42 protein-coding genes and 2 pseudogenes (2 of these 44 running past the window's edge) are annotated in these 57,671 nt (G+C 62.5%); 17 read left to right on the top strand and 27 right to left on the bottom strand.

Annotation, left to right across the window (positions count from 1 at the left end):
* Together BM372_RS13000 and BM372_RS13005 are read left to right on the top strand one after the other, a co-directional pair.
* On the top strand, window positions 1-172 hold the 3' end of the coding sequence (locus BM372_RS13000) for a UvrD-helicase domain-containing protein (protein ID WP_090955854.1). The gene continues 2,126 nt to the left of window position 1, outside the view; 172 of the gene's 2,298 nt are visible here — the last part of the coding sequence; its start codon lies beyond the left edge, outside the window; its stop codon occupies window positions 170-172.
* Between the two features lie 42 nt (window positions 173-214).
* On the top strand, window positions 215-1,210 hold the full coding sequence (locus BM372_RS13005) for a protein NO VEIN domain-containing protein (protein WP_090955856.1): 996 nt from the start codon (window positions 215-217) through the stop codon (window positions 1,208-1,210).
* A 53-nt stretch (window positions 1,211-1,263) separates the two neighbouring features.
* On the opposite strand, the gene drmB is transcribed toward BM372_RS13005, so the two are convergent.
* The 6 genes from drmB to BM372_RS13040 all read right to left on the bottom strand — a co-directional run bounded on the left by drmB (window position 1,264) and on the right by BM372_RS13040 (window position 15,612).
* Window positions 1,264-3,357 carry a DUF1998 domain-containing protein gene (drmB, locus tag BM372_RS13010; RefSeq protein ID WP_177235995.1) on the bottom strand — a complete coding sequence of 698 codons (2,094 nt, stop codon included), beginning with the start codon at window positions 3,355-3,357 and terminating at the stop codon, window positions 1,264-1,266.
* Entirely contained in the window at window positions 3,350-6,556 is a 3,207-nt protein-coding gene (locus BM372_RS13015; protein ID WP_090955858.1) for a helicase-related protein, read from the bottom strand. Before BM372_RS13015 ends, drmB begins: the two co-directional genes overlap by 8 nt.
* 4 nt (window positions 6,557-6,560) lie before the next feature.
* Complete coding sequence (locus tag BM372_RS13020) at window positions 6,561-8,366, bottom strand: UvrD-helicase domain-containing protein (protein WP_143111479.1); 1,806 nt, start codon at window positions 8,364-8,366, stop codon at window positions 6,561-6,563.
* Entirely contained in the window at window positions 8,366-13,018 is a 4,653-nt protein-coding gene (locus BM372_RS13025) for a DEAD/DEAH box helicase (protein WP_090955862.1), read from the bottom strand. The genes BM372_RS13020 and BM372_RS13025 overlap by 1 nt, the downstream gene beginning before the upstream one ends.
* A gap of 696 nt (window positions 13,019-13,714) precedes the next feature.
* Complete coding sequence (locus BM372_RS13035) at window positions 13,715-15,337, bottom strand: DNA cytosine methyltransferase (RefSeq protein WP_143111480.1); 1,623 nt, start codon at window positions 15,335-15,337, stop codon at window positions 13,715-13,717.
* 68 nt (window positions 15,338-15,405) lie between these two features.
* Window positions 15,406-15,612, bottom strand: coding sequence for a hypothetical protein (locus BM372_RS13040; protein ID WP_090955866.1), 207 nt, complete (start codon window positions 15,610-15,612; stop codon window positions 15,406-15,408).
* 256 nt (window positions 15,613-15,868) lie between these two features.
* Here BM372_RS13040 and BM372_RS13045 point away from each other — a divergent pair, with 256 nt between their 5' ends.
* The 5 genes from BM372_RS13045 to BM372_RS20490 all read left to right on the top strand — a co-directional run bounded on the left by BM372_RS13045 (window position 15,869) and on the right by BM372_RS20490 (window position 20,917).
* On the top strand, window positions 15,869-17,155 hold the full coding sequence (locus tag BM372_RS13045; RefSeq protein WP_090955868.1) for a hypothetical protein: 1,287 nt from the start codon (window positions 15,869-15,871) through the stop codon (window positions 17,153-17,155).
* A 156-nt stretch (window positions 17,156-17,311) separates the two neighbouring features.
* Window positions 17,312-17,827: a helicase-related protein gene (locus BM372_RS21080; protein WP_256214237.1), complete on the top strand. Its 516-nt coding sequence runs from the start codon at window positions 17,312-17,314 to the stop codon at window positions 17,825-17,827.
* Window positions 17,743-18,852, top strand: coding sequence for a DUF3427 domain-containing protein (locus BM372_RS13050; protein ID WP_256214238.1), 1,110 nt, complete (start codon window positions 17,743-17,745; stop codon window positions 18,850-18,852). The genes BM372_RS21080 and BM372_RS13050 overlap by 85 nt, the downstream gene beginning before the upstream one ends.
* Window positions 18,853-19,109: 257 nt before the next feature.
* On the top strand, window positions 19,110-20,228 hold the full coding sequence (locus BM372_RS13055) for a DUF262 domain-containing protein (protein ID WP_177235996.1): 1,119 nt from the start codon (window positions 19,110-19,112) through the stop codon (window positions 20,226-20,228).
* The gene (locus BM372_RS20490; RefSeq protein ID WP_256214239.1) at window positions 20,225-20,917 is read left to right on the top strand and encodes a HEPN domain-containing protein; all 693 of its coding nucleotides are present in this window, start codon (window positions 20,225-20,227) and stop codon (window positions 20,915-20,917) included. Before BM372_RS13055 ends, BM372_RS20490 begins: the two co-directional genes overlap by 4 nt.
* A 146-nt stretch (window positions 20,918-21,063) precedes the next feature.
* On the opposite strand, the gene BM372_RS13060 is transcribed toward BM372_RS20490, so the two are convergent.
* From BM372_RS13060 to BM372_RS13070, 3 genes are all read right to left on the bottom strand, one after another.
* Window positions 21,064-21,339, bottom strand: coding sequence for a hypothetical protein (locus BM372_RS13060; protein WP_177235997.1), 276 nt, complete (start codon window positions 21,337-21,339; stop codon window positions 21,064-21,066).
* Window positions 21,340-21,376: 37 nt separating this feature from the next.
* Window positions 21,377-21,961: a hypothetical protein gene (locus BM372_RS13065; protein ID WP_090955874.1), complete on the bottom strand. Its 585-nt coding sequence runs from the start codon at window positions 21,959-21,961 to the stop codon at window positions 21,377-21,379.
* Between the two features lie 332 nt (window positions 21,962-22,293).
* Complete coding sequence (locus BM372_RS13070; protein ID WP_090955876.1) at window positions 22,294-24,393, bottom strand: DUF262 and DUF1524 domain-containing protein; 2,100 nt, start codon at window positions 24,391-24,393, stop codon at window positions 22,294-22,296.
* Between the two features lie 845 nt (window positions 24,394-25,238).
* Between BM372_RS13070 and BM372_RS13075 the strand changes: the two genes are divergently transcribed.
* The 4 genes from BM372_RS13075 to BM372_RS13090 all read left to right on the top strand — a co-directional run bounded on the left by BM372_RS13075 (window position 25,239) and on the right by BM372_RS13090 (window position 31,307).
* Window positions 25,239-25,898 (top strand): DNA methyltransferase family protein, encoded by a 660-nt coding sequence (locus BM372_RS13075; RefSeq protein ID WP_090955877.1) that lies wholly within the window; start codon window positions 25,239-25,241, stop codon window positions 25,896-25,898.
* Window positions 25,891-29,172, top strand: a complete 3,282-nt coding sequence (locus BM372_RS13080; RefSeq protein WP_090955878.1) for a DEAD/DEAH box helicase — start codon at window positions 25,891-25,893, stop codon at window positions 29,170-29,172. The genes BM372_RS13075 and BM372_RS13080 overlap by 8 nt, the downstream gene beginning before the upstream one ends.
* Window positions 29,169-30,212, top strand: coding sequence for an Eco57I restriction-modification methylase domain-containing protein (locus BM372_RS13085; protein ID WP_256214241.1), 1,044 nt, complete (start codon window positions 29,169-29,171; stop codon window positions 30,210-30,212). The genes BM372_RS13080 and BM372_RS13085 overlap by 4 nt, the downstream gene beginning before the upstream one ends.
* 213 nt (window positions 30,213-30,425) lie before the next feature.
* Window positions 30,426-31,307 (top strand): hypothetical protein, encoded by an 882-nt coding sequence (locus BM372_RS13090; RefSeq protein WP_090955879.1) that lies wholly within the window; start codon window positions 30,426-30,428, stop codon window positions 31,305-31,307.
* A gap of 422 nt (window positions 31,308-31,729) precedes the next feature.
* Here BM372_RS13090 and BM372_RS13095 read toward each other — a convergent pair whose 3' ends face one another.
* The 5 genes and pseudogenes from BM372_RS13095 to BM372_RS21275 all read right to left on the bottom strand — a co-directional run bounded on the left by BM372_RS13095 (window position 31,730) and on the right by BM372_RS21275 (window position 34,958).
* On the bottom strand, window positions 31,730-32,149 hold the full coding sequence (locus tag BM372_RS13095) for a hypothetical protein (protein WP_143111482.1): 420 nt from the start codon (window positions 32,147-32,149) through the stop codon (window positions 31,730-31,732).
* A 174-nt stretch (window positions 32,150-32,323) separates the two neighbouring features.
* Window positions 32,324-32,944: an MFS transporter gene (locus BM372_RS21270; RefSeq protein ID WP_090955881.1), complete on the bottom strand. Its 621-nt coding sequence runs from the start codon at window positions 32,942-32,944 to the stop codon at window positions 32,324-32,326.
* 145 nt (window positions 32,945-33,089) lie between these two features.
* Window positions 33,090-33,892: pseudogene (locus BM372_RS13105) on the bottom strand (aldo/keto reductase); the annotation flags it as partial.
* A gap of 129 nt (window positions 33,893-34,021) precedes the next feature.
* On the bottom strand, window positions 34,022-34,444 hold the full coding sequence (locus tag BM372_RS13110) for a (R)-mandelonitrile lyase (protein ID WP_090955882.1): 423 nt from the start codon (window positions 34,442-34,444) through the stop codon (window positions 34,022-34,024).
* Window positions 34,441-34,958 (bottom strand): annotated as a pseudogene (locus BM372_RS21275) (hypothetical protein). Before BM372_RS21275 ends, BM372_RS13110 begins: the two are co-directional and overlap by 4 nt.
* Window positions 34,959-35,435: 477 nt before the next feature.
* Here BM372_RS21275 and BM372_RS21280 point away from each other — a divergent pair.
* Entirely contained in the window at window positions 35,436-36,002 is a 567-nt protein-coding gene (locus BM372_RS21280) for a carboxymuconolactone decarboxylase family protein (protein ID WP_371261740.1), read from the top strand.
* Window positions 36,003-36,455: 453 nt separating this feature from the next.
* Window positions 36,456-37,025: a hypothetical protein gene (locus BM372_RS13125; RefSeq protein WP_143111483.1), complete on the top strand. Its 570-nt coding sequence runs from the start codon at window positions 36,456-36,458 to the stop codon at window positions 37,023-37,025.
* A gap of 368 nt (window positions 37,026-37,393) precedes the next feature.
* Here BM372_RS13125 and BM372_RS13130 read toward each other — a convergent pair whose 3' ends face one another.
* The 8 genes from BM372_RS13130 to BM372_RS13165 all read right to left on the bottom strand — a co-directional run bounded on the left by BM372_RS13130 (window position 37,394) and on the right by BM372_RS13165 (window position 46,777).
* Complete coding sequence (locus tag BM372_RS13130; protein ID WP_090955884.1) at window positions 37,394-39,250, bottom strand: glycoside hydrolase family 15 protein; 1,857 nt, start codon at window positions 39,248-39,250, stop codon at window positions 37,394-37,396.
* Window positions 39,251-39,284: 34 nt separating this feature from the next.
* Window positions 39,285-39,761 (bottom strand): hypothetical protein, encoded by a 477-nt coding sequence (locus tag BM372_RS13135; protein ID WP_090955885.1) that lies wholly within the window; start codon window positions 39,759-39,761, stop codon window positions 39,285-39,287.
* 247 nt (window positions 39,762-40,008) lie between these two features.
* On the bottom strand, window positions 40,009-40,887 hold the full coding sequence (locus BM372_RS13140) for an SDR family oxidoreductase (RefSeq protein ID WP_090955886.1): 879 nt from the start codon (window positions 40,885-40,887) through the stop codon (window positions 40,009-40,011).
* Entirely contained in the window at window positions 40,880-41,863 is a 984-nt protein-coding gene (locus BM372_RS13145; protein ID WP_090955946.1) for a helix-turn-helix transcriptional regulator, read from the bottom strand. Before BM372_RS13145 ends, BM372_RS13140 begins: the two co-directional genes overlap by 8 nt.
* 95 nt (window positions 41,864-41,958) lie before the next feature.
* Entirely contained in the window at window positions 41,959-43,038 is a 1,080-nt protein-coding gene (locus BM372_RS13150) for a tartrate dehydrogenase (RefSeq protein WP_090955887.1), read from the bottom strand.
* A 35-nt stretch (window positions 43,039-43,073) separates the two neighbouring features.
* Entirely contained in the window at window positions 43,074-44,021 is a 948-nt protein-coding gene (locus tag BM372_RS13155; RefSeq protein ID WP_090955888.1) for a phosphoglycerate dehydrogenase, read from the bottom strand.
* Window positions 44,022-44,140: 119 nt separating this feature from the next.
* Window positions 44,141-45,517, bottom strand: a complete 1,377-nt coding sequence (locus tag BM372_RS13160) for a cation:dicarboxylate symporter family transporter (RefSeq protein ID WP_090955889.1) — start codon at window positions 45,515-45,517, stop codon at window positions 44,141-44,143.
* A 93-nt stretch (window positions 45,518-45,610) separates the two neighbouring features.
* Entirely contained in the window at window positions 45,611-46,777 is a 1,167-nt protein-coding gene (locus tag BM372_RS13165) for a mandelate racemase/muconate lactonizing enzyme family protein (protein ID WP_090955890.1), read from the bottom strand.
* 236 nt (window positions 46,778-47,013) lie between these two features.
* On the opposite strand from BM372_RS13165, the gene BM372_RS13170 reads away from it, so the two are divergent.
* Entirely contained in the window at window positions 47,014-47,715 is a 702-nt protein-coding gene (locus BM372_RS13170; protein ID WP_090955891.1) for a GntR family transcriptional regulator, read from the top strand.
* Between the two features lie 83 nt (window positions 47,716-47,798).
* Here the strand turns inward: BM372_RS13170 and BM372_RS13175 are convergent, their stop codons facing one another.
* From BM372_RS13175 to BM372_RS13190, 4 genes are all read right to left on the bottom strand, one after another.
* On the bottom strand, window positions 47,799-48,761 hold the full coding sequence (locus BM372_RS13175) for a carbohydrate kinase family protein (protein WP_090955892.1): 963 nt from the start codon (window positions 48,759-48,761) through the stop codon (window positions 47,799-47,801).
* A gap of 101 nt (window positions 48,762-48,862) precedes the next feature.
* Window positions 48,863-49,657, bottom strand: a complete 795-nt coding sequence (locus tag BM372_RS13180) for an ATP-binding cassette domain-containing protein (RefSeq protein ID WP_090955893.1) — start codon at window positions 49,655-49,657, stop codon at window positions 48,863-48,865.
* Window positions 49,654-50,700: an ABC transporter permease gene (locus tag BM372_RS13185; RefSeq protein WP_090955894.1), complete on the bottom strand. Its 1,047-nt coding sequence runs from the start codon at window positions 50,698-50,700 to the stop codon at window positions 49,654-49,656. Before BM372_RS13185 ends, BM372_RS13180 begins: the two co-directional genes overlap by 4 nt.
* Before the next feature lie 113 nt (window positions 50,701-50,813).
* Window positions 50,814-51,932 carry a substrate-binding domain-containing protein gene (locus BM372_RS13190; RefSeq protein ID WP_090955895.1) on the bottom strand — a complete coding sequence of 373 codons (1,119 nt, stop codon included), beginning with the start codon at window positions 51,930-51,932 and terminating at the stop codon, window positions 50,814-50,816.
* 165 nt (window positions 51,933-52,097) lie between these two features.
* On the opposite strand from BM372_RS13190, the gene BM372_RS13195 reads away from it, so the two are divergent.
* The 3 genes from BM372_RS13195 to BM372_RS13205 all read left to right on the top strand — a co-directional run bounded on the left by BM372_RS13195 (window position 52,098) and on the right by BM372_RS13205 (window position 56,351).
* The gene (locus BM372_RS13195; protein ID WP_090955947.1) at window positions 52,098-53,096 is read left to right on the top strand and encodes a LacI family DNA-binding transcriptional regulator; all 999 of its coding nucleotides are present in this window, start codon (window positions 52,098-52,100) and stop codon (window positions 53,094-53,096) included.
* Between the two features lie 53 nt (window positions 53,097-53,149).
* Window positions 53,150-53,443, top strand: coding sequence for a putative quinol monooxygenase (locus BM372_RS13200; RefSeq protein WP_090955896.1), 294 nt, complete (start codon window positions 53,150-53,152; stop codon window positions 53,441-53,443).
* Window positions 53,444-53,723: 280 nt separating this feature from the next.
* On the top strand, window positions 53,724-56,351 hold the full coding sequence (locus tag BM372_RS13205) for a GH32 C-terminal domain-containing protein (RefSeq protein WP_090955897.1): 2,628 nt from the start codon (window positions 53,724-53,726) through the stop codon (window positions 56,349-56,351).
* A gap of 336 nt (window positions 56,352-56,687) precedes the next feature.
* Here BM372_RS13205 and BM372_RS13210 read toward each other — a convergent pair whose 3' ends face one another.
* Window positions 56,688-57,671: the 3' portion of an NYN domain-containing protein gene (locus tag BM372_RS13210; protein WP_256214249.1), read on the bottom strand. It continues 300 nt past the right edge of the window; the window shows 984 of its 1,284 coding nt (coding positions 301-1,284); its start codon lies off the right edge, out of view — the gene reads right to left on this strand; the stop codon is at window positions 56,688-56,690.

A 57,671-nucleotide genomic window follows, 5' to 3' on the forward strand; every position in this document is an offset into this window, starting at 1 on the left:
TTCGGAACAAACCCTGCCAGCTTCCTATCAGGTGAGGGACCTGCCGCCGGCTGAGCGGGCCGACGCCATTCTTCGTGAACGGTCGCTGCTCTATGTCGCGGCCACACGCGCCCGGGACGGTTTGGTCGTGTCGTGGAGCGGAAAACCGTCAGAGCTGCTTGGTACAAAGTAGTTTCAATACTTAAGTGATATTCACAAACATTTGGGGGGAGAAATGACGGTTAGCACTGTCGGGAAAAAGGCGCGCTGGTGGGACGGGGACACCACGCAGCGTTACTGGATGGAACTGGTCAACGTGGACACCTGGGGGAGCGAGCTCATCGCACCCGACACATCCCGATACGACCTGATGCACGATGTTCGAGTTGGCGACGTCGTACTCCACTGGGTGGGAAAGAACAACCCGATGGGCTTCAAATCTGGGATGTACGGCGCCTCGATTGTGGCTGGCGAGTTGCAGCCTCGGGCAGGGGACTGGTTCGGTAAGCCGGCCAACACGATTCCCCTCACCAAGTACACCGCGCTTCCGCAGCCCTACTTGCTGACAGACCTCCGGGCGGACTACCAGGAGGACATTCTGGACGTCAAAAGTGACCTTGAACGCAACTTTACGGACACAGCTGGCCTCACGATTTACTTTCCGTTCCAGAAGCATCCGACCAGTGGGCTCAAACCGAATCAGGGCTATCTGTTCAAGATGCCCTCGGAAGTCGTCAAAACTGTCTACGGGTTGCTCCCTGACAGTGACTGGGGTGGATTCGACATTCCGCTCGTTGCGCCGCCCGTCAGTGGGCAGAACGGCGTCAAACAGAGCTACGCGGGCTTTTGCGCTGACCCGATACTGAAGAAGGCCATCGAGATGCAGGCAATTCGCCAGGCGAGTGCTCAGTACGAAGCAGCCGGGTACAGCGTCGAGGACGTCGGAGCCTTCCGGTCCTACGATCTGCTGGTAACACGCGGTGACGAAGAGCGTCACGTCGAAGTGAAGGGCTCTCAGGGATACGTGCAGAAGGTCATTCTGACGCGCAACGAGATCGCGCACGCGAATGACTTTGGTACAACGGATCTGGTTGTGGTGGCGGACATCCAGTGGGAGCGCCACCTTGATGGTTCTATATCCACCGAGGACGGGACGATGAGCGTCTACCCTGATTGGCGGCCCTCGCCGGAGAACCTGAAGCCGCTGAGCTACGAGTACTTCCTGGACTAAGGCAGGGTCTCGTACGTAGGGGGGGGGCGGAGGACCGACCCCCCTACGTCGTCTTAGTAGACCTTGTCGGCCAGCTTGTCTGCGAGGTCCGCCGGCGCAAAATCGTTCGTGTGGTAGGTAGTCCACCCCTGCTCTGCGAGCCAGTCGTCGCGTTCGTCATCACGCTCGACAAGTACTGCCACGCGCGAAGCCGCCCAGGACAGATCAACTTGCCACTGATTGTCGGGGCCGATATCGGCACCCCAATCCCCGAGCTCTACATCGACCTCCACGAGTTCGGGAATGAGTTCCTGGAGCTCGGGACCTGACTCGGAGTAGACAGTCAGCCAAGGGCTTTGACGCACGCTCAGAGGGATGTTGTCGCTGGGGGATATGTCCGAGACGCCACCAGGTTTCGCAACGCCAGTCGCGGCAATGGGGTTCAGCGCCGCCCAATCCTTGAAGCCAAGCCCAATCTGACCATGAACGCCAAACAGGGCACCGCGATCGAGATTGGAATTGAACAGCTCGCAGCTGGTTTCCGGTACAAGGACGCAGCAGTGGCAGGCTGCCAGGTTACGCGCATCGGTACCAGAACCGCGGGACTCGATGCAGACGGGATCCGCTGAACACCAGGACGTGCGGAACAGTCCTTCGTCCAAGGAAGGGCCGAGGCGCCCGGGGCTCGCCTGTGCAGCGATGCCGCCAAGGCTGCCTGCAGAGTCGGACGATGCCGTATACAAGAGCACTCCGACTTGGTCCGGACCTACATAGAGGCGTTCCCGAATAGACGACGCGGGGTAGCCAGCGTCCAGCGAGAGCTGGTCGATGATGATGTGGGAAAGCGTGTGGAGCAGGGTCTCAACAATGCTGACGGGAGTCGGGTCCTGGCCGCGCTGCTCAGCTGCACGCTTCGCATTCAGGCGGAGAGCTTTCTCACGGCCAGCTGCGAAGTCCGATTCAGCCCATGCCTCAACCTGTGAACGGTCCAGCGCCACAAAGAGTCCCTCGCCCAGCGTCTCAATCGCGGGCAGCCAATTCTGACGGTTGTCATCCGGAGATAGCGGCGACAACTTAGCATCAGGTTTGTCCTCACTCCTGGGGTGCAGACGGCTGAAGCCGTACAAAGCACGGACCTCCCTGAGCCGGGTGACTTTGCGTGCCGCCTTGATCCAGTGTTGGTGGGACTCAGGCACCGCCACTTTCTCAGCCACAAAGTCTGTGTCCGGGCTGTCGCGGCGACCGTTCATCAGTGCGAGGAACTCCTGCTCCCGCAGCTGGTCCTCGGAAAGCTCAGTCTCCTCACTGCCATGGAATTGGCGCTTTATTTCAGCGCGAAGTTCGTCGACGGAGAAGCGGCCGTCAAATTCCTGGACTACGCCCTCGAGTACCCACGTGGAACCGGGGTCCAGCGCCTGCGGTTGACTCAGCTGGGAGGCTTTTGACGTCACCACCTTGGCGAGAAATTCGGAATACGGCGGGATAGAGATTGCGGACCTCACCACCGGGAACCAAACATTCGAGGCGCCGCGCTGAACCGTCTTGGGTGCTTTGCCGCAGTCGCGTTCCCGGTAGCCATAACCGAGCCATGGCCGGTTTCCCTGGCACTTCATTTCCTTCAGCGCTATGGAGTTGAACGCGTCTGCCATGGTCCGAGATTTCCCGCACGAGCACCGAACCACCATGTCGGCGAGCGACGAAGTTCGGCCCTCGGAAGCGAGACTCAAGAGATGGTCGGCGCTGTCGTTCGGTGTGAACCCGTGCACCCAGTACGAATAAGGGAAGTCATCGATGTGTCCGTCTCCGCATGCCACCACAAAGCGGGACGGCGTAAGCGGAGCGAGGGATTTGCACATTCCGCATTTGGGGTCTTCGTATGGCGCCTGCAGTTGTTTGGCGGTTCCTATTCGACTGCAGATAGGGCATACGAGCATTTGGGGGAAACGGACGACGGGGATCTTTCCGCGCGCCCCGGCCGGCGGCAGCAGAAGCTCGGCGACTCTCAGGCTGCGCGCTAGCCGTGGTTCACTGACTGGCTTGAGTTGTTTCTTCTCCCATTGATCAATGCTCGTAATCATGAAGCTGTTGTTTTCGGCGGGGAAGAGGCTCCCTACGCCGAACGTGGAGATCAACTGGCTGCGTCGGGCAGCGTAGGTCTTTCTAGCCAAGGGAGGCGTCCTTCCTCATTGGGGCCGGCCGAAGGGCGGTCTCCGCATCAACGTCGCGCATGCTTCGAGGTGTCGGCCAGGGAATGCTGCTCGTGCTGTAGACGAAGTCGGGATCTTCGAGTGCCTTGCTGGAGTCGATAAGAAGGGAGCGAGGCGAATTTTTCTTTCCTTCGTACGGCAGGTCGGCGTCCTCCAGGGCAGCCTTTCGCCAGATGTTCAGGAGCCGCTCGAGCTCCTCGCGGGTTGAGGGAGCCTCCTCTGCGTCCACTGCAGCTACACGGTTGCCGATCCAGGACATAATTTCGTCTACGGCCGGGGACTCGTCTCTCACGTGGCCAGCAGTGCCCCGCAAATCGGGGACGAGCATCCGGAGCGCCGAGACGAGCGTGGCGTGCAGTCCGCGGTCGCGGGACCGAGCCGCGAATGGCGTGGCACTCGTGGCTTCCACGGCGCGATACAGAGCGCCGTGGAAGTCGTTGAACGACTCGTAGTGCGACCGGTCCCGCGTTCGCGCTGCGTTGAAGATAGTGACAACTAGGCCCGGGTGCTGGCGCCCCACCCGGCTCGTCGCCTGGATGTACTCAGCGCTCGACTGCGGCTGACCCATGACGGCCATCAACCCAAGGCGGTCCACATCCAGGCCGACCGAGATCATGTTGGTGGCAAGCACCACGTCCTCAGGCGTGAGGCCACTCATCAGGCTCTTTTCCAGTGACTTCAGGGCCTCGGGGATCTTATGGTTTTCCACGCGGCTGGTGAGCTCACTCAACTGGATTCCGCGCGCCCCCAACCGGCCCTCCCGCTTTGCCAGGAGATTAAGGCGAGCACGGACGTCGTCGTATACCTGAAGATATGCCGAGCCAAGCACGCGCAGACTGTTGAAGTAGCCGACCAGCGTCCAGTACGGGTCGCGGTCCTCGGTTGCGGCCCCTTCTATGACGTTGGATGAATGAAGTAAGGACGCATAGGTGCGAACCATCAGCGTGGCGTGGCTCGTACCGGACGCCAACACGCCGACATACTGCCGCGTTCCGAACTGGCCGGCGGGCGCCTTGCTGGCGAAGAAGGAATCGTCGGGGTCAAGCCCGGGTGGCGGGAACAGACTGGATGCGCGGTTGAAGACGGACCGGATCTGGTCCTTGGCTCGTCGAATCGTGGCCGTTGAGGCAATGATTTTGGGCCTCCGGTTGGCGGAGCCGCCTTCACGACCGATGCCGCTTGCCGCCAAATCGACCGCTGTTTCAAACAGGCCAACGGTTGAACCGAGCGGTCCCGAGATGAGGTGCAGTTCGTCCTGGATGATAAGATCCGGGCCAGAATCCGCGGCAGATATACGCCCGAACAGGGTGGCGATTTCACCCCGCCAGGACATCCCGGCAAACTTGTCCACGGTCCCGATCACGAGTTCCGGGCGCTCACGGTAGACGTCTGTGTCAATAATGTGGACAGGCAGGCCGTCCGCAAACTCGCACACCTTGTTCGAACAGCTGACGAGCATCCGGTCGGAGGGCACTTTGACGATCCGATAGTCGTCGACCGTGAGCCGAGTGCCGCACCAGGGGCAGGCTTCGATCTGCTTGGGGTTTCCTTCGACGACCTCCTGATTGTTCCGAAGCTTTCCCAGGTTCGTTCGTGCAGTTGCGATGTCGTTCGGCGTCGCACCTCCGCCCACCCAGAGTCCGATACCGAAGGGTGCACCGCCGACGCGAGTCTCATTCGCCAGCCGAACAGATTCCAGGGAGCAGATGAGCATGGCTGCACGCTCGAATTGTTGGATTGTCAAAAGTCGGAGGGTATAGCGCATGATCACGGCCACGCCCCGGACACTCGTGTTCCGTAGCCGTCGGAGCAGCAGGAGGTAAGCGACAAGCCCCAGATATGCTTCTGTCTTTCCTCCACCGGTGGGGAACCAGAGGAGATCAGCAATATCGCGTTCCGGATGCTGATCGTCGGTCACTGACGGCAAGTTAATGAGGATGAACGCAATCTGGAAGGGTCGCCACGCCTGGGAGCCAAGCTCAAAGTCGCCCTTGGCTCCCTTTCGCACCCAGTCCTGCCGTGAACGCTGCATGTGCATGGCCTGATTCGCCAGCTGGAACGCCTCAAAGGCCTTCTCGTCGTCGATCAACAGCTGAATACCCGCTTTGATGCGGTCATGAGCCGTCCCGGCCTGCTTCATGTGTTCGGCCGCGACACCCCGCAAGTGCGGCGGAACCTGGGCCGGGTCCTCTGCCGTCACCGAGTCACGGGAGACAGCGATCCACGAGGCGTAATCCTGAGCGAGCAGGTTCAACTGCGCGACGACACCACCGCGGGTAGCTGAACCCATGAAGGACAGCGACAGGTCGGCGTTGCTGACGCCGGCCATGGACCGGTGGACATCCTGCCGGGGAACAAACGTTGTGCTCACTCGTCGGCAGCGCCGGCCTTCGACGTCGGACGCCTCCACCTGGACGGCGCAGCCGTGCCCGGCGCCGAAGATCATGTGGTTTCGGTAGAGGAGCTCTGAAGAGGCCAGGTCAGGGTCCGTGGGAAGGCTGGTGCGCAGCTTGGAACGATCCACAAGAGCGGGCTTCGGAGTGTGAACGGAGAGTCCAGCCTGGAACCAGCACGCCACGTCTTTATCTGATGTCGGGTCAGGTTTGGGCTGGGTGTTCCGCAGCACCACGGTCACAGTGACGACGTCCTCTTCGGGAGTACGCACCAGGGCGTACAGCTCCAGGGCTCCGCCCTCCAGCAGATGCCGCTGGGGCCCAGCTGAAGCCAGGTCAATCACGATCTCGGGTAGTTCCGGTGGCGTACGCTGCCAGTCATATGCATCGCGGCGTTTGCTGCCGCTGTCCCGGACGGTAGGCACCGGGGCATACCTGGCGGCAGTGGGCGAGACGAGCAAAACCGTAGAAAGTGCTGTGTCAACGGAAACGGTCAAGCCCACGCTGCTAGGATAAGTCAGCCGCGCGTTGGCCACCGGGCTGTCCACGGAGGCCTCGCCAGAAGCAGCCGCCACGGACTCAGGCTCATCGGGCGCCTCTGAATAGGTGTCGTCTGCCGCCGGCCAGAGAACTCCCGTGACATACCGCTCAAGGGGGCGCTCGGTGATGAGCTCGTCGGATGCACCGGGCCCGTAGAGGTCCGTTACAAGCCGGTCCACCATTTCACGGCGGAAGGCGTATTTGCTGTCTAGGGTCGACACTGTCATTCTCCTAATCCTTGATCCGGCTGATCAGTCCGGTAAGCCGGGGTACCAGCCACATACCGGAGGAACCGAGCCCGGCGAGTCTCGTTTCCTCCGGGTGGCCGGTGGCGCACTCGATGGATGTAACCCGGGCACCGGTGAAGGCAATGGGCCACTCTTGGCTGCGGTTGCCCTTGAAGCCGAAATTTTTCTTCAGCGCGTAGGCGAAAGATTGACTGGTTCGGCCGAGCCGGCGGCCGTCGCTGGCGGTCAGCTCGTAACGCGGAATTTCACCGACCTCCGGCTGAGACTCGATGCGGCCGGAGACGACTTCACCCAGAAGATCACCCAGTACAAGACCGTCCTGAACCGCTTGAGCGTCTCCGTCGCCGGCGTAATAGGGCGAAACGTCGTCGATGTCCGAGTTCAAGAACTCCATACGCGCCGTGTACTGACCGTACTTGCCGTAGGCTTTCTCCAGCCATCGTCCCTTGGACCCGTCGGCGTGCTTGAGGATCTTCTTCGGCAGCTTGGTGGAGACGATCTCTTCTCGAGCCCGGCTAAGGGCCACGTACTTCTGCTTCAAAGTGGCTGCGTTCTGCTCTGCGGCCGGAGATCCGAACTCCGGTTGCAGATAGAGGACATTGGTGAATTCGAGCCCCTTGGCCCGATGCACGGTCGAAACGATCAGCGGAGCGACGTCGGCCACCGTCAGCGTCAACGGGACCGACCGGCTGCGCAGCCGTTGGCTGAGCTGGGGGACATCCAGGGAGTCGTATGCAGAGAAGTTGCCCTCGGCTGTCTTCAACGCGAGCCAACGGTCGGCTGCTGCCTCTCCCAACAGGTGGTGCAGGCGGGACTTGATCGCATCGGCGTCGTACGTCCTGTCTTCCAGATCCTTAAAGACCTGATGAACCCACGGCGCCACACTCATGTCCTGCGCCTTCCGCCGGATCAAGTGCGGATAACCGTTCTCCCACAGAAGTTCACTCGCGATGAGGACTTCGTAGTTGGTCGAACACAGCAGGGCTGTTGTGTCGCCTTCATTCGGGCTGAGAGCCCCTGACTCATTTAGTACGGAGGCGCTGGAAACTTCCCTGCGGAAGTCGTCGAGGAGGCTGTGTCCGGCCCCGCACGCTGGCTCGTCGAGTGCTCCCAGGTTGCGGATCTCGTCGCCAACGGAGATGAGACTCCTCGTTCGGTCGGTCACGGCCCTGTAGTGATTCGTCAGCGTCTGTTGCTCGGCGCCGAACTCATTGACGAGGGTCTCGATGAGCTCCGTCGAGGTGCGGGGGGATTCTGATTCTTCGAGCTGGAAGTCGTAAATGCCCTGCAATGGGTCGCCGAGCACGGTGAAACCCAGGTCGTCGCCGAGAGCGAAGAACAACGCCAAAACGAGCTCCGCGCGGTCTCCCACGAGGTCCTGAGCTTCATCGACCAGGATGTGCTTTAGGTAAGTGACCCGATCCGGCGTCTCGTCTCCGGCGATGTATCTCGTGGCCTTTCGAATCCGGGCGTCAAAGCTGTCGCCCAGAGACTCTTCTTCCATGTCGATCAGAATCTGCGCGGCAAAGGAGTCGAAGGTTCTGATTTGAAGCCCGTCAAGATCATGGATTCGTGCCCGCTTCCTGACAGCCTCGACGGCGGCCCGGGAAAAGCTCAGCACCAAAATTTCGTCGGCGGGGTTGAGGCCATCTTCCACCAGGGTCTTTACCCGAGCCAGAAGGACTTCGGTCTTTCCTTGGCCAGCCGCGGCCGTGACAAACATCCGCGCCTCTGGTTCTGCTTCAGCTACCGCTCGCTGACTAGCGTCAAGTTCAATCTCAGCGAGCACTAGGCGTTGTCCTTCCACAGGTAGTCGAGTTGGGTAAACGCCAGTTTGTGGCCGTATTGATCCACATTGTCCTTGACGTTGACGATCAGCACTTCTTCGCTTCCTCCATTGAGCGGCCCGCGCAGACCGCGTCCGATCATCTGGATGTATTTATTGGGTGAGAACGTAGGCCGGCAGACGTAGACGGCGTCGACCTTGGGTGCGTCGAAGCCTTGGGTAAGAACATCGAAGTTCGTCAGCACGCGGATCTTCCCTTTACGAAAGTCCTCGATGATTGAACGCCGATGGCCCAGATCGGTCTTGCCGGAAATAGCGGCGGCCGGAATGCCTTCAACGGAGAGGACAGCTGCGAGGGCCTCGGCGTGCTCTACCGAAGCGGCGAAGACCAGAGTCGGCCCCCTTGTTTCTGAAGCCTTGATGTGGTCCAGAATGGCTTCGTTGCGCTGGGTGCTGTCCGCTACCTGCTGAAGGTCGATCCGGGCCTCAAGCATCGCACTTTGGGAATCCTCGTCCGTGGCCGAGCGCATGTCCTTCAGCCTAAGCTCGATGCCCTTCAGCTCCTCATGGTTCACCCTGGCCAGGACGCCCATGCTCTGGAGATACTCGTGGGCATTCTCTGCACTGAACTCATCTGGCTCGATGAGGTTTCGCCCGAATCGGGCTACGAGTCGCTCAGTCTCCTTCTCGTTCGTCCCCCGATACGGGGTGGCCGAGAGGCCCAGCAATGACCGGGACTTTTCGGTGAACGATCGGCCGAACCAGGAAAGAACCGGGGTGTAAGAAGTTGCAGTCGCCCCGTGGGCCTCATCAATGATGACCAGGTCCGGGTTCGACATCCATTCATACATGGAGCGCCGGCTCTGATGGATGCTGGCGAGCGTTTGAATAGTTGCGACGACGAGGTGGAGCTTGGTTTCTTCCCGAATGGCGGTGTTCCCACCCCACAGCCGGCTTACCGCCATTCGCTCGCCGGGAGCTCCCGCCGCCTGCCAGACGTACGCCCATGTCTCGATGGCCTGCTCGCACAGTTCTTCAGATTGAGCAATCCAAATGACTAGGCGGTGATCTTCCTTTGGAGAAGTTTTGATGTCACGGATAACGGATTCAACGGCTACCCGTGTCTTTCCGGCACCCGTAGGCAACTGCACCAAGCCGCGGCTGTGCTTGGTATGCCCGGCAAGGAGGTCGACGATCTTCTTGCTGGTCGTTTCCTGGTATCGGTGAAGCGGGTTCAAACCCACCGGGCCAACAAACTCTTCGCGCTCCGGCTTCTTCTTGATTGGCTCTCCAGCCATGGCTGGGGAAAAGCCGAGCTCCTTGACGAACTCTTGGGCCGTGCGGCCGCCACGGAATTGGTCTGGGGTTTCGATGCCTGCTTCGGACAGCGCCGGCTTGAGCACTTTGAGGAGGCTGCTGCCGTGAAGATTGCTGACGATCTCGAATATCCGCTCGTCTGTTAGCTCCAGATCCCTGGCGTCAAGCATTTTCATGACCGCATCGGGGATGAGCTTCCGGAGGGTCTCGCGACCCACAAGCTCGGCCACCTTGCCAGCGTCGGTCTTCTGCCGGTTCACTCGTCCAATTCGAATCGCGGCGTCGTGGTCTTTCTTAAGTTGCCGCATTGTCTGCATGACCTGAGATGCAGATTTGTTGCTTCCGAATGCACCCAAGATAGTCGTCAGCAGAGCTTGCTCGGTTTGCGGCGCTCGGTAGTAGAGCACCCCGTCCTGCAGGATGGACGCCTTCGGAGTCGCTTCTGCCCGGGGATCAAAGCTGTTGGTGCGAACCTCACTAACCGCCGTGCAGGGCACACACACTGTCTGAACGGCGACTTCTCCTGCCGCCCGTTTCAGAAATGGGTACAAAGCCTTGATGCTTTGAGCGTCTTCGTTATCCACGGGCGTTACATCGACCGAAGTGTGGAATTCGACGGAGGTGGCCTCGACACCCCATTTATCCCTAAGTGCTCCGTCCAGTTCTGCGTTGCCTGTGAAGAGTGTCGGAGCGGCGGCCACATTTACCAGGAACTCGCGGCTTTCGCGGTCCAGCGCTAGGACCGTCTCGGACGTCAAGTAGCGGGTTTTCCGATCCGTGCCCAGCGGCACGACCAGCTCTTTGGGGGCACGGACTCCGAGGAGCGCCAGGGCGCCGTAGAGCTCATGGAGCTGTTGCACGGGCAATTTGGCTTCAGCCAGGGAAAGGACGTACGTCCAGTTAACCTGGCCGATGGCCGTGGGCAGGCGCAGGGCAATGGACTCTTCATGTCCCGGGTACGGCAGATAGTCACTCGGGATTCGCTCGACCGCACCAACACACTGCTTGGTATCCACCAACCCCAGAGGAGTATCCAATGAGCCATGCTGCTTGACCCACCAAAGGTCAGGTCCGTCGATGTTCTCCGCGCCGCGGAAAGAACTCGTAAATTCGATTTTCGTCGGATACTGCGGCCGACTCAAGAGCGTGCGTGTCACCTTTGCTCGGGTCGCCGCAGAAGCGTTAACCAGGAGATGCAGGCCATCGGTAGTCAACGCCTGGGTGAACTTGATTCCCGCCTCCGAAACGGGAGCGGGGCCGGTCCGGGACTCAGAAGAGATCCTGCTTGCTTCTGCCGACTTCCAGAGCTCGTAGGTTGAACCATCACGAGCCATTTGGGCCTCGCCCAGAGTTGTCCTTGCGCCCAGGTTTTTTAGGAGTGGGAGGTCGTTGCCGTGGAACCGGTCATCGACCAGCAGGTGCTCGTCCCCGATGTTCGACGGCGGGATGAGTCCGCCAGGTAGCCAGACGTCACCGAGCGGCCGCCATTTCGTATCGCGGCACCGGACGAGGATTCGCCTCGGTGTCGTCCGTTCATTGACGATCCCAAGGCTCTCTGGGACGGGAAGCGACCGGGTGAGCCGCCAGAGGGATTCGGCCAGCTCCTTGTCCGTATAGTCCTGGGCAACCTCGCTGGCTACCCGGCTGATGACTCCCCGGCCATCCTGAGCTTGAAGGTCCAAGGAGCGAAGATAGCTGTTGGCGCTGCCGTGGTGCATCAGGTCGTACGAGACCACGCTTGGCGATTCGTCGTCCGGACCTAGTGGCAAGAAGACGCGCGACGTAATGGGCGGCTGCACGCTGCCATCGGCCATTAGGACGATGCGGCTGCGGCGCATTGCTTGCTGGTATTCGCTGTAGGACTTGTCGATGAGGGCAGCCAATTGCAGGGCGTTCTCATAGTCTTGAAGCTCGCCACCAACGACGACCTCCTCCAACCATTCCTCGATGGAGGAGCGCTTGAGGTTGGCTTCGCCAAGGATTCGCATGACTTGGGACTCTCGACCGCGCAACGCCGCCGCGTGCAGCCAGGGTCGATCTCGCGGAATCCAAGAGTCCCACAGGTTAGTCAGCCGCGTGGCTTCGTCCATACTGGGTTGGACTTTGATCTCGCTGGGCATGCGTAGGGTTCCAGAGCGGTCCGGCAGGCAGGGGACGAACGGCAAGATCGCGAATATCGGTTTGTTAATGACTTCGTCGGCCCAGGAATATGACTCCCTTGCGCGGGAGGGGAGGATGTCCAGGAACAATGCCGGGTCTTCCTCCGAGCTCAGACGTGGGAGTGCACCCGCCACCATCCGAGGGAGTGCTCTGGTCAGGATCTCCTCGTTGTATCGGGTCTGGAGCATACTGTGACGGTCTTCGTTCATCTTGAAGGCGGCGTTCACAATGCCGCGCAGCGATGTCTCGTGCTGCGTGGGGAAGTAGTTCCAGAAACGCCCGAGCTTGGCGCGTTGGTTGCCAGTGACGGGTACCGCCCAAGTCACGTCAATGTGCTGACGGGCGACAATCGATCCTGCCTCAACAGCCGCGTGGGCGCTGACCTCATGCTGATGGTGGAAGACGAGCCATGCGTCGCTCTTGAGACCGTCGCCGAGCACTACCTTGTCGCCGTCCCTGGTGGCGGTCCAAGCCACGGCCGACTTCTGAACGCGGTCGTCGAATTCCAGTGAGCCGATTTTGCCCGAGAACAGCAGGAACTCCGGCGGAAATTTCTTCATTTCGTCAGACAGCCAACTGATGCTGCCCGAGAGTGGCAGCTTGACAACAGTCGTGGCCCACTCCATCAGCTCTGCAAGTACGGGGTCCAGGGTGCTTTCAAGGACGGCATCGACGGGCGTTGCTATGCGCAGAATCGGGTAGGCTTCCAGGCCGGGGTACAGCTTCTCCAGAGTTTCGCGGCTGCGTTCCTGGCTCCAGGAGACAGACCCGCTTCGACTGAATATCTGTGGAACAGCGGTTACTTGGATCACGGATTTGAAGCCCAATCCGAAGCGACCGATCGCATCATCCCTCTTCTCGGATGAGTGAGACAGCATCAGCGTTCGGAACCCGGCCTCGGTGAACGGTTGCCCTTCATTTGCGCAGTAGAGCGCGTCTTTGGTCAGAACAATTTTGATGCGGCCGCCCGGCTCGTTGATGGCATCGGCGGCATTCTGCACCAGTTCGTTGAGTTGCTTGCGCCCATACCCGCCCTGTGAGATGGCCGCTTCGATGTTGCTATGTTCGCGAATTAGGTCCGGACGTGCCCGGTACGCGTTGAGTGCGCTTTCAGTTTCTGCTGCAACAAACTGGCTGAGCGACGAAGCCGTCCCAGCCCATGATTCCCGAACCAACATCGGTTCCGTCCCCCATATTGAGATAAGTGCTCTCGGCCCCCGCCGAAGTCTTAACGACAATACTTACCACTGAGAGGCGACATTTCTGTGAGGCTCGGTCTGTGGAACGAAGTGTTCTACAACTGTTGCGCCAACTGGGCAGCTATGGCGCTTCCTACAGCAGTCGAAACCGCGTTGCCGGATTTGCCTGGCGATGGCCGTTTTGGACCCGATCCAGAGGCGGTCATCTGGGAACCCCTGGAGCTTGCGGCCTCGAGATGGGTGATGGCTCGGTGTTCAACCGGATGGAGATGCCTGCCCTTTTCGGGCTTGAAAAATTCGAATTCTTACGTCCGGACGGCTTGTCCCAATGCAGGAGAACTTCTGGCAGGTCGAATCGATTTCCGCCCAGGACGTACCCGGCAATGAAGGGTTTCACCCAGAGCTATGACGCAATTGTCGTGGGGACAGGTGAAGTTCGCACCGGCAGCGCCTGTTGATGGCATCCCCTCCACTGACGCTGCGGTGCCCGCTAAATCATGGCTGAAGGGAACCAAGCCTGCTGTGACCGTAACGGCGCAGCAAACCGGCGGGGCGCTGAAGGAATCACTTTTAGCTCCGCCCGCCTGCTGGGCTTTGACCCACGACGGGGTGAGCAGCAAATCCTCAGCCACGGAAACACATTCGCGGGTCAGACTGCAGTCAGTCTGGGGAGGCTCACATTGAGAGGACGCCCGAAGTTGTGACGTCAAGGCTCCGGGAGATGTTCTTTGCGACCTTCATCAGCTCCCTGCTCCTCAGATCTAGGGCCGGATCCAAGTCCGATTCCTCCCCGGGCGCGGGACAGCCCTCAAGCTGGGTGGGGTGCGCTGCTTTTATGGTCTCGCTGTCGATGGCGGTCCATTGTGTTCTCGTCACCGTGTCGAAGAAACCCGGGTCGAGTTCTCGGCCGAGGGCTGCTGCCAGGACGTGTGCGGCGAGACGCGGTGGAATGGCGTTACCGATCTGCTGGGACAAATCCTTGCCCGACCATGGGTAGTTAGCGGGGAAGGTCTGGAGAAGGCCAGCTTCTGAAACGTTGAGTCGATCGAGTTCACCCGCGTTTGAGAACAAGCGATTTCGAGAGACTTTCCCGGTAACGGTGAAAGCTGGTTCCTTCGAAGTACGCCGACCACGGGCTTTCGGATCACCCCCGGTTCCATAATTGGAGACCAGCTCGAAAGGCTGGGGTCGGTCAAGGGTCTGGCCGATGCTCTGGCAGGGTAGCAGGGCAGACTGCTCGGCGGATGCTTGGACCTGGGTTCTCCTGAACCGCTGGTGCGTCGGGACGGGAAGGGCAGGTGTGAGGAATTGGTTCGCGATAAGGATCGCGCGGCGGCGGGTTTGCGGGACTCCGTACTCCTCCGCGCGCAGTACCCCGGTCACAGTCTTGTAACCGAGTGTCTCCAGGGCCGTCGCCATGGCCTCCCATACCGGTAGAACCGCTGGCACCTGCTCTAAGACGATCACCTCGTAGGGGTTCCCCGCCCGATGGGCCTCCAGCGCCCACCGCAGCGGCTGCAGCACCAGCCCGGTTCGTTCATCTTCTAAAGCGGCTAGCTCATCAGTGATGTCGTCCCCATCGGCCATGCGCGCAATGAAGGAGAGAACCTGGTTCAGGGCCTTGCGGCCGGCACCTGCCCCGGCCACGGTGTACGTCTGGCACGGAGGGCCCCCGGTGAGGATCGTCGCGTGGGGGAACTCGGATGGACCGTGCTCCCGAACGTCACCTTGCACGGTCGCCAGGCCGGCGCTACGCCTGGTTGCACAGGCATTCTCGTCCCACTCGATACCGGCCACGGACAATTCCAGCCAGTGCGCAGCGACATCCAACCCACCAGGGCCGGCGAAGAGATCCACCATTTGAGCGTCAGAAGGAGGTGGGCCCGATTGCACGAAGGTCATGGGACACGATCTTATCGGTCGACAGGTCACATACGGACCAGCATCGCCGGTTTCCCAACCGATCATAAGCAGTTCTCGCTGGCCCGATGGTGCTCCTTCCCACGGTAATGGTGGTAAGGATCGCGTGTTCGGTCGCGCGGAAACGGGTGTTCGCGGAGAAGCCCTGGACGTAGTTGAAGATGTTGCCTTGATGTTGGTGGGGCCATCCAGGAGCTTGGCGAAGTTGAACTTGGAGGTGTTGAAGAAGCTGTGGCCGGAGGCCTTCTGCAGGAAGATATCCAGTGGGATGTGCAGATCCTTCTTGGCCTCTTGTGCGGCGAGGACTGCGTCCTTGGTGGCGTCAAGGACGCAGTCCAGGCGGCGGAGGATTGTGAACGGGAGGATCACCAGGCGCACTGCGCCGGTTTATAGGCGCCCGCAGAATACCCAGATTCTGGGGACGCCGAAGCATCGGCTGAATAGCCTCACTTCTTGCGTGACTTCTTCAAGAAGGCTGTGACCTGACGGTAGGCCTTCTTCGCCTCCGGACTGTTGGCCGCGCGGTAGACTCTTTCGCCAATTTCGGCGAGCTTCCGCGCCTTCTCCTGCACAACAGGGTCGGTGGCTACGTCATGCACTTTGGCGGCAGCCTTTTTCGCCGTCGCGCCGCCGGCCTTGATCGCATCTGCCACTTTGTCCGCTGTTCCTGCCACCGCTATCTCCACACTTCCCTTGGTCTGTCCCCGAGATTAGCATCGTGTGAGATTGTGCTCGGGGACTGAGCTAACTGGTGGAATGGCACACTCATGCCTGAAACCCCCACAGACCCTCTCGCTGAAACTTTCTTTGGCCTTGTATGGCGAGGATGGCATTGCTCGGTCACACAGATTCTGGGGACTTCGAAGTGGCGCCCACGTTGCCAGGGCAGGCGTGTGTGAAGATGTTGGGATGACCGACAATGACCCTGAACTCTCCCTATACGTCGAGGGCAGAAATGCCTTAGTGGCAGGCGACTCGACAGCAATTGCCGAGCTTTTCCGCAAGCTTGACGTCAAAGAGGAGGCCCGCGCGAACCTAGGGTCAGGGGTGGCGGATCTGCTTGCCGGCCTGGCTGGGGCGGCTGCCCTTGCCATGTCTGCTAATGTCCCGGGCAACTCCTTCCACATGACTCCCGAGTCTTATGCTCGGTTCCTGGAACTCGTCGGGTCCACCGAGGAAAAGCTCGGGATTGTCAGCGGTGTGCTACGACAGTCCGATGGCAGGATCGACACCATCATCGAACTAGTGAGCTCCTCGCCAGTCAACCCTGCCGCGGCCGCGAACGTGCAGATCATGGCCGCAACTTTGGCGATCCGCATGGCCCTCAAAGAACTTGATGCCCTTGTTCAGGCTGTGGACGCGAAGCTGGACACGATCATCCGGGATAACCGTGACGAGGCGCTCGGTAACGTGCAGGGTTCAACCCACGTCCTGGATAAGGCGTTTGGGTACTTTGAGGAAACCGGCCGGCTCAACGACGCCCTTTGGGACCAAGTGTCGGGACAGGCAGCTGCGCTCGCTCAGGCGCACGCCGTCGCCCTCAACCACCTCAACACGATTGCCGACGGTCTCGCCGTCAAGAATCTGGGCAAGCGGCTGAGCAGCACCGAGGCGGCAGCCAGAGGCGAACTGAGGCACTGGCTGGTCATTGCGGCAGTGGCTCTCACAAATATGGTTCGAATGGACTCCTTGGAGGCTGTCCGCAGCGCGCATGATGGACCGGATCTAACGGCTCACTCCCGTCACATTGCTAAGTCGCGTGAGCGGCGAATGGCAAGCACCACTGCAGCACTACAAAATCTGTCCGACGCCGTTTCGGCGGCAGTGGACGTTGATACGTTCACCCGCGTTACGAATCCCATGGAGATGGCCAGGCTCTACACGGCCGCCGAAGAGCTACAGCGGCTGCTGGGGATCTTCAGTTCGAACTTCGGCATGCCGGAATCCGCGACTATCAAACGCACCCAGTGGCACGAATCGGTGGTGCGCCTGGGTCAAAAGGCCGGTGGGGCGGTGGCGGGTGCCGCGGTTGCTGTTGCCGAAGGAGTGGCCTCAGTTCCAAAAGCGATCAGTGGGACTGTCGAAGACACCATCCTGCACGTAGCTCAAGGGATCGAGGAGCGTCGGCGGGAACCGGCAGACAGCCCAGATACGGAGATTGAAGCTGGGACCGGAGATGCGGCAATCACTCGGTAGCCAAGTGGTTCGTCTTTGGCCCGGCCGCGGTATCGTCGCGGTGCCTCCGGCCACGGAGAAGCGGACAAGTGAACGCTCCGGCCGGCGGCGAGCAGGTCGGTGGTAATCAGGCCACCTGATCGGCGTCGCCGGCTCTAGGGCCTCCACGCCGCCAAGGTGATCCGGGAACTCCGCGACAAGGTCACCAGCACCGAGCAGATGCGGGCCATCGGCTTCTGCGTCTCGGTCCAGCACGCCCACTACATGGCCGAGGTCTTCAACCGTGCAGGGATCGCCTCCGTCGCGGTCGACGGGAGCGACGCCGACGCCGACCGTGCGGCGGCGCTGAAACGTCTCGCCGCCCGCGAGATCAGCTGCATCTCCGCCGTCGACCTCTTCAACGAGGGCCTGGACCTGCCGCAGGTGGACACCATCCTGATGCTCCGGCCCACGCAGAGCGCCACGATCTTCCTCCAGCAACTGGGCCGCGGGCTGCGCCGCGAGGAAAGCAAGGCGGTGCTGACCGTCATGGACTTCATCGGTCAGCAGCACCGTGAATTCCGCTTCGATCTGCGCTACCGGCGCTCACTGGCTACGGGCGCAAGGAGGTGGAAAAAGCTGTCGAGGATAAGTTTCCGTACCTGCCGCGCCACCAGATCGTGCTGGACCGGGTGGCGCAGCAGGTGGTGCTGAACAACATTAAGGCGCAACTGCGGTTCAACCGCGGCCAGCTGGTACGGGACATCGCCTCATACGCGGAGACGGAACTTGAGAAGTACTTGGAGCGGTCCGGGAACGACGTGAAATCGATCTACCGGTCGACCAGGGACTCGTGGACCGCATATCTGCGCCAAGCAGGCCTGATCGAGGGGTTCCCGCCGTTCGAGGAGGTCCTTAGCGGAAGGATTCAGGAACTCTCCGACGCCGACGAGAGGAAGCTCCTCGGCCGGATGGCCGCGCTGATCCACGTTGACGATCCCGAACGCGCCGACGCCTACTCAATGCTCGTCGGCGCCGACGCACCCCGCTACGCGGAGCTCGGCATGCGGGAGCAGACGTTCGCCCGCATGCTCTTCTACACACTTTGGGACGACGGCGGCGGGTTCCAGGCGTACGACGCTGGCCTGGACTATCTGCGCGGCTACCAGTATGTCTGCAGCGAGATCCGCCAGATCGTGAAGCTCGGCGTGGCCGCCTCCAGGCATGCTGCCAAGGGCCTTGGGGCGGGACTGCAGAACATCCCGCTGCTCTCGCACCGCACTTATCGGCGGGAGGAGGTCCTGGCCGCGCTGCAGTACGGGTCGCTGGAACTTGGCAAAAACGTCCAACACCGCGAGGGCGTGGCTTGGTGCCCGGCGACGTCCACCGACGCCTTCTTCGTCACGCTCAACAAGGACGACAAGAAGCACTCGGCCACCACGATGTACAAGGACTACGCCATCAGCCCGGAACTGTTTCATTGGGAATCACAGAACGCAACGTCGCCCTCCAGCGCGACGGGTAGGCGGTACCTGGACCGCGAATCGCAGGGCTCGAAGATCCTACTCTTCACCCGGTACACCTCGGAGGACGAGACCGGGCTAACCGTCCCATACACATGCCTCGGGCAGATGGACTATGTGCAGCACAAGGGGGAGAAGCCGATCGCAATTACGTGGAAGCTGCACCGGCCGATGCCTGCTGACGTGTTTGCGACGGCGGCTGCTGTGGGGCAGTAGCTGCCCGTCAGCGACCAAAAGCGTCGGAATATCAAATCCGGCCGGAACCATCGAAAGTTCAGCCTGCAGCGCCGCGCTTCGAACGGGACGACTCTTTAATCGAACTCCTTCCCGCGAGTTTCGCAGCGAGGGCGCTTACACCTCCTTGGACGTCTCGGTCACTGACAGGTGCAAGTCGTCAATGCGCTGCCGCCAATACGGTTAGAGTTGACGCGAGAGGCCAGTTACTTGGTGCGGGCGAGTTAGGAGAAGGCGGCGTGACGATTTCAGCAGACCAAGAGTTGGGCGAAGAGGACTACTCGGAAACGCTGGGCACGACCGCGAGGGAACGTCGACTAGTAACGCAGTCCTACGACCTCAGCGTGAATACGCTGGTGGAACAATGGGAAGACAAAACGCTGACACTACCCGAGATCCAACGCCAATATGTCTGGGACAACGCTCGAGCTAGCCGATTGATGGAGAGCCTTCTCCTGAATGTCCCAATTCCGGTCGTTTACTTCTCGGAAACGGAAGAAGGAAACTATCTTGTAATTGACGGTCACCAGCGGATTCAGAGTATTGTACGTTTCCTCGACAATCGGTTTGCTTTGAGTGGTCTCAAGATATTCGGTGATCTCAACGGGAAGCGCTACCACCAACTCGCAGAGCGTGACCAGCGGCAGCTTCGAACCCGTGTGATCCGCGCAATCATCATAGCCGCCGACTCGGATCCAATGATGAAATTCGAGGTTTTCGAGCGCCTCAATACGGGGAGCATCGCACTCAATGCTCAGGAAGTCCGGAATAGTACGCACCGGGGTCCCATGAATGAACTTATCAAGGAACTAGCGGACTACGTGACGTTCAGGAAATGCATTGGCTCGGTTAAGCCCCGGCCACGCATGGTGGACAATGAACTGATTCTTCGGTATTTGGCACTCCAGCGTGGGTGGAGCGAGTACCGGCCACCATTGAAGAGATTTCTTAATGAATACATGCGTGAATCCAATAAGTGGGATTCAGGCGAAATTCAAGATGTGAGAAACATGTTTGCTGACGCTTGCGAAAAGTTGTGGCAAGTTCTCGGTCACGGAGCATTTCGCCTAATCGACGCGAGTGGGAAACCCCTTGACCGATCTGTGAACCGCGCGCTTGCCGAGGTGCAGTTGACAGCTTTTTCCTGGGTCACGAATACGGATGAGATCCCCAGGCTCAAGCATCGCTTGCTCCAGGAGATCAGCGCACTCTCCAAAGACTCGACGTTCTTGGACTCCCTTCAGCGGGCGACCGGTGACCGGAAGCGCACCCATACAAGGCTCGGAATGTTCGCTGACGCACTGGTGCGAGCGGGGCTTACTCTCGAGGTGACAGTCCCGTACGAGCTATCGGAATGAGTTCCCAGTCGTTGGCGGGGCTGCTAGCAGGTGTTGACGAAGTACGAGCGCTCCGGACTCGTTACCCTGTTCCCCGCGGTGGGATTCCCACCGGGGTAGAGGCTGTAGCAGCCAAAGCACACGGACGCGCATGCGTGGTTTTGCTGAGCAGTCACCTTGAGCGGTATATTCACGCCCTCAATGAGGAAGCGGTGGAATGGCTTAATAACCAGAATTGTGGGCTTGACCGATTTACGGATGAGTTTTTGCTTATGCATAGTCGTGGAGTAGTTGACGATTTGGCCAAAATGTCATGGGACCGGCGCGGGCCTGCACTCCGTGACTTTGTCTCGGCTCATGCAACTTTTTGGGGCGCTGGCGGTAGCACGGGCGCAATACAACATGATCAACTTCTGGTGTGGATGAAGGCACCGAAACCGGAGTCGCTCGTCCGCTTTTTCAAGCTCTATGGAATCGAGAACATATTCAATGCAGCGACTCGAAAGAAAGCTACACGCGGGGCTCTTTACCTGGGAATTCGTGAGCTAGTTGAAAAGCGAAACAACATCGCCCACGGCGATGCGCAGACTGAGGCTCTACCGACTGACGTGACGAGATACCTGAATGCTGTTTCTAAATTTGCCAACTCTGCCGATGGCTCGCTGGCGCGAGCTTTGAAGAAGATTGCTTCCACGGCAGTTCCTTGGTGACCACGGTGCGCCGTCAGGCGGCGAGGTGTGCAATGGTTCGCCGCAGGCCAGTGGCGTCACTGTTAGCAAAGTAAGTTCATCCTTTCCTTCCCGCTCAGCACTGCGGTCACGGACCACAGGCGTATTTACCATTGAGAACTTGGCAATCAACCAGGCAGCGTAAAGCGAAAGCCCTTAACTGTCTTCGTGGGCCCGCCGCCAGGGGACACGGAAACGGCTGAGTTGTTCCCTGCTGCTACGAGACCCAACGTCAGCCGGTACTTCGCGAGCCCCGCGAGCATGTGCTTTGTCCGGGGCACGTCGCGGCTCAGGGGGTGGTCCAGCAATCGCCGCTCGATCTTGTGCTTCCCCGGGTAGATCCAGTGCGGAGCGAACTCGTTGGACCCATTCTCGGTCAGAGCCGCGACCGAGTCTGTGGCCACCCTGAAGAGGGACTGCCAGGGATCCGTGACGTTCGGCTTAAAGACGTCGCGGCCGTGCCGGCACGCCACATTCTTCCGAACCGCATGCCCCAGCTACCGGTTCGTACGGCCTTCGCGCTGCTCGAAATCGACGGGGTTGCCGGGCACGTTCCAGTGGATGACCGAGTGGGCCCACCAGCGGAAGTGGATGCCTTCCTCCCACGGACGTCGACGCCAACACGAACGGCCAAGCGGGGCGGTTGAAGGCCCGGCGGACATCGGGCATACGGTTGCTGTCGCCGTCGTCCGTCTTGGCGTTGCTGTAGCGGACGGCGAAGCGGCTGCCCATGCGGAGATCTTCGTGGGAACCGTCCGGATGTTTCGCGAGCATCTGCGCCGGCTTGATGGACAGGGCGCGCCGGATGTCGTCGGCCAGCGCCTGGAGCTGCTCGACCGTAATTTCCCTGGGTGCTTGCTGGCTACGGAGCTGGAAGACATACTCGTCCAGCACCGCCTGGAGGTTTCCGGCTTCGCAGTAGCGCAGGACCTTTTGCCAGTAGTCCCCCTCGGGGTAAAGCTTGTCCAGCAGCTCGGTGGCATCGAGCCGGTTGAACAGTGTGCGCAGGCCGGTCGCTGCAAACACTGCGGCCTTCTACAGCTCGGCACCGTCAAAATGCTCCGGCACCACACGCCGTAGGGCGCGGTAGAGGCAGGGGGAGGAGTTGAAGGCCAGATCTTCAATGCCGTCCTCCCGGCCAACAGGGGCCCGCCGGCGGACGCCTCGAGCATGCGGTCAACGTGCGCGAGGCGAAGGCCCCGTAGCGAGCCTCTGGCATTGTTGCGAGGCGATTGACTCGCCGGTTCGCCCGCTTGAAGTCCGCCGGCCCAAGTACATTATTTCCGGGGATCTAATATTTAGGGGCAGCCGCATGACCAAACCCTTAGTATCAGCGCGCAAGTGCGTCCAGCCCCTGCCTACTCTCCACCCATCTGGAACTCGAAAGCCTGACGGATCAAGCCGATGATGTAGACGAGGTCGGCATCCTCGTCCAGGCTTACCTCGGTCGGGCCATTGCCCCAGTGCCCCTTGCTGCTGACGTCCCAGGCAAGGCCCCGCTCATCATGGAGCGCCTCGATCGGGATGTTGAGGATCAACCTCAACCGGGCCTTCTGCGGAACGACGTCGACGAAGTTGGTCTCAGCCTTGTAAGCGACGTAGAGCTTGAGGAATTGCTGAGTGATGCCTGGATCCAGGGCCAGGACCTCGGCACTGAACTTCTCGAACAGGGCCCGCCGAGGCTGCCGGAGAAGATGTGGGTGGTCTTCAATGGAGAAGTCCGACTCTGCCCGCCTTCCCTCGAACTCCATGATGGTTTCGGCTGGCAGCTCCGGCAGGGACCAGATCTTGAGCGCATCTTCCGCTAGCCGGGCAGCGCGCTTTTGGATCTCGCTGGTGTTCCAGGTTTCGAGTTGCCCAAGTCCCTTGTTAAGCCGGAGCGGGCTGTCCTTGAACCCTCCCTCCATGTCGCGCTTCTTTGCGAATGCGTGGTCCGAATACTCCGAGTTGTAGCCCGTGAGCGTCAGGTTTCCGAGGGTGTGCAGGTACTTCAGTTGCACGTCCTGCCAGTCATCCCCAAGAGCTGCTTGCCATTCATCCGAGAGGTTCTCGTTCTGCGGCATGATGTGCTCGATCGTGTAATCCTCGATCGTAACGTGCTCCTTGCGGCCATGGTTCTCCAGCATGCGCAGAAAGTAAGAGCGTCGGCGGAAGTTGTACAGGTCACTGGACTTGAGATCGGAAATGAACTCGGCGTCGGCCGGGAATCTGCGGTAACTCTTGAGGCTGAGGAAGTGTGCCTTGACGCTTTCGAGATAACGGTCCTTGCGTACCGCTGAGCTGAAACCGGCGAAGGTCTTGTTCAGGGAGCTGGTCGGGATGCGGCAGACCGCCCGGCGGAAGATGTACGAGGTAACCAAATCAACGATCTGGAGCACGCCATCTCGAGTGAGAGTTCCGAGCTCGTAATCGGTGTAGACGTCGAGCAGGAAGGGATAGACGACGTCGGCCTTGATTTGGTCCAGGTCTTTAAAGGCTCGCCGCAGCGCCGGATCGGTCTCCTTGCCCAACGCCATCGCGCAGTACCGCCGGGCGTACTGTCGCAGCTCGATGACGAGAGACTCGATCGTCTCGTCCGCGCTGGTGAAAGCCGTTGCGTAATCTTTAAAGGCGTCGTAGATGTCGTTCAGGCGAGGTATCTCTCCCGTCTTGATGGTCAGGTAATGGCGGACGAACTCGTCGAACTGGCTCTCGTCCGCACCGGCGAATTCGAGCTCCATCGGACGCCAATAGGCCGTGTAGACCTTCTCCTGCTGTTTGGGTGGCAGGTCCATGAGCACATAGTTGCGGATCAGGTCGGCCTGGGACAGCTTTTTCCCGGTCGAGTTCATGGCCTCAAAGACGAGCTGGGGGTTATCCACTCCGCGCTCGAGCTTTACATCGACGACAACGAGCTTGTCGAGGCCACGGCAGACAACGGACAGGTCGAGCCTCGGGTCGTCGAGTTTCCGTCGGAAGTACGCGTAGTTCTCGATCACGCGAGTGGCCATGTCGCTGGCCGGCTCCGCTTCCTGAAGGATCGCGATCAGTGCCGCCCTGTCGCTTTGGGACAGGATCAGCTTGAACTGGCGTTCGCCTTCCTCGTCATCGTTCAGCAGGTAACGGTTCCGGATCTTCCGCGGAGAGAAACCGTCCCAGGGCTCGCGCTGATCGTCCGGCAATGCCTCCAGCCGGGCAGCCAGGGCTGCAAGGACCAGAGTTACAGTCGTCACCCGCTGCTGGCCGTCAATGATCAGATCCGGCTCAGCAGAGGTGTTAGTGGCTTGGTCCCTAGCCACGTAAACGATCGAGCCCGTGAAGTGCGAGCCGAGTTCCGGACTCGACCCTGCTCGCATGATATCGGCCCACAGCTGAGCGCACTCCGCTTCCTGCCAAGAGTAAAGCCGTTGGTAGATCGGAACAATGAACTGACTGCTCGCCTTCAGCAGCGTAAGCAGGTGCGAGTCAACGGCCTTCACGGGTCTCCTTTATATGGTGTGGACCACCACTGTATCGTCCGGCAAACTCGGTCGAGTCTTATGGTCAGAGCATTAGTTTTGGATTGACTTGGGAACGGGGTGCCGTGGAATCGGCGACGATGACTGTGCGTGGTTGAGCCCGAAGGATGCAACGAAGGATCTTATTCTTCTACGCATCGACAGCTACCAGATTAGAGATGGCGGCCAGCTCTCCTTGATGTGAGGCTTTAACCGCTTGGAACTGGAGCTGGAACGTCACATAGCCGCGTTGTGCCTCCAGCTGTTGTTCAACTCCGCGTTCCGCCTGCGGTCAGCGAGCTGGGTTGCTTGGTAGTTCCTCGATAGCTGGACTGGAAAGGATGGCGTAGCGTTCTGATTGACGATGGCGTAACCGGCGACTACCGCGCCTACTAGGACTCCGATTGATCCATTCCCAAAGGCAATCCACGTGCTACAAGGAATCCACGGCGCTTCGCCTCAATGATTTAATCCAGTGTTTCATATTCGATTGGTGTGAGTTTGCCAGCCGTCTTGGCCATCGCCGGCGCCGCCCTTGGGCTCGACGGATAGCGCCGCAACCGAAGTTCTTTGGACTAGTGGATACAACGGAGCTCGATACCGGTTCGTCCAGCCCCAGAATCCCCGCAAGCCCCAACGGCTCGTCGCTGGAGCGCGTAGTCCATGCATGGCGTCGACGTCTCCCCACATGGCGTCTTCTTTCCGCCGCATGACTTGGGACGAAGACGCCACGGCCTGGTTGCGTGTCGGACCTGACAGAATGCAACGCGATCCGGAACTAAACTCTCTGATACACGGCGACTGCCATTCCTGCGATGAAGAGACTCATGACATCTACCACAACCGAGGAGCGACTCATCAAGTCGCGTCACCGGATGAAGGCACACGGGGAGGTGTTCACGCCCCGCCGCATGGTCAACCAAATGCTCGACCTCGTCCGTCCGGAGCTCGAGACCGGGCCGAACTTCGTCGACAAGACGTTCTTCGAGCCCGCCGCCGGTGACGGCAACTTCCTCGTAGCGATCCTCCAGCGCAAACTCCACGCCATCGAGAAGCGCTATCAGCCAGCCGTGTGGCCGGCTGAGTCGCTGTTCGCGCTTGCCTCGATCTACGCCGTCGAGCTCCTCGAGGACAACCACGAAGCCGCGCAGGCGACTCTGCTGAGTGAGTTCGTCGCCTTCCACAAGCGTGCTGGCAACGCGTGTGGTCCCCGCACAAATCTCTACCGTTCGGCTGCCGTTCTCCTGGAGAGCAACATCATCTGCGGCAACACGCTCACTGGTTTGGACGTTCGCGGTGAGACGATCCAGTTCTCGTGGTGGTACCGCGTGCTCAACGAACCCGGGATGGTTCGCCGTGACCCGTTTACGCTCGCGTCACTGCGCGGCCTGAGTGGCGACACCGCTATGTTCGATTTCACCAACTATGACACCTACGCCGTGTGTCGCATCGACCACGTACACAGAGAAGTGAGGGCCGATGGCTAATCCGAATATCCGTACCTTCCGTGAAGTCGTTCCCGTCGTCTATTCATGGATGACGCCCGACGTGCCCAAGTACAAGGGCTGGGAGAAGATCGGTTACACGGAGCAGGCGGGCGGAGCCGAAGTGCGCATCGCCCAGCAAGCCTCGCAGCTGGGCATCACGAAGAAGAAGCTGTGGTCCCAGCGCGCCTTCTTCACGTCCGAGGCGGGGGGCGCCTTCACCGACAAGGATTTCCACGCGTATCTCAAGCAGGTGGGCGTGGAGCGTGAGCTCACGCCGCGAACAGAGTGGCACCGCTTCGACGGTAGGCCAATGACTTCGAAGCAGTACTTTCTCGAGTTCGCCAGCCAGGACGGCGCGGATCGCCAGCGTGCCGGCACCGAGGACTACGACCTGCGCGCGGAGCAGCAGGCCGCCGTTGCGCAGGCCATGGGCGCCTTCACGTCCGGCCGCTGCGAGGTCCTATGGAACGCCAAGCCCCGTTTCGGCAAGACGCTCACGACCTATGACCTCATGCGCAAGCTCGATGCCCGAAAGGTGCTCATCGTCACCAACCGCCCGGCAATCGCCAACTCGTGGTTCGACGACTTCACACGCTTCATTGGCCACCAGACGGACTACGTCTTCGTCTCGGACTCAGCATCGCTTGTTGGTCGTGAGACGATGTCTCGCGAGCAGTGGGTCCAACACACTTTCCAGCACGAAGACCCTCGCATTGTCGAATTCCTCTCCCTGCAGGACCTTAAGGGTTCGCAGTACTTCGGCGGCCCTCACAAGAAGCTCCGGCACGCCGCCGAGTTGGACTGGGATCTGCTTGTCATCGACGAGGCCCATGAGGGCGTCGATACGACGAAGACCGACATTGCGTTCGACAAGATCAAACGCCAATGGACGCTGCACCTCTCCGGCACGCCGTTCAAGGCGCTGGCCGCTGGCAAGTTCGAGGCCGGGCAGATCTTCAACTGGACGTACGTGGACGAGCAGACGGCACGCGCCGAATGGTCGGACGGGACGCAGGAGAACCCCTACGCGTCGCTGCCGACGCTCAACATGCTCACGTACCAGCTCTCGAGGATGATCACTGATCGTCTCGCCGAGGGCGTCGCGCTGGCTGAGGACGAGGCCAACATCGATTACGCCTTCGACCTCGCCGAGTTCTTCGCGACGAAGGACAACGGCGTCTTCGAGCACCGCGAGCAGGTTCTGAAGTTCCTCGACTGCCTAACGACGAACGAGAAGTACCCGTTCTCCACCGCTGAGCTTCGCGACGAGATCCGCCACTCGTTCTGGTTGCTCAATCGCGTCGCGTCCGCGAAGGCGCTCGAGAAGCTGCTCAAGCAGCACGAGGTCTTCAAGGACTACACCATCGTCTTCGCCGCCGGTGACGGTCGGAGCGAGGACGACAGCGACACGGTCGCGTCAGTTAAGTCTCTCGACAAGGTCCGCGCCGCCATCGCCGAGGCCGAGAAGACCGGTGGCAAGACCATCACGCTTTCGGTCGGCCAGCTCACCACAGGTGTGACCGTCCCCGAGTGGACCGCGGTCCTCATGCTCTCGAACCTGTCGTCACCCGCCCAATACATGCAGGCGGCCTTCCGTGCGCAGAACCCGCACACCTTCATGCGAGGTGAGCGCATGCTGCAGAAGAGCAACGCCTACATCTTCGACTTCGCCCCAGAGCGCACGCTCACCATCTTCGACGAGTTCGCCAACAACCTGCGCCCCAACCCCTCTGGCAGCGCCGACGTCCGGCGCGACAATATCCGAACCCTCCTCAACTTCTTCCCGGTCATCGGTGAAGATTCCGAGGGGCGTATGGTCGAGCTTGATGCCGCGCAGGTCCTTACTTTCCCGAAGGTCTTCAAGGCCAAAGAAGTTGTACGCCGCGGGTTCCTCTCGAACCTGCTCTTCGCCAACGTCGCCGGCATCTTCCGGTATTCGGAGCATGTAAAGTCGATCCTCGAGAAGCTGCCCGAGGCCAAAGAGGGCAAGCTCAAGACCGGCACGACGATCACCATCGAGGAGCCGACCCCCACTACCGACCACGAGGGCAACGTCGAAGTCGACGTCGAGACCGCCATCAATCCTAAGGTAGCAGAGCTCGGTGCGCCCGTGTGGAGCGTCGAGGAGATCCCTGTGATCAACCCGGACACGTCAGCTGAGACCGCAGCCAAGGAGCTCGCCTCGCTTGTGACGCAGAAGGCCCGCGACACCCGCGAGAGGCTCAAGGAGGAATACGGCCTCACCGCGGCGCAGGTCATGCGCGACGAGAAGCGCACCGAAGCGACCGTCGTCACCGCCGTCGAGCGCGCATACATCGACCGCGAGATCGCTCAGAAGCACCTGGAGGACGAGCTTGATGCGGCTACGACGGACGACGAGGTTGCCACCGTCGCCGAGAAGCGCGCAGAGCAGGAGAAAGCCTTCGAGGCCGACATCGTCGCGATCCTCAAGGAGACGACGGCCTCGATCACCACCGAGGTAGTCACTCGCGAGGAGACGAAAAAAGAGCAGAAGCGCGCGAACTCCGCCATGGACGACGCCCGTTCCCACTTGCGCGGCTTCGCCCGCACGATCCCCATGTTCCTTATGGCCTACGGCGACGAGAGCATCCGCCTGGCGAATTTCGATGACCACACCCCAGACGACGTCTTCGAGGAGATTACTGGCATCAGTGAGGCGGACTTCCGCATCCTGCGCGACGGCCAGGACGTCACCGAGGACGACGGCACGATAACGCAGATCCCAGGCCTCTTCGACGAAGCTGTCTTCGATCAGGCGATTCAGGAGTTCCTCGCGAAGAAGGCCCAGCTGGCCGACTACTTCGACGAGGCTCTCACCGAGGACATTTTCGCCTACATCCCACGGCAGAAGTCGTCCCTTGTCTTCACCCCGCAGCCCGTGGTGAAGCGCATGGTGGACCTCCTGGAGCAGGAGAACCCGGGCATCTTCGAGGACCCCACGAGGACATTCGCCGATCTCTTCTCCACCGCGGGCCTATTCCTCATGGAGCTCGTGCGCCGGCTGGACCGCGGATTGGCAACGTCGATCCCGGACCAGGACGAGCGCCTGCGGCACATCCTCACGAAGCAGATCTTCGAGATGAGCCACAACCAGATCCTCCACGACATCACCATTGAAGCGGTTTCCGGCGGCGTTGACGAACGCAGGGAATGGATCAAGGAATCCGGCCACTACCAAGTGGGCAACCTAGCCGCGATGACCTCCGCTGAACGCCAGGCAACGATCAACGACATGCTCCAGGAAGGCAAATGACCATGATCAAGAAATTCGACGTCGTCATCGGCAATCCTCCGTATCAGCAAGAGGCGAGCGGTGACGGCACCCGAGATACCCCGATCTACAACCTCTTCATGGAGGCCGCCTACGAGGTGGGTACTAAGGCCGTGCTCATCACCCCTGCTCGATTCCTCTTCAATGCCGGCCTTACGCCGACCGCGTGGAACAAGAAGATGCTCGATGATCCCCACCTGAGCGTGCCTCACTACGTGCCCAACAGTAACGATCTGTTCCCTGGGACCGACATTAAGGGCGGCATCGCAGTGACATACCGCGATGCCGAGCGTGCGGGCGAACCGATCGAGACGTTTACGAAGTTCCCCGAACTCAACGACATTCTGCACAAGGTCCACGAGAAGCACGGGGAGCCGCTTGAATCAGCTGGGATCACGAGCTCTCGCTCCTACCGGTACACAGAGAAGCTGTACGAGGACCACCCCCATGCGCTGGCGCTGCGTCCAGAAGGCAACACTGCGCTGGTGAACACGAACGCATTTGAGCAGTTCAGCTTCCTCTACTCCGAGAACATGCCGACCGACGGCCACGACTATGTCCAACTGCTCGGGCTCATCAAGAACAAGCGCGTCCACCGCTGGATCCGCACTGAATATATCGCTGGCCCCGAGAGCTTCAGCGCTTACAAAGTCGTGCTGTCAGCGGCATTCGGCTCTGGAAAACTTGGCGAGACCCTAGCAGCGCCGCACGTACTTCCGCCGCAAATGGCCGTGACTCAGTCGTTCATCACGATCGGGTGCTTTGCGGACGAACGCACCGCCGAGGCATGCCTCAAGTACTTGAAGACAAGATTTGCCCGCACGTTGCTCGGTGTTCTCAAGATCACCCAGCACGCTCCTGCGAAGGTCTGGGCGCATGTGCCAGTTCAAGATTTCTCGTCGGACTCAAGCATCGATTGGACGAAAAGCGTAGCGGAGATCGATCGGCAACTCTATGCGAAGTACGGCCTCACCCCTGAGGACATCGATTTCATCGAAACCCAGATCACGCCAATGGAATGAGCGCGCTCTCCATGCTTCCCTCCCCTTCGCCCATGTCGGAGATCGCCCGTCAGGCGGCCCGCGGGCTGTCCCAGCACGAGCGGGCCGAACCTGCCGGTGTCACCGCCCTACTGTGGCCCGCATCGAGGTGGGCTTCGACGTGAAGACGGCGAAGTTTATGCGGATTGCCGTGGCTCTGGCGCTTGTGCTCCGAATTGAAAGGCAGGAGGGCGCATGGAACGAGTAGAACGCCACTTGCTGGGCACGCATCAACACCGCGACGCGCGGGACCTATCGAGATGGCTCGTGCATCTCACACGCTCCGAGGACGAATTGATCTCGATCCTGCGAACGGGTTGCATAGAAGCGCGTACCCCCTTCGGAGCAGGCAAAGCCTTCTCGATTGCAGCTGACAGGCATCATTCCGTGTGCCTCACCGAGACGCCGTTATCCGAATTGGAGCGCATGACGAAGTCCGAAGACCCCAGACCTTGGGGAATCGTCTTTGACAAGGAGCACCTGCGCAAGAAGTTCGGCGCGCAGCCGGTGTGGTATTTAAGCGACGGGTCACCCGAATTTGGCGCAGTCAACGCTGCGATGCAGGCCGGCGAGAAAGACCCAGATGCACCGATCTGGTCGCTTACTCCGTTCATTGAGAACGTCCGCTCTATCGGCAGCCAGTACCCAAACGACTGGCGCTGGGAGCGTGAATGGCGTGTTCGTGGAGATCTTTTTTTCGAGCCAAACGACGTAAAGAGGATTATCCTCGACAGCGGTGGAACCCCCAAGATCCTCGAGGAGATCGACATGTGGGTTCCTTGGGCAATCCCTGGTGAACAACCCGCGACCTGGTCCGGCGGGTACCCCCGATGGGAAGACAATGTCGAGCGAATGCTCGTCCGGTTCAACAGTCAGTACTTAACCCCCGACGAGGCTGGCGCGTTCTGGGATAAAGAGGACGGCGTCTACCTCTATCTGCATGGCGAGATGGTTGATCTTGACGAGGCCATCGACGAAGTCTTCGGTGAAATGAGCGCTGCACTGCGGGATGAGCTCTACGACGAGCTGTCGTCCAGGAGTGACATGTGGTGCCGAGCAGATGCCCCCCTGGGCTAGTGAACCTGAGCTTGACTAAGGACGTTTTGCCCTCGATTAAGAAGTGGCCAGCTGAATTCAGCGGCTCGTCGCGATCTTGACCCATGTTCCAGACACCGGAGATCATGTTCGGCCGCGTCTCATGACGACGTGGCGCGCCTCGCGAGGGACCACGAGGCCCCGGTGTAACGATCCACCAGGGGTCTTGACCCCGTGCCCAGAGAACGGAGTCAAGGCCCACCCAGAGATTCATCTCCAGCGCCGCGGTGCGAGCGATAAAGACCGTGCGCGGGCAGCAGATGCCCCGATCCGGCTTTCATTTGCATGTCCGAGAAGATTGCCTTCGCCTCCGTCGTCAGTGCTGCATCGTTGGGGAGCTGGCCCCTACTTTTGCGCCGGGCAGCTGACATCCGCGGCGGAAGGGCCGCATCGAACCGCCTGTCTCACAACATCGCCGGCGTGGGTGGGTTCCGGGCGGCAACCAGGGTCGCCACCCAGACGAGGCCGGCGAGGACGGCGTAGCCGGCGGTGATGGCGGGAAGGCTGAGGATTCGGCTGGCCTGTCCGGCGATGAGGCTGGGGGCCGCCGCCCCGGTGTAGTAGATAGCGTAGATCACGGCGAGCAGGCCGGCGCGCTCGCGGGGGAGCGCCGCGGGCAGGAGGGTGTTCATGCTGCCGGAGGTGGCGAGGCCGATCCCGATGCCGCCGACAACGCCCGCGCCGATGAACAGACCCAGGATTCCGGCGGTGCCGGCGACCGTGAGGCCGATGCCTGCGGCGGCGACCAGCGTCATCCCGGTGCGCTGCGCGGCCGCGGGGGTGAAGCGGCCGGCGAGGAACCCGCCGAGGAAACTTGGCGCCATGTAGGAGGCGAACACGGCGGCTGCGACGAGGGGGCTGTGCGAGCCGAGGTTCTCGGCGGCGATGGAGGGGCCGAACGAGGTGAAGTAGCCGCCGAACGCCCACGTGGCGACGAAGATGCCGGAGGCCAGGGGCAGGTAGGGGCGGGCCGCCGTCGGGACGGCGAGCCGGGGGGATCAGCGAGGCCCAGGCACCGGGGGTGCGGGGGACGGTCTCGGGGCGGGTGGCGAGGGCGATCGCGCAACCGAGCAGGAGCGCGGCGAACACACAAAATGTGAGGACGCGCGGGGCCGGCGCGAACTCGACGAGCAACCCGGAGAGGAACACGCCGAGGGCCAGGCCGACGGTGGCGGCCGGGACCAGCCACCGCGGGCGCCGGGGTGCGGTGTCGACGATGTAGGCGCCGATGGCGCTGGAGGCGAGGCCGGCGGCGAGCCCCTGGAGGGACCGGCTGACAAGGAGGGGAGGAAGCTGTGGACCCATAGCAGGGTGAGGCAGCCGGCGGCGGCGAGCAGGAGCGCGGCGATCGAGACGGGGCGGCGGCCGTGGTGGTTGGAGAGCCGGCCGAGGACGAGCAGGGCGAACACGGCGCAGACGAAGTAGGCGACGGCGACCAGCGAGAACTGGCTGTTTGTCAGGCCGTCGGCCCTCCGGTAGGTGTAGTAGAGGGGGATCGCGGCGGCGCCGGCGGCGAACACGGAGACGAACGAGACGGTGGCCGCCGCGAAGCCGCGCCCCTGGACGGGGCGGCGGCAAGGGCGGGGCGGGGGTGTGTTTGGGTCATGGGCTTTCTGGATCGGGACGGGCCGGCCAAGGTCAGCGGTTCACGTAGCCCAAATGTTGGTCGTTGTAGCGGGCGCCCTGCACGCCGATCCGCTGCGCGAGCGCGTCCAGGTCGGCGACGTCGTCCGCCGACAGGGCCGCCGCCGTCGCCCCGGCGTTCTCTTCGATCCGGGCGGTGCTGCGGGTGCCCGGGATGGGCACGATCCACGGCTGCTGCGCGAGCAGCCACGCCAACGCGACCTGCGCGGGCGTGGTGCCCTTGCTGCGGGCGAGGCCGGCGACGTGTCCGACGAGTGCGGCGTTGGCGGACCGGTTCTCCTCGGTGAAGCGGGGGATGGTGGTGCGGACGTCGCCGTCGGTGAAGGTGGTGGCCGGGCTGACGGTGCCGGTGAGGAAGCCCTTGCCCAGCGGGCTGAACGGCACGAAGCCGATGCCCAGCTCGGCGAGGGTCGGCAGCACCTCCGCCTCGGGGTCGCGGGTCCAAAGCGAGTACTCGCTCTGGACCGCCGTCACCGGCTGCACCGCGTGCGCCCGCCGGATGGTCCCGGCCGAGGCCTCCGACAGCCCGAAGTGCCGGACCTTGCCTTCCGCGATCAGCTCCCCGACGGTGCCGGCGACGTCCTCGATGGGAACGTGCGGATCGACGCGGTGCTGGTAGAACAGGTCGATGACGTCGGTGCGCAGACGCTTCAGCGAGGCGTCGGCGACGCGGCGGATCTGCTCGGGCCGGCTGTCCAGGCCCACGCTCTTGCCGCCCTCGATCCGCCAGCCGAACTTGGTCGCGACCTGCACCTGGCCGCGGATCGGCGCCAGCGCCTCACCCACAGCCCCTCGTTCACGTACGGCCCATACACCTCGGCGGTGTCGAAGAAGGTCACCCCGAGGTCGACGGCGGAGCGGATCACCGCGATCATGTCCGCGCGGCTGCCGGGGTTGGGTCCGTAGCTTTGCGACATGCCCATGCAGCCCAGGCCTACGGCGGAAACGGTCAGGCCTTGTCCGAGGGTACGTGTGTGCAGGGGTGGTCTCCGTTGCTTGGTCTGGGTGCGGGGCTGGTTGCGTTATGGGTTTAGGGGAGCCCGACGGCGGGGTCAGGACACCGTGCCGATGTATTCCGTGCCGTTGTATTCGTCGTCGGTGATGTGCTCGAGCCAGTTGGTGGTGGTGGCGGGGTCGTCGCCGTTTTCCAGCATGGCGATGTGCTCCATGAAGCAGCCGGGCGCGGCGGCGTGCCAGTGCTCTTCGCCGGGCGGGGTGTACAGGGTCTGGCCGGGGTGGACGTCGATGATCTTGCCGTCGCGGCCGCCGAACCGGGCGACGCCCTGGGTGACGCGGAGGTACTGCCCGCGGGCGTGGGAGTGCCAGGCGGTGCGGGCGCCGGGGGCGAACCGGACGGTCGCGACCACCATGCGCTGGTCGCTTTCGTGCGGTAGCGCGATGGGATCCAGCCACACATCCCCGACGAACTGCTCGGGCGGGTTCTTGCCGGTGGGCTTGGTGGGCTCGATGTTCATGCGTTCTCCTTGTTTCTGGTGGCCGTTTCGGTCGCCGCCCAGCTGGCGAGCAGCCGGAGCCCGTCCTCCGACGGGGTGCCGGGGTCGGCGCTGTAGGCGGTCAGGGTGAGGCCGGGCGCGTTCGGAAGCTCGAGGGCGTCGAAGGCGAGGTGGAGGTCTGCGACGGCGGGGTGGCGGAAGTCCTTGTAGCCTCCGCTGTGGAGGCGCACGTCGCGCTGGCCCCGCGGGTGCGGAAGTCCTCCGACCGGGTGGACAGCTCCCCGATCAGCTCCGTGAGGGACTTGTTGAACGGGTCGCGGCCCGCCTCGGTGTGGAGAATCGCGACGGCGGTGCTGGCCGTCTTCTCCCAGTCCTTGTACAGGACGTGCGAGCGGTGGTTGAGGAACGCGAAACGTGCGAGGTTCACGTTTTCGGCGTCCTGGGCGTACGCCGCCGAGTACAGGGCCCGCCGCAGGCCGTTGATCGCCGGGACGTCCAGCCGGCCGTTGCGGACGAACGCGGGCACGCCGACCATGGAATCCAGCAGCGGCTGCACGCTGGGGCTCACCGCCTCGCTGGGCTTGCGCCGCGGCCGCGCCGAAGGTGACGCCGCGCGGGCCAGATTGTGCAGGTGCTCGCGCTCGGCCTCGTTCAGCTGGAGCGCCCTCGCGAGCGACTCGAGCACGCTTTCGGAAACCCCGGCGAGCGAGCCGCGTTCGAGCTTGGTGTAATACTCCACCGACGCCGGCCAGCAGCGCGACCTCCTGGCGGCGCAGCCCGGGGACCCGCCGAGTGCCCCCGAACGTCGGCAGGCCCGTTTGCTCCGGGGTGAGCTTCGCCCGCCGGGTGGCGAGGAACTCACGGATCTCGTGGCGGTTGTCCATGCAGACCACGCTACGTGCACCTACGGGTCCCGAGGGAGTCTCTGTCAGTACCCGTATCCGCAGAGCCTCCCGCGCGGTGGGAAACGGACGTTGACTCGTGTCCATCGACCTCACCGAAAGGAAAATCCATGACTGACGAGACAACCGGCTGGACCGGCGGCCAGCGCGCCTTCGGAGACTTCGCGCCAGGCCTGGTCCACTACACCGACCGTGTCCTCTTCGACGAGGTGTGGGAGCGGCCCGAGCTCTCCAAGCGCGACCGAAGCGTCATCACCGTCGCCGCGCTCCTTGCCGGCGGCCACACCGAGCAGCTGAACTTCCACCTCGACTTCGCCAAGAAGAACGGCGCCACCGAAGAGGAGCTCATCGAGGCGGTCACGCACCTCGCCTTCTACGCCGGCTGGCCCAAGTCGATGTCCGCGATGGCCGTCGCGAAGAAGCTCTTCACCGCACAGCCGACCCCAGGAGAGCTGACTTTCGGCGTCGTTGGCTTTGTCCGCCGCCGGGCAGCGAGAGGCGTGCTCAACAAGCGGCGTGCGCACCACCCGCGGCCTCGGTTTCGGCAGGCTCAGCCGGCGGCTCCTCGCAGGCAACATCGCGGAGGGCCAGCGCGGCCTGGACCAGTGCGGCGTGGGTCAGGGCCTGGGGATAGTTTCCGAGCAGGGCGCCGGTGGCGGGGTCGGCTTCTTCGCTGAACAAGCCCAGCGACCCGGCAATTGGGGGAGCGACTAACGGGCCGCGCTTCACGAAATCGTCTTCGTTCCATGCGATGATCGGGTAATAATCACCGCTTGGACCTACTCACCACGAAAACTGGGAAGTCCACCGCCCGGAGCCTCATTAGGGAATGTAACGCGTTGCCGGACGCCGGGACGTCTACGCGGACCTCTAAGAACAATGTTCGAGACCTCGCTCCCCTTCCGCCCGCGCTAAACATCCGGAATTACTGGAACGTGCCCATAGGAAACCCGAACGGCAAGTAGGACGGAACAGGCGAACCCCGGGGTGTTGCTACCAGCGTTCGGCTGAGTCTAAACCACACAAGCGGTGTCCCGTCCCGTCCGAATTATCTGGATGAGTACCTACTAGACGATGCCACTATCGGACAAACACCCCACCCCGTATACAGGACCCCCTAAGCTGTCACAATGAACGTTCCCCTTGTGCGCAACCTGGGTTGGATATTTGGCGTGTTGCTCCTTCTGGCCTTCGGTGCAGTTATGGGCGCGTCAGCGACTACTTTCTTCCGCGTGCTGGCTGGCCCAGGGCAAACGAAGCCAATTCTAGAAAGCATCACTGCCAGCTTGACTGCGCTAGCGCTCATCGTAGCCATCGCTGCCTATAGGTTTTCAGCAGTAAAAGGCAAAAGAGACCTGTTTCTGACCCTTCACGAACACCTGGTCGCTCCAGAAGTGCAGGAGGGGCGGCGCCTACTCCACGAGGCGGGTTCCTATTCCGACGTGGAGGCTATCAGTAGAAAAAACCGGAAACTCGTCAATCGTTCCTTAGCCCTTTACGAGACACTCGCCATGTACACCCTGAACAAGGATGTCTACCGGAAGGACGTTTGGTCGGCATGGGGTTGGACTATTGCGAATCTTCGCCAAAAAATTCAGTGGTTCATGGACATGCGGGAAAACGTGGATGAATATCGGTCGTGGCCACACCTTCGGCGTCTGCTCACGGAGCTTGAAAAGAGCCCGCCGCGGCGACCCTGAACGGGAGCAACTTCAGCCTGCCGTGGTGGAGGACTTGGTCGCCGCCCATGACTCGGAACCGCTGGTGATGTCCTGGGCGAGCAGGACATGCAGGAAAAGCTGGACGACGACGATGCCGTGCTGAACGCCAACCCGGACGAGCCAGCGGGTTTGTTTCGCACGCGTCGTGGTGGAAAAGGCGCAGGAGCTGACCGACGCGGAGTGGCAGCTGCTGCCCGTCCTGGAGTTTCACCATTGCTGCGGGACCGCCCAGGCCAAGCACGGGTTCGTCGAACCGTGTCAGGAATGACTCGCGCAGTCGGATTGACCAACGGGACGTGGCAACCCTCGGCATCAGGCCGGCGAGGGCGTGGAGAGTGATGAGAACATCAGCATCCAGCGTTGGGGTTTCGGCAGGCGCAACCGGCAGGCTCGGTTACGACAGGCTCAACCGCCGAAACGTCCCGGAGAGCCAGCGCTGCCTGGACCAGTGCGGCGTGGGTCAGGGCCTGGGGATAGTTGCCGAGGAGGGCCCCGGTGGCCGCATCGATTTCCTCGCTGAACAGGCCCAGCGGACCGCCGATCCCCAGCAGCGCCTCGAGCATTTCCGCGGCCTCGGCTGCCCTTCCCGTGAGGGCGAGGGCCTGGACAAGCCAGAAGGAGCAGGGCAGGAAAGCCCCCTCATCCCCGGGCAGGCCGTCCTGGCCGGGCGGGTAGCGGTAGAGGAAGGGGTGGCCGGCCGACAGCTCCGCCCGCACAGCATCCACCGTGCCCCGGAGCCGGGCCGAGTCCGGCGGCTCGAAGCCCGTCACGGGCAGGATCAGCAGGGCCGAGTCCAGGTCGGCGGACCCGTAGGAGCGGGTGTACGTGTTCCGGGTCGCGTCGAATCCCCGGGTGATGATGTCGGCGGCGATCGCCGTTCTCGCCGCTTCCCAGCGGCACCGCCGCCTTGGGCTGATGCGGTGGGTCTCGGCGATGCGCAGCGCCCGGTCCAGGGCGAGCCAGCCCATGATCTTGGAGTGCACATGGTGCGCGGGATCGCGGCGGATTTCCCAGATCCCGGCGTCCGGGTCCGGCCAGCGCCGCACCACAAGGTCCGTGAAGCCGCGCAGCGCGCGCCACGTCTCCGAGTTGAGCCGGTGCCCCTGCCGGACGAGGTTCCATGCGGCGTCGAGGACCCAGCCGTAGCCGTCGAGCTGGTGCTGGTGGGCGGCTCCGTTGCCCGTCCGCACCGGGGCGCTGCCCGCGTAGCCCGGCCAGTCCGCCAGCGTGCGCTCGCGGGGGACATGCCCACCGGTCAGGGTGAGCAGGGCCGGTAGCCTGGGCCGCTGCAGCCTGCTGGCGTGCAGGAGCCAGTTCAGGAAGTTCAGGGCCTCGCCGTCCTTGCCCAGGGCGAGGAAGGCGGCGATCCCGATGCTGGCGTCCCGCGGCCAGGCGTACCGGTAGTCCCAATTCCGGATGCCGCCGGGGTCCTCCGGCAGGGACGTGGTGGGGGCAGCCACGGGTGCACCCGACGGGGAGTAGGTCAGCAGCTTCAGCGTCAGCAGGCTCCGCAGGACCGGTTCGCGGAACGGGACGTCGTCGCTGATGCCTGACGCCCACTCCCGCCAGCGGGCTTCATCCGCTTCCACCAGGTCCCACGCGGTCTCGGGGTCGACCCAGACCAGCGGCTCCGCGTACGCCAGGGCGAGCACCATCACCACCGGGCGGCCGGGCTCAACGGTGATTGCCGCCGTCGTACCCGGCTCCACCCGCAACCCGCCGCTGCAGCCGAGCGACATGGCTAGGGCGCCCCACTCGCACACCACATGCTGCCCCTGCCGGACCCGGGGGCGGAGGTGGCGCTCACCGAGGCGCGGGTCAAAAACGACGGCGGCCCGGACCGGCGCGCCCTCGGCGGCCAGCCGCCGGATCAGGAGGGTGGTGGGCAGCAGGCGCCCGGACACCTCCGCGATCATCGACTCGGCAAGTGTCAGCGTGCCGCCGTCGGTGGCCCAGACTGTCTCGAGCGTTGCCGTGTGCGGCCGGTACCGGCGGGCGAGTCGTGTGGCCGGCAGGGAGGGGCCGGTGCGGAAGGAGCCGGCCTCCGGGCCGCCGAGCAGGGCACCAAAGACGGGATCGCCGTCGAAGGCGGGGGCGCAGAGCCAGTCGATGCCGCCGTCGGCCGAGACCAGGGCGGCGGTGCGGGTATCGCCCAGCAGGCCGTAGTCGGCGAGGGCGGGGGAGCGCATGCTGCCGGGTTCCATGTTTCTGGTGCACCTTCTCTCGCGCCGGCCGGCGTCAATGGACCGTGAGGAGCAGCCCGAGCAGGGAGCCGTAGACCACGTGGGCTGCCACGGCCACCGCCGGCGTCTGGATCCCGTAATTCAGGCCTAGCAGGCCCGGAGGCTCAAGGGCTGCGCGGCTGGCCGGACCGGCCCTGGTGCTCGCCATGCGGGGATGGATGCCGGGCAACAGCGGCAGGATGACGGTCAGCGCCACGGCGACGTGCAGGAGCCCCAGCAGGGCGCCGATCCACCAGGTGGCTCGCCCGAGCAGCGCGAAGACTGCCGCGTAGCCCAGCGCGAAGACCTGCCCAACGGCGAGGTGGATGAAGAACCCGGCGATCCGTGCCTTGTCCGGATCGGGCGTGACGAGGCTGCCCAGGACCAGGGGAAGGTCGAGCCGGGTCCAGCCGGCCATCTGGCAGGCGATCATCACCGCGGTCAGAGCGGTGGTGGCGAGCAGCCCGAACAGCGCCCAGCCTTGCCAGTCCATCTCAACCGCCGCCCCGCCGCTTGCGGGTGGTGCCCGCTTGTACCGTTTGCATGACGTACCTTCTAAAACGAGATAATCCAATTTTAGAATGGCGGATGAGAGGGAGGCAAGGCCCGACGCCGGCAACGTTCAGGGCGGCTCTGGGCGTTCGCCGACGGCGCCCGCGGACGCCAGGCTAGCCAGCCGCCGTCGTTCCCGTCTTTCCTGCTGTGGAGGCGAGGGGACACCGGCCCCTTTGAGCGGGCGGTTAGGCGTTGTTGTGGGCGAGGTTGGTGGAGAGTTCGCGGTGGGCGTCGGCCTGGGCGAGCAGGTCCTTGGCCTTCTGCTCGAAGGTTGCGACGGCGTCAGCGCCGGCGGCGAAGCGCAGTGGCGGTTCGTCTTGGGCAGCGAGCTGGATCAGGGCGTCGGCGAGCTTGGCCGGGTCTCCGCCCTGCTGTCCGTTCATGCCCTGCCAGGCGGCGACGGTCTGCTCGGTGCGGCCGGCGTAGTCCTCGATGCTCGATTCGGCGTAGCTGGTGGATTCCGGGCTGAGGAGCTCGGTGCGGAAGAACCCGGGCTCTACCAGCATGGTGCGGATCCCGAACGGAGCGACTTCCGGGGCCAGGGACTCGGCCCAGCCTTCCACGCCGAACTTCGATGCGGCGTACGCGGTGCAGAACTCCTGTCCGGCAATGCCCGCGGTGGAGGAGATCGTGACCACCAGGCCCGAGCGCTGGGCCCGCAGGACCGGCAGGGCTGCCCGGGTGACGTTGATGGGCCCGAACAGGGTGGTTTCGATCTGTGCCCGGAAGTCACCCGGGGTGATTTCTTCGAAGAATCCGGCGTTGAAGTTGCCGGCGTTGTTCACGAGGACGTCCACCCGGCCGAACCGGTCCACGGCGGCCTGGATGGCGGCTGTTGCGTCGGCGGGGTCGGTGACGTCGAGCCTGACGCTCAGCAGGTTCTCATGTTGGCCGACGGCCTGGGCGACCTTCTCCGGGTTGCGGCCGGTGGCGACCACTGCGTGTCCGGCGGCCAGGGCGGCCTTTGCGATGTCGGTGCCCATGCCGCGGCCGGCGCCGGTGATGAACCAGACCTTCTTGCCCGTGTTTTGCGGCTGTCCGGTCACGGTGTTCTGTTCAGTCATGGCGTGGTTCTGTCTTTCCTGGGGTGCGTGGTCCCGGCAGCGCTTGCGTGCGCACACCAGGGACGGTGGATCCACCGGCGGGTTGGCCGGCGGTGGTTGTTTCGGGAGGCGTTGCCGCCCAGCTGGCGAGGAACGCCAGCGCGTTTGCGGACGCGGAGCCGGGCTCCGCGGTGAAGGTGAACAGGGTCTGTCCCTCATCGCCGGGAAGGTCCAGCGTCTCGTATTGCAGGGACAGATCCCCGGCGACGGGGTGGTGGAAGCGTTTGGCCCCGGTGGTGTGGATCCGCACGTCGTGACCTGCCCATAACGCGGCGAACAGCCCGCTGCCGGTGGTGAGCTCACCGACCAGTTCGTTGAGCGCCCGGTCGTGCGGGTTGCGCCCGGATTCCGAGCGCAGCATCGCGACCGTGGTGGCCGCAACGGCGCGCCAATCGGGGTAGAAGTCCCCTGCGCCGGGGTCGAGGAACAGGTACCGCGCCTGGTTCGGCAGCCGGACCGGAGTGCCGGGCCCCGACGGTGCTGCGAACTCGAACACCGGCCCGTACAGGGCCCGGGCCAGGACGTTTGCGGCCAGCACGTCGGAACGGCCGTTCTGCACGGTGGCGACCACTCCGGTCATGCCGTCCATCAGGCGGAGCACCCCGGGACGGACCCGTTGCTGCGGTGGCCGCCGCGGTGCCCGGCGCGAGGGCGTGTTGGCGGTCCGCGCCAGGTCCATCAGGTGCGCCCGCTCAGCATCGTCCAGGCCAAGGGCAGAGGCTACAGCCTCGAGCACCGATTCTGAGACGCCGCGCAGGCTGCCGCGTTCCAGCCGGGTGTAGTAGTCCGTGCTGACTCCCGCGAGCTGCGCCACTTCCTCGCGGCGCAGGCCCGGCACACGGCGCAGCTCTCCGTAGCTGGGGATGCCGGCCTGCTCCGGGCTGATCTTCGCGCGGCGTGAGATCAGGAACTCACGGATGTCGTTTTTTCTGTCCACGTCCACCACGCTACGCAGCCCGTTCGGCCGGTGGCAGTGTCTATCAGACACCCCCAACCCTGAATGGGGGCAGGGGCCACCCTAGATGACTCGGGTCATGGTGCGGTCAGGGCCGATGCCACTGCCTTGCCCAGTTCTTCTGTGGTGGCGTTGCCGCCCATGTCGGGTGTGAGTGCTTGTTGCCCGCCGGCGAGCACGGTTTCCATGGCGGTGGTAATGGCGGCCGCGGCTTCGGGTTCTCCCAGGTGATCGAGCATCATGGCGGCGCACCAGATTTGCCCGATGGGGTTGGCGATGCCTTTGCCGGCGATATCCGGGGCGGAGCCGTGGACGGGCTCGAAGAGGCTGGGGAACTTGCGTTCGGGATTGATGTTGCCGCTGGGAGCGACGGCGATGGTTCCGGTGCAGGCCGGTCCGAGGTCGGAGAGGATATCGCCGAAGAGGTTGCTGGCGACGACGACGTCGAACCAGTCGGGGTGCATGACAAAGTTAGCGGCCAGGATGTCGATGTGGTACTTGTCCACCTTGATCGCTGGGTAGGCGGCGGACATGGCCTGCACCCGTTCGTCCCAGTAGGGCATGGTGATGGAGATGCCGTTGCTCTTCGTGGCTGAGGTCAGGTGCTTCTTGGGCCGACTTTGAGCCAGGTCGAAGGCGTACTTGAGGATCCGGTCCACGCCGGTGCGGGTCATGACGGTTTCCTGGACCACCGTCTCGCGGTCGGTGCCTTCAAAGATCTTCCCGCCGATGCTGGAGTATTCGCCTTCGGTGTTTTCGCGCACGACGTAGAAGTCGACATCCCCCGGGAGCCGGCCGGCCAGGGGGCTGGGCACGCCGGGCAGGAGTTTGACCGGGCGGAGGCTGACGTACTGGTCGAAGTGACGGCGGAACTGCAGGAGGCTGCCCCACAGCGAAACGTGGTCGGGGACGACGTCGGGCCATCCGACGGCGCCGAAGAAGATGGAATCGAACTGGTTCAGTTCCTCGAACCATCCGTCGGGCAGCATTTTCCCGTGCCGGGTGTAGTAGTCAGCGGAGGCGTAGTCGAAGTGTTCGTACGTGAGGTTCAGGTCGAAGGCTGAGGCTGCGGCGTTCAAAACGCGCAGTCCTTCGGGCACGACTTCGGTGCCGATTCCGTCGCCGGGAATGACTGCGATGCGGTGGGGTTTCGACATCAGGATCCTTCTTCGTTGTTGTTAGGTGTTCGGGGTTAGCGGTCAACTGGGTTGGCCGGTTCGCGGTTTTCGAGGACGTCGATGACGGCGTGCGCGGCTGCCAGGCCGGCCCGCGTCCGGGCTTCGGCACTCTGGCCGGCGAGGTGGGAGGTGATGAGCACGTTGTCCAGGCCCCGAAGGGGGCTGTCGCCGGGCAGGGGTTCGCGCTCGAGCACGTCCAGCGCGGCACCGGCAATGGAACCGTCGCAAAGTGCCTTGGCCAGGGCCTCTTCATCCACGAGTGAGCCGCGGGCCGTGTTGATGAGGACGGCGGTGGGTTTCATCGCTTGCAGCCGGGGCGCGTCGATGAGTTTGCCGGTGCTCTGGCCTCCACGGGTGTGCAGGGAGAGGTAGTCGGCGTCGCGGATGACGGTGTCGAGATCGGTGAACTGGGCCGCGCTGTTATCGGGGTCGGGGTGGGCGGTGCTGACCAGGACGGTCATGCCGAGGGCGACACCGAGGTTTGCGGTGGCGCGTCCGCTGGGGCCGTAGCCGATGATGCCCAGGGTGGAACCACGCAGTTCATGTCCGGCTTCCCGGGGCCAGTGGCCTTGGCGGACGGCGTTGGTGACCTCCAAGAGGCGGCGTGCGGCCATGATGATCAGCCCGATGGTCAGTTCGGCGACCGAGTGGTGATTTGTTCCGGGTGCGTTGCAGACCCTGATTCCTTGTGCGGCGGCGGCCTGGACGTCGATGGAGTCGTACCCCACTCCGCTGCGAGCGATGACTTGCAGGGAGGCAGCGCCGGTGAGCATGTCGGCCGTGACCGGTTCGCTGGCGAGGATAGCCCCGGAGACGCCGTCGAACAACGAGCGACGTTCCTCAAGGGTCCGCGGCCCCCGGGATGGCGAGTAAACCGGTTCCAGACCGCGTTCCCGCAGGAGCTGGTCAACGGCATCGCCCGGGTGGAGGTAATCGGTGGTGATCAGGATGCGTGGGGCCATGGTGCGGGTGGCTTCCTATTTGTGTTTGGTGCAGATGAGGTGCAGTCAGCGGCTGTGGGCTTACTGTATACGCGGACAGGGCCGCCGCGGGATACACGGCGGCCCTGACGGGTGCGGTGTTAGTGGACGTCGACCTTGTCGGCTTCCACGACTTCGGGGCTCTTTGACTCGATGACGTTCTTCTCCTGGCCATGGGCATGCAGGGCCTTGCGGGCTTGGACGGGGTCGAAGTCCTTTTCCCATTTGCCGACGACCACTGCTGCCATCGCGTTGCCGAGAACGTTGATGAAGACGCGGCCTTCATTCAGGAGCCGGTCGATGCCGACGATGAGGGCGAGAGCGGCCAACGGGATTCCGCCGACTGAGCTCAACGTGCTGGCCAGGACGATGAATGCGCCGCCGGCGATGCCAGCGGTGCCCTTGCTGGTGAGCATCATGACGCCGACCATGACGAGCTGTTGTTCCCAGGAGAGGTCCATGCCGACGGCCTGGGCCAGGAACACGGACGCCATGGTCAGGTAGACGGCGGATCCGTCGAGGTTGAAGGAGAACCCGGACGGGATCACGATGCCCACGGTGGACTTGCCGACGCCCATGGCTTCGAGCTTCTTGATCAGCTGCGGGAGGACCGCTTCGCTCGAGCAGGTGCTCAGGGCGATCAGCAGTTCAGCCTTGAAGTAGCGCATCACCGTGAAGATGTTCAGTCCGCAGGCACGGGCAATAGTGCCCAAGACCACGACGACGTAGACGACGCATGTTCCGGTGAACAGCAGGACGAGGTAGCCCAGCTGCTGGAGGCTGGCTGTGCCGTAGTTGGCCACGACGGCGGCGAGTGCGCCGAACGTGCCGATGGGGGCAAGGCGCATGACCCAGCTGACGATTTTGAAGATGACCACGGACAGGGCCTGGATGCCCTTGGTGAGGAACGCGCCGGATTCTCCGGAGACGTTCAGGGCGGCACCGAACACGATGGAGACCATCAGCGCTGCGATGATGGTGTGGCCGGTCAGGGCCCCGAACAGCGATTCCGGAATGATGTTGCTGACGAACTCGAGGCCGTCGAAGCCTTTATTGGCGGCCGCCGGCACCTTGCTCCCGTCCAGCTGTGATGGATCGATGTTCATGCCTTCGCCCGGGCGGAAGACGTTGGCGACGACCAGGCCGATCAACATCGACACCAGCGACAGGGCGATGAAGTAGCCCAGGGCCTTCACTCCGATCCGGCCTGCTTTGCGCAGGCTGTCCATCGAAGCGATGCCCAGGGACACCACGCAGAACACCACGGGAATGACGATCATCTTCACCAGGGCGATGAACCAGTCGCTGAGCGGGGTGAGCTGCTTGCCGACGGAGGGCAGGAGCAGGCCGACGGCGATGCCCAGGACGGCGCCCAGGACGACTTGGCACCAGAGCTCGCGAAGCAGCCGGCCGAACCGGGATCGCTGCTTGGGCGGGTGGGCGGAATGTTGGGGGTTCTGAATGGTGTGGGACGACATCTTGGGTGCTCCTTTGCACGGCAGACAGAGAAAGTTGGAGAGGTGCGGTCCCGGGCAGTGATGCTGCCCGGGACCGGGGCACTGCCGGATTGGTTAGCTGTGCAGTGCGCGCAGGACCTTGTAGAACTCGGCCTTGCCTTCGAGCCCGATGCCCGGCAGATCACCCGGGGCCACGCGGCTGTTGACGATGACGGCGTCGTCGGTGAAACCGCCGGTGGGCTGGAACTCGCCCGGGTAGGACTCGTTGCCGCCGAGTTTGAGGGCTGCGGCGATGTGAAGGGAGAACTGGTGTCCGCCGTGCGGGATGCAGCGGCGTGAGGACCAGCCGTGCTGGGCCAGCATGTCCTGGATCCGGCGGTATTCGGTCAGGCCGTAGCTCAGGGCCGGGTCGACCTGGATGAAGTCGCGGTCCGGGCGCATCCCGCCGTAGCGGACCAGGTTGCGGGCATCCTGGAGGGAGAACAGGTTCTCTCCGGTGGCGATCGGGTTCTTGTAGTGCTCGGAGAGGGTGGCGTTCAGGGCGTAGTCCAGCGGGTCGCCGACTTCCTCGTACCAGAACAGCCCGTACTGGTCGATGGCTTTGCCGTATTTCAGCGCGGTCTCCAGGTCGAACTTGCCGTTGACATCCACCATCAGGCGGGAAGCGTCGCCGTCGAGGACCTCGATCACGGCTTCGATGCGGCGAAGGTCCTCGGCGAGGTCGGCGCCGCCGATCTTCATCTTGACCACGTTGTAGCCCTTGGCGAGGAAGCCCCGCATTTCGTTCTGCAGGTCCTCAAGGCTCTTGCCGGGTGCGTAGTAGCCGCCGGCTGCGTAGACGAAGACGTCCTTGTCCGGGTTGCCGTCGCCGTAGTGGTCCGAGATCCACCGGTAGAGCGGCACGCCGGCGATCTTCGCGGCGAGGTCGTGCAGGGCCATGTCGGCGACGCCGACGGCGACGGAGCGTTCGCCGTGTCCGCCGGGCTTTTCGTTGGACATCATCAGGTCCCAGGCCTTCTCGGGGGAGAGCTGGCCGTCCTCATCAAGAAGGTCTTCGGACGGGGCATCCATGATGCGCGGCAGAATGCGGTCTTTCAGGATGCCGGTCGCGTTGTAGCGGCCGTTGGAATTGAATCCATAGCCAACCAGGGGCTTGCCGTCGACGAACACATCGCTGACGAGGGCGATGATCGTGCAGTCCATCTTGGTGAAGTCAATGAAGGCGTTCCGGATCGAGGAACTGATGGGAATGGTGCCGACGTGGGCGGAAACGATTTTCATCTTTGAATCTCTCCTGGGTGGTATCTTATTTCTTATAAGATCTGGATCGAGACGGACCCCAAGTGACGTGGGGGACATCTGCCCGTCGAGCGAATATCTTATAAGACCTTGGATCAAAGGCTAGCCGAGGCGTGACGGGAGGCACAAGCCTTCGCCTGGAATTTCTTATAAGATGTACTGGGAACTACACGCTGAGCAACGGGGGCCACACCTCGACGAGGGATTCGGAGCGGCAGATGAACACCACAAGCGTCTTTTCCAGTAAGGGCAGCCTGGCGTACAACGAACTCCGCCAGCTCATCCTCTCCGGTGGCCTTGCCCCGGGCTCGCGCATCTCCCAGTACGAACTGGCGGAGAACATGCAGATGAGCATCACACCCCTGCGGGAGGCGATCCGCCGGCTCGCCAGCGAGGGGCTGATCCTCATGGACACCCACCGGGATTCCCGGGTGGCCGCCATGAGCGCCTCCGAAGCACGAGAACTCCTTGAAGTCCGACTCTCACTCGAACCATCGGCAACAGAATTGGCGGCCTCCCGCCGCACGGAAGCTGATATCGCCGCGATGCGCACAGCAGCCGGGAAGCTCCTGCCTGTCACACGGGTCTGGGGCGAGGACGCGATCACGGTGCACCGGGAATTCCACCGTGCGGTCTACGCCGCCTCGCACAACGACGTCATGATCAAGCTCCTGGATGACCTGTGGGACAAATCTGACCGCTACCGCCGCATCGGCCTCGAGCTCCCCTCCGGGGATGAGCCCCGAACGATCGACCTGAACCAGCACCACCAGATCCTTGAGCTTGTCATCGCCGGCGACGGCGCAGGCGCCGCCGAACTGGCCCGCACCCACATCGCCAACAGTCTCACAGCCTCGGTAACCGGAGCTCTGGAGGAACGCGAGAACGTCCAGCCGGTAGCCCTGGAGGAAACCGCGTAGTCTGCCGACTTCCCCCCCATCGTCAGAAGCCGGCCGCTGCCTGGCATTATTCATACAGCCCCGCTGGGGATTGATCATGCAGTTCAGGTACGTGCGTATTGGGTGCCCGCGGTATGTGCTTCTATTGCTAGGTTCAGTTCTTCCAGGGTCGGGGGGTTAGCTCCCGGGCGCTGTACGGTGATGGCCGCGGCTGCAGCTGCGGTGTGGCCGAGCTGCTCCAGGACGGCCGGGGCGAAGCCTTCGGTTCCTCGGGTGAGAAAGCCCAGGATCAGGGCGGCCATATAGGAGTCGCCGGCGCCGATGGTGTCGGCAACTTTGGATTTCACGGCGGGGATGCTGATGCTGGCGGTCGGGGTGGTGAAGTGTGAGCCGTCGGCGCCCTTGGTGATGACGGTAAGTCCGGTGCCCAGGCCGAGGATGTGGGCTGCGGTTTCGTCCAGGCTTTTTTGCGGATAGAGCCACTGGGCGTCCTCGTCGCTGAGTTTGACGACGTCGGTTAAGGGCACGAGCTCTTCGAAGGTGGCTTTCGCTTCGTTGTGGCTCCCGAGCAGGGCTGGGCGGATGTTCGGGTCATAGGTGATCATGCAGTGCCTGTGGGCCTGTTCGAGCAGGGCCTTCACGGCGCTGGCACCGGGGCTCAGGAAAGTGGCGATGGATCCGGTGTGCAGTATTTTCGGGAAATAGGCTGGGGCTGTCGGGGCAAGGTCCCAGGAGATGTCGAAGTCGTACCGGGCGGAGCCGTCCGGTCCAAGGGTTGCCGTTGCCGATGCCGTCCGGGTGAGGGACTTTGACCCGGGCAGAAGTACGACTCCCGCGCTGCGGAGATGGTTTTCGATCGAGATTCCCCGCGCGTCCGGGGCAATGGCTGTGAGCAGGCCTGTGGTTACGCCGAGGCGGCCAAGTCCGTAGGCGACATTGGCCGGCGAGCCGCCCGGGTGTTCCACTTGGTCGTCTGACGTGGTGACCACGTCGATCAGCGCCTCGCCTACCACCATGACGTCAAGCGTCTGGTGAGCATCGTTCCGGGCTGTTGTGAGGTAATCCATGGTCTGTCTCTCGTGGAAGCTGATGGCGGGGCCTGTCCGAGGCACATCAGTCCGCGGACCGGTAACCCGGGTCCGCGGACTGACATGGCCGCAGCAGTTGTTCAGGCGGTGGCTGCACCGGTCATGATCGCAACTGCATCGGTCATGGTGTGTGATTGCGGGGTGATGGTGGCGGCGCACTTGCCGAGGCGCTGGATGTGGATCCTGTCCGCCACGTCAAACACGTGCGGCATGTTGTGGCTGATCAGGATGACGGGCAGGCCGCGGTCCCGGAGGTCCCGGACCAACTGCAGGACCTGGTTGGACTCCCGGACGCCGAGTGCCGCCGTCGGCTCGTCCAGCACGACGACCTTGGATCCGAACGCCGCGGCGCGGGCCACGGCGACGGCCTGGCGCTGGCCGCCGGATAGGTTCTCCACCGGCACTGTCACGTCCTGCAGGGTGGAGATGCCCAGCCGGGTCAGCTCATCCTTGGCCTTGGTGCGCATGCCTTTGGTGTCGAGCATCCGGAACACGCTTCCGAGGAGTCCTGCGCGCCTTTCCTCCCGGCCCAGGAACAGGTTGGAGGCGACGTCCAGCGCCGGTGAGACCGCGAGGTTCTGGTACACGGTTTCGATGCCGTGAACGCGGGCGTCCTGCGGCCGCTTGAAGTGCACCTGCTGTCCCGATACGAAAAGTTCTCCTGTGTCGGGAACTTCGGCGCCGGTGAGGCACTTGATCAGGGTTGATTTGCCTGCACCGTTGTCGCCGATGATCGCCAGGACTTCACCCGGGTACAGGTCCAGGCTGACGCCGTCCAGTCCCACGACACGGCCGAAGGTTTTGACGAGGTTCCGGGCCTGCAGGATGGGCTCGCGCGTGGCGACGTGGGGGGCTTCAAATTCAGTCATGGTCATGACTTGACCTTTCGGATCCACTGATCGACGGACACAGCAACAATGATCAGGACGCCCACGGCGAGCGTCTGGTAGAGCACGTCCAGCCCGGCGAGCGAGAGGCCGTTGCGGAAGACGCCGACGATCAGGGCGCCGAGGAGCGTTCCCCAGACGGAGCCGCGGCCGCCGAAGAGGCTGGTTCCGCCGATGACGACGGCGGTGATGGAGTCCAGGTTCAGGTCCACGCCGCCATTGGGGCTGGCTGCGTTGGTGCGGCCGATCTGGATCCAGGCGCCGACGGCCAGGACGGCGCCGGCTGCGAGGTAGACGCTCATGAGGACACGGTTTACCGGGATGCCGGCCAGGCGGGCGGCTTCCTTGTCATCTCCGACGGCGTAGACGTGCCGGCCCCACGCCGTCTTGCCCAGGATGAACGCGACCGCGATGTAGAGAAGGAGCATCATGACCACGCCCGTGGAGATCCTGACCGGGCCCACCGGGAAAGTGGTTCCTGTCCAGGTCAGCAGGGCCGGCATGGCCGAGCCGCGCACTGTCGCACCGTTGGAGTAGAGCAGTGTCAGGGCGATGAAGATGTTCAGCGTGCCCAGGGTGACGATGAACGGCGGGAGCCGGAATCTGGTGACCAGGAATCCGTTCAGGGCTCCGGCGGCGAGTCCGACCACCAGGCCGGCGAGCAGGGCGACAGGGGCGGGCACTCCGTTGTTGACGGCGAGCTGGGCCATGACCATGGAGGACAGGATCATCACGGCCCCGACGGAAAGGTCGATGCCTGCCGTAAGGATGATGAGGGTCTGGGCGATGGCCAGGGTGCCGACGACGGAGACCTGCTGGGTGATCAGGGAGAGGTTTTCAACCCGCAGGAACCTCTCATTGAGGAGGCTGAACACCACCACTGCGATGAGAAGCACGAGGGCGGGGCTGACGGCGGGGTAACGGTGGAGGATATTGCGTATCCGGCTAAGCGGTGTCTGGCGGTCGAGGAATTCCTCGGCCAGATCGGCCTGCCCGGCGCTGGGCGGTCCGGCGGTCTGTTGCTGGGTCACGATTGGTCCTGATCTTCGGTGATGGTTGCTGGGGCGGAGCTAGCTCGGTAGATGAAGTGCGGGGAGGCCGATAGCGAACTCCGGCCTCCCCGCCCGCAGTGAAGCTGGGTGGGTTACTTTCCCCAGCAGATGTCGGAGGCCGCGGTGGTGGTGATGCTCTTGACGCCGTCGACCGGCTTGTCCGTAACGAGCTCGACGCCGGTGTTGTAGAAATCAAGCCCCGGTGAGTTGGCCGGCTTCTGGCCGGTCTTGGCGAGGTCAACAATGGCCTTCACACCCAGTTCGGCCATCTTGACCGGGTACTGCTGGGCCGTGGCACCGATGACGCCCGACTTGACGTTGTTGACGCCCGGGCAGCCGCCGTCCACCGAAACCACCAGGACGTCCTTTTCCTTGCCGGCGGACTTCAGTGCCTCAAAGGCGCCGGCCGCGGCGGGTTCGTTGATGGTGTAGACGACGTTGATGTTCGGGTTCTTGGACAGCAGGGTTTCCATGGCGGTGCGGCCGCCGTCCTCGGCGCCCTGCGAGGCCTGGCTGCCGACGATCTCGTAGTCGCCGCCCTTGCCGCCGGTGTACTTGCCGGTTTTGGCCTCGTCACCGTTCTTCTTCTTGTCCGCGGTGTCGATGCCCAGTCCCGTAAGGAAGCCCTGGTCCCGGTTGTAGTCCACCGAGACCACCTTGTCGTCAAAAAGATCGACGAGGGCAATGGTCGCTTTCTTCCCCGCCAGCTGAGCTGCGGTCCACTTGCCGATCAGCTCACCCGCGGCGAAGTTGTCGGTCGCGAACGTGATGTCAGCGGCGTCGGCCGGGTCCGGCGGGGTGTCCAGGGCGATGACGAACAGGCCGGCATCCTTGGCCTTCTTCAGGGCATCCACGACGGACGGGCCGTTGGGAGTGATCAGGATGCCCTTGTCGCCCTTGGAGATGGCGTTCTCGATGGCCTGGATCTGGGTGTCCTCATCGCCGTCAGCCTTGCCGGCTGCGAGCTTCAGGTCTACGCCCTCGGCAGCAGCGGCCTTCTTCGCGCCGTCCTGCATGGAGACGAAGAACGGGTTGGTGGTGGTCTTGACGATCAGCGAGACGCCGACCTTTTCACCGGACGCGGTTCCAGTTGATGAGGTGGACGGGGAATTTCCCCCACAGGCTGAAAGACTGAGGGCTCCCAAGGTCAGCACTGCTCCCGCAGCGAACAGGCGGGTGGCCGTTGAACGGGGTGCTTTGGAACTCAACATTGAATCTCCTGGTGTTTGAGGCCTTCACTGGCCTCGACAACGATGTCATGTACGATGTAATCAGCATCACACCGGAGAGTCAATAGATGCAACTTAGAAGGAGCGATATTTTTGACAACGATGTCCGATCGTAGCCAGCCCGCCGTTTCCGGCAATCGTCCGACCATGCGCCACGTGGCTGCCCTTGCCGGCGTCGGAATTAAGACCGTGTCCCGCGTGATCAACGATGAACCTGGCGTGTCGGACGCCACCCGGGAAAAGGTGCTCAGCGCTTCACGGCAACTCAACTACCAGCTGGACATGGCCGCCGGCAGCCTGCGCCGCGCGGGCAGGCGAACGCTCTCCGTCGGGCTCCTGCTACCGAGTGTCTCCAACCCATTCAGCGGCGAGATCAACCGGGCAATAGAAGATGCGCTGGGAGCCAGGGGAATCGCGGTTTTTGCGGCCAGCCTCGATGACGACCCCGAACGGGAGCGGGCCATTGTTGCGGCGTTTCTTGGCCGGCGCGTCGATGGGCTCATCCTCACGCCGATCGCCAAAAGCCAGGCGTATGTGATCCCGGAGCATTCCCGTGACCTGCCTGTGGTCTTCATTGACCGGGAACCTGTAGGAGTGGAAGCGGACGCCGTCGTCACCGACAACGCGGCAGGCTCCGCGAGGGCGGCCGCCCACCTGATCAGCCGCGGCCACACCAGGCTTGCCTACCTGGGGGACCGCACCGACATCCAGACCGCGCGGGAACGCCGTCGGGGGTTCATGGAAGAGATCGGCCGGCACGGCATTCCCACCTCCACGGTTCCTGTCCGTGAAAACCTTCACGACGAGGAGTCGGCGAGGTTGGCCGTGTTGGAGCTTCTCACAGCCGGCGAACCGCCCACTGCGATCTTCTCCAGTCAGAACCTCATCACTTTCGGCGCCATGCGTGCTCTGAGAGAGCTCGGGCTAAGCAAACGCGTGGCGTTGATAGGGTTCGATGACTTCACGCTTGCCGACATGATGGATCCCGGCGTGACGGTCATCGCCCAGCACCCCGAGCGGATCGGGAAGCTGGCAGCGGAGCGGCTGCTGGCCAGGATTGACGGCGACCAGCAGCCTCCGCATACCTATGTTGTCCCGTCTGAGCTAGTGCAAAGGGGATCCGGGGAACTCTGCCCTCCGGCCTGACGGGATGCCTTCTGAACCATGTTTTCGAACCCATTGACCTGAAAGGGATCACGATGACCAAAACCCTGTATGCCGAGTTCACCGTCAAGCCCGGCAGCGAAGCCCGTGTTGCTGAAATGATGCTCGAGCTGACCGAGCATGTCCGCCGGGAACCGGGCAACGAGCTGTTCCTTCCCTATACCCGGGAAGAGAATCCCCGGGAGTATTTTGTCTTCGAGGTCTACCGAGATGAAGCCGCATTCCAGGAACACATCGGTGCCGATTACGGCGCCAGATTCAACGAAGAACTGGCCCGCCACATCGAAGGTGACGCCTCGGAGCTGACCTGGCTCCTGCCGCTGGAATAGCGCCCAGTCAATCCAGCCGATCCACGGGCGCTGGAGTTCTGCGTCCAGGACTTACAGAGGGCCTGAACGGCCGCCTACTGGAAAAGACCCTTCCCGCGCTACCGCTGGGAGGGTACTTTCGGCTGCCCGGCCCTCGCTTCGTCCGGCTCAGCCGCGCGGCGGGCGGCCCCACGCCTGAGCCGCCAAAACCATTGACTTGTCTGATGGACATAACTTAGCGTCCTTTCCGTTGACAACGTTGTCTAACGTAGACACACGCGATGAAGGGTGAATCCAGCAGATGAAGAGAACGACCACCAGCAGGACGCATGCCGTTTCTGCACTGACACTCGCGGGGCTGACGCTGACCGCGGCGGCACTGGCCGGTTCCCTGCCGGCGTCGGCCGCGACGGGCCCCGGGGACGAACCCTACCGCCCGGCCATTCACTACACGCCCGCAAAAAACTGGATGAACGACCCCAATGGGCTCGTCTTCTACAAGGGCGTCTATCACATGTACTACCAGCACAACCCCTCCGGTAACACCTGGGGGAACATGTCCTGGGGCCACGCCACGTCAAAGGACCTTGTGCACTGGCAGGAGCAGCCGCTGGCCATCTCCACCGACAACCAGGAAGACGTCTTCTCCGGCAGCGTCGTCGTCGACAAGGACAATACAACCGGTTTCGGCACGAAAGAGAACCCTCCCCTCGTGGCCGTCTACACCAGCGCCTACAAGGACGCCTCTCCGCACCGCGGCCTGCAGGCGCAGTCCCTGGCCTACAGCGTCGACGACGGCCAGACCTGGACCAAGTACTCCGGCAATCCGGTGCTGAACCGGAACTCCGCCAACTTCCGGGACCCGAAGGTCTTCTGGTACGACAAGCCCGGGGGAGGCGGCTACTGGGTGATGACCGCGGTGGAAGCCCAGGAGCACAAGGTTGTCCTCTACAAGTCCGCCAACCTCAAGGACTGGACCGCGTTGAGCGAGTTCGGGCCCGCCAATGCCACCGGCGGGCAGTGGGAGTGCCCTGATCTGTTCCCCCTGGCCGTGGACGGCGACAAGAACAACATCAAATGGGTCATGGTGGTCAACATCAACCCCGGCGGTGTGGCTGGCGGCTCCGCAGGCCAGTACTTCGTGGGTAACTTCGACGGCACCACCTTCACCTCCGAGACCACCAAGCCCGTGGCTACGCTTCCGCCCGGCAAGGTCCTGGCCGGATTCAACGACGGAACCTACAACGGCTGGACCGTCAACAACGAACCGGGCAACTGGAAGAACGGGCCTTTCGGTGACGCCCCCGCAGCCGGGGCGATCGGTGGGCAACAAACTGTCTCCGGCTTCACCGGAGCAGGACTCGTCAACTCCTTCAACGACGGCGACTGGCCGCTTGGGTCCGTGCAGTCACCAACCTTTACCGTCTCCGACGATTATTTGAATTTCCTCGTGGGCGGCGGTAAACACCCGCGAGTTTCCGACAAGCTGGACAACACCCCACCCGAGGGTGAGCTCAAGTTCAACGGCTTCGAGGTTCCCGCAGGGACCACGCTGGCCGACTCCGGCTGGACCGGAACCGGCGATCTGACACCGAACTTCCAGCCCGCTAGTAGTGGTGGGGACTTCTACATCGGGGCTAAGCGGATCAACACCTTCGAGACCGGCACTGCACCGGGCGATGACCGGCAGGGCACCCTGACATCACCGGAATTCCCCCTCACCAAGAATTTCATGAGCATGCTGGTCGGTGGCGGCAACCGCTCCGCGGACTCCGGACAGATCCTGGCCGTCCAGTTGCTCATCAACGGCAAAGTGGTCCGCTCCGTGGCAGGGGATAATTCCGGAGTCCTGAACTGGAAGGGCTGGGACGTTTCCGAATTCGCGGGACAGAATGCACAGTTGCGGGTGGTTGACCAAGCTACCGGCGGGTGGGGCCACCTGACCCTGGACCATGTCATGCTCACCGACACCGCCGCTGTTCCCAGATCTGATGAAGAGACCGTCAACCTAGTGGTCAACGGAAAGGTGGTCCGCACGGCCACAGGCAACGACAGTGAATCGCTGGATTGGGCATCGTGGAATGTCAAAGAATTCGTTGGCCAACAGGCACAGATCAAAGTCGTCGACAACAACCGATTCGGCTGGGGGCACATCCTCGCTGACGAATTCATGCTCTCCTCCAAACCGGCAATATCGGCCCTGGAGACCTACGACTGGCTGGACTACGGCCGCGACTACTACGCCACCGTGTCCTTCGGCAACATGCCAGATAACAAGCGGGTCATGCTCGGGTGGATGAACAACTGGGATTACGCCAACGACATCCCCACGAGCCCCTGGCGCAGCGCCATGGCCCTTCCCCGCGAGGTCAACCTGACCCAGACCGTTGACGGCCCCCGCCTCACCCAAAGCGCCGTCAAACAAGTGGACAAACTGGACGGGAAAGTCTCCTACAAAGACAACAAGGGCGGGCCTATTCCTGCAGGAACGCTCCAGTTGCCTGCCGCTGCCTCAGGCCAGGTCCAGCGGGTGGACATCACTTTCGCACCCGGCACGGCGAAAAAATCCGGCATCACCGTACTGGGTGATGGAAACGCATCCACAGTCATCGGCTTCGACGCCACGACCGGAAAGATGTTCGTTGACCGTACAAAATCCGGCAACACCTCATTCCACCCAGCGTTCGCTTCCATGGAGGATGCCCCCGTCACCCTGGACGAGAATGGCAACATCACCATGCGGATCTACCTCGACCGCTCCTCAGTGGAGGTGTTCGCCCAGAACGGACTCAGGACGATCACCGACCAGGTGTTCCCCAACCCCGGAGCAGACAAGATGGCCCTCTTCGCCGAGGGTGGGACCGCACAGCTCAAATCACTCAGTGTGACACCGCTGGAAAGGGCAATGTTTCTCCCTGAAAAGAAGTAACTTACTCACATTGTGACCGGCTCCCCGAGAGTTGGAGCTAAAGGGACTGAGCTCGGTAATACACCGGGCCCAGTCCCTTCAGCTTTTCCAGCCGGGCAATGAAACTTTCGCCTTGAGGACCGTCAAACGGCCAACAGGGGTGGACGTTTAGCGCTAGGAAAACGCCGCCACTTACCGCTGCGATTCACACACTGTGCCGCAATGCCTGATTGCTTCCCAGAGCTTGCTTGCTATAGTCGCGACTCGACACTTGAAATGCCCGAGGAATGAGGATACGGCGATGATCTTGACGTTCGTGCAACCAGGTACGACACCAGGCAAGCATTAGAGAGAGGATCAATCCTGACACCCTGGATCCTGGTAGTGGATCCAGGCAGCCAGTTCGCATTTCTCCGAATCGGTTGCTTCAAGCCCGGCCAGCTCCGCTCGCCGTAAGACGCTGTTGTATAAGGCTCGGGCGATAGTCCCGGCGTCCGGGGTGGGTTTCGCGTTCAGATTGACGGCCCCGTTTTGACATGCCCGAATGACAAACGTAAAGGCCCGGCGTGGAATCTCTATCCCCTTCTCTGCCGCCTGATCTCGGGACCATTTGGACGCTTCTGTGAAGTTGAAAACGTGTTGCGCCGCATAGGCTTCGAGCGTCTGATAAATAACGGGCCATGCGTCCGAAGGTATCGTCGGCATTCCGGTGACTTCCGTGAAGTTCATCACGGTAGCAGGCAGGCTGGGCCTGGAGGTCGCTGCTCCCGCGACTGGCTCGTCGTGACGGCTGGCATCCCACAGGTGGTGCTGAGAAAACCGGACGTTGGGAAGTTCCAAGCCTTGAACCGCTCGACGGAACGAGCCTGCTCCAAACCACGTACCATCTGTTGCTCCATTTACGGACGCTGGCTTGAGGTCCGACGATAAACGCGCCAGGTTGATGGGAGCCGTCGCTTCGGAGTAGGTTTCGCGTACCGCCTTTGCAAATGCTTGGTACTGCGTATCGACGTTCAAGTCAGCGGCTAGCGGCAGCCGCGAAGTGGACTGGTCATTGAGCTCTGGAATTAATTCCTCTGCTTCAACTTCAATATCCGCAGCACGATCCTTCGCAATCAAATCGAAGATGTCCTGCTCATCGAGGAATCGGTCCGCAAGCGATTCGTAAGCCGTCGCTGTTGACGAAGTGGCAATAACTGTAATTCGACGATCATCTGCTCGTAAGACTTGAAGTAGTGGGGTGAAGTCGGCGTCAGCCGATGCGACGACGAACTCCTCGTATCTAGTGTTCGCCCTCAGAGCAGTCATGACATCAATGACAATGCGAATATCGGCACCGTT

The organism is Arthrobacter sp. ov118 (assembly GCF_900116495.1).
Classification (GTDB): domain Bacteria; phylum Actinomycetota; class Actinomycetes; order Actinomycetales; family Micrococcaceae; genus Arthrobacter.

What these genes read in the sequence shown, in the direction of transcription:
- BM372_RS13005 (WP_090955856.1), top strand. Translation starts at nt 215, where the DNA reads ATGACGGTTAGCACTGTCGGGAAAAAGGCGCGCTGGTGGGACGGGGAC.
- BM372_RS13015 (WP_090955858.1), bottom strand. Translation starts at nt 6,556, where the DNA reads ATGACAGTGTCGACCCTAGACAGCAAATACGCCTTCCGCCGTGAAATG.
- BM372_RS13025 (WP_090955862.1), bottom strand. Translation starts at nt 13,018, where the DNA reads ATGTTGGTTCGGGAATCATGGGCTGGGACGGCTTCGTCGCTCAGCCAG.
- BM372_RS13045 (WP_090955868.1), top strand. Translation starts at nt 15,869, where the DNA reads ATGACCGACAATGACCCTGAACTCTCCCTATACGTCGAGGGCAGAAAT.
- BM372_RS20490 (WP_256214239.1), top strand. Translation starts at nt 20,225, where the DNA reads ATGAGTTCCCAGTCGTTGGCGGGGCTGCTAGCAGGTGTTGACGAAGTA.
- BM372_RS13075 (WP_090955877.1), top strand. Translation starts at nt 25,239, where the DNA reads ATGACATCTACCACAACCGAGGAGCGACTCATCAAGTCGCGTCACCGG.
- BM372_RS13080 (WP_090955878.1), top strand. Translation starts at nt 25,891, where the DNA reads ATGGCTAATCCGAATATCCGTACCTTCCGTGAAGTCGTTCCCGTCGTC.
- BM372_RS13085 (WP_256214241.1), top strand. Translation starts at nt 29,169, where the DNA reads ATGACCATGATCAAGAAATTCGACGTCGTCATCGGCAATCCTCCGTAT.
- BM372_RS13090 (WP_090955879.1), top strand. Translation starts at nt 30,426, where the DNA reads ATGGAACGAGTAGAACGCCACTTGCTGGGCACGCATCAACACCGCGAC.
- BM372_RS13095 (WP_143111482.1), bottom strand. Translation starts at nt 32,149, where the DNA reads ATGGCGCCAAGTTTCCTCGGCGGGTTCCTCGCCGGCCGCTTCACCCCC.
- BM372_RS13110 (WP_090955882.1), bottom strand. Translation starts at nt 34,444, where the DNA reads ATGAACATCGAGCCCACCAAGCCCACCGGCAAGAACCCGCCCGAGCAG.
- BM372_RS21280 (WP_371261740.1), top strand. Translation starts at nt 35,436, where the DNA reads ATGACTGACGAGACAACCGGCTGGACCGGCGGCCAGCGCGCCTTCGGA.
- BM372_RS13125 (WP_143111483.1), top strand. Translation starts at nt 36,456, where the DNA reads ATGAACGTTCCCCTTGTGCGCAACCTGGGTTGGATATTTGGCGTGTTG.
- BM372_RS13130 (WP_090955884.1), bottom strand. Translation starts at nt 39,250, where the DNA reads ATGGAACCCGGCAGCATGCGCTCCCCCGCCCTCGCCGACTACGGCCTG.
- BM372_RS13135 (WP_090955885.1), bottom strand. Translation starts at nt 39,761, where the DNA reads ATGGACTGGCAAGGCTGGGCGCTGTTCGGGCTGCTCGCCACCACCGCT.
- BM372_RS13140 (WP_090955886.1), bottom strand. Translation starts at nt 40,887, where the DNA reads ATGACTGAACAGAACACCGTGACCGGACAGCCGCAAAACACGGGCAAG.
- BM372_RS13150 (WP_090955887.1), bottom strand. Translation starts at nt 43,038, where the DNA reads ATGTCGAAACCCCACCGCATCGCAGTCATTCCCGGCGACGGAATCGGC.
- BM372_RS13155 (WP_090955888.1), bottom strand. Translation starts at nt 44,021, where the DNA reads ATGGCCCCACGCATCCTGATCACCACCGATTACCTCCACCCGGGCGAT.
- BM372_RS13160 (WP_090955889.1), bottom strand. Translation starts at nt 45,517, where the DNA reads ATGTCGTCCCACACCATTCAGAACCCCCAACATTCCGCCCACCCGCCC.
- BM372_RS13165 (WP_090955890.1), bottom strand. Translation starts at nt 46,777, where the DNA reads ATGAAAATCGTTTCCGCCCACGTCGGCACCATTCCCATCAGTTCCTCG.
- BM372_RS13170 (WP_090955891.1), top strand. Translation starts at nt 47,014, where the DNA reads ATGAACACCACAAGCGTCTTTTCCAGTAAGGGCAGCCTGGCGTACAAC.
- BM372_RS13175 (WP_090955892.1), bottom strand. Translation starts at nt 48,761, where the DNA reads ATGGATTACCTCACAACAGCCCGGAACGATGCTCACCAGACGCTTGAC.
- BM372_RS13180 (WP_090955893.1), bottom strand. Translation starts at nt 49,657, where the DNA reads ATGACCATGACTGAATTTGAAGCCCCCCACGTCGCCACGCGCGAGCCC.
- BM372_RS13190 (WP_090955895.1), bottom strand. Translation starts at nt 51,932, where the DNA reads ATGTTGAGTTCCAAAGCACCCCGTTCAACGGCCACCCGCCTGTTCGCT.
- BM372_RS13195 (WP_090955947.1), top strand. Translation starts at nt 52,098, where the DNA reads ATGCGCCACGTGGCTGCCCTTGCCGGCGTCGGAATTAAGACCGTGTCC.
- BM372_RS13200 (WP_090955896.1), top strand. Translation starts at nt 53,150, where the DNA reads ATGACCAAAACCCTGTATGCCGAGTTCACCGTCAAGCCCGGCAGCGAA.
- BM372_RS13205 (WP_090955897.1), top strand. Translation starts at nt 53,724, where the DNA reads ATGAAGAGAACGACCACCAGCAGGACGCATGCCGTTTCTGCACTGACA.